Source organism: Cohaesibacter sp. CAU 1516, from assembly GCF_005771485.1.
GTDB lineage: Bacteria > Pseudomonadota > Alphaproteobacteria > Rhizobiales > Cohaesibacteraceae > Cohaesibacter > Cohaesibacter intestini.
Window position 1 is genome coordinate 1 of the sequence record NZ_VANT01000007.1, and the last position, 57,671, is coordinate 57,671.

The 57,671-nt window shown below is 56.7% G+C and carries 47 protein-coding genes; 24 read left to right on the forward strand and 23 right to left on the reverse strand.

Going from position 1 to position 57,671, the window contains the following annotated elements; all coding sequences use genetic code 11:
* The first annotated feature begins 392 nt into the window (after nt 1–392).
* From dctP to FDK21_RS16210, 3 genes are all read left to right on the forward strand, one after another.
* Nucleotides 393–1,382: a TRAP transporter substrate-binding protein DctP gene (gene dctP / locus FDK21_RS16200; RefSeq protein WP_138149866.1), complete on the forward strand. Its 990-nt coding sequence runs from the start codon at nt 393–395 to the stop codon at nt 1,380–1,382.
* 128 nt (nt 1,383–1,510) lie between these two features.
* Nucleotides 1,511–2,020 (forward strand): TRAP transporter small permease, encoded by a 510-nt coding sequence (locus FDK21_RS16205; RefSeq protein WP_171022127.1) that lies wholly within the window; start codon nt 1,511–1,513, stop codon nt 2,018–2,020.
* Nucleotides 2,020–3,297 carry a TRAP transporter large permease subunit gene (locus FDK21_RS16210; RefSeq protein WP_114011424.1) on the forward strand — a complete coding sequence of 426 codons (1,278 nt, stop codon included), beginning with the start codon at nt 2,020–2,022 and terminating at the stop codon, nt 3,295–3,297. The genes FDK21_RS16205 and FDK21_RS16210 overlap by 1 nt, the downstream gene beginning before the upstream one ends.
* Before the next feature lie 83 nt (nt 3,298–3,380).
* Here FDK21_RS16210 and FDK21_RS16215 read toward each other — a convergent pair whose 3' ends face one another.
* From FDK21_RS16215 to FDK21_RS16230, 4 genes are all read right to left on the reverse strand, one after another.
* Nucleotides 3,381–4,838, reverse strand: coding sequence for a methyl-accepting chemotaxis protein (locus FDK21_RS16215; RefSeq protein ID WP_138149868.1), 1,458 nt, complete (start codon nt 4,836–4,838; stop codon nt 3,381–3,383).
* A gap of 87 nt (nt 4,839–4,925) precedes the next feature.
* Nucleotides 4,926–5,270: a hypothetical protein gene (locus FDK21_RS16220; RefSeq protein WP_138149870.1), complete on the reverse strand. Its 345-nt coding sequence runs from the start codon at nt 5,268–5,270 to the stop codon at nt 4,926–4,928.
* Between the two features lie 201 nt (nt 5,271–5,471).
* Nucleotides 5,472–7,904 (reverse strand): HAMP domain-containing methyl-accepting chemotaxis protein, encoded by a 2,433-nt coding sequence (locus FDK21_RS16225; protein ID WP_138149872.1) that lies wholly within the window; start codon nt 7,902–7,904, stop codon nt 5,472–5,474.
* Nucleotides 7,905–8,235: 331 nt separating this feature from the next.
* Nucleotides 8,236–8,790, reverse strand: coding sequence for a carboxymuconolactone decarboxylase family protein (locus tag FDK21_RS16230; protein WP_138149874.1), 555 nt, complete (start codon nt 8,788–8,790; stop codon nt 8,236–8,238).
* A gap of 553 nt (nt 8,791–9,343) precedes the next feature.
* Between FDK21_RS16230 and FDK21_RS16235 the strand changes: the two genes are divergently transcribed.
* Nucleotides 9,344–10,399 (forward strand): cytochrome-c peroxidase, encoded by a 1,056-nt coding sequence (locus FDK21_RS16235; RefSeq protein WP_138149876.1) that lies wholly within the window; start codon nt 9,344–9,346, stop codon nt 10,397–10,399.
* Nucleotides 10,400–10,735: 336 nt separating this feature from the next.
* The gene (locus tag FDK21_RS16240; RefSeq protein WP_138149878.1) at nt 10,736–11,671 is read left to right on the forward strand and encodes a cupin domain-containing protein; all 936 of its coding nucleotides are present in this window, start codon (nt 10,736–10,738) and stop codon (nt 11,669–11,671) included.
* A 63-nt stretch (nt 11,672–11,734) separates the two neighbouring features.
* Here FDK21_RS16240 and FDK21_RS16245 read toward each other — a convergent pair whose 3' ends face one another.
* Entirely contained in the window at nt 11,735–12,799 is a 1,065-nt protein-coding gene (locus FDK21_RS16245; protein WP_138149880.1) for a DUF1176 domain-containing protein, read from the reverse strand.
* A 41-nt stretch (nt 12,800–12,840) separates the two neighbouring features.
* Nucleotides 12,841–13,182, reverse strand: a complete 342-nt coding sequence (locus FDK21_RS16250) for an ArsC/Spx/MgsR family protein (RefSeq protein WP_138149882.1) — start codon at nt 13,180–13,182, stop codon at nt 12,841–12,843.
* 167 nt (nt 13,183–13,349) lie between these two features.
* On the opposite strand from FDK21_RS16250, the gene FDK21_RS16255 reads away from it, so the two are divergent.
* On the forward strand, nt 13,350–13,556 hold the full coding sequence (locus FDK21_RS16255; RefSeq protein WP_138149884.1) for a hypothetical protein: 207 nt from the start codon (nt 13,350–13,352) through the stop codon (nt 13,554–13,556).
* Here FDK21_RS16255 and msrA read toward each other — a convergent pair.
* The 4 genes from msrA to FDK21_RS16275 form a co-directional block, all read right to left on the reverse strand.
* Complete coding sequence (gene msrA, locus FDK21_RS16260; RefSeq protein ID WP_138149886.1) at nt 13,535–14,155, reverse strand: peptide-methionine (S)-S-oxide reductase MsrA; 621 nt, start codon at nt 14,153–14,155, stop codon at nt 13,535–13,537. The two genes, FDK21_RS16255 and msrA, sit on opposite strands and share 22 nt — an antisense overlap.
* Nucleotides 14,156–14,276: 121 nt before the next feature.
* A complete protein-coding gene (locus tag FDK21_RS16265; protein ID WP_114011413.1) occupies nt 14,277–14,624 on the reverse strand; it encodes a RebB family R body protein in 348 nt (115 codons plus the stop codon).
* 90 nt (nt 14,625–14,714) lie between these two features.
* The gene (gene recQ, locus FDK21_RS16270; protein ID WP_138149888.1) at nt 14,715–16,640 is read right to left on the reverse strand and encodes a DNA helicase RecQ; all 1,926 of its coding nucleotides are present in this window, start codon (nt 16,638–16,640) and stop codon (nt 14,715–14,717) included.
* Between the two features lie 154 nt (nt 16,641–16,794).
* Entirely contained in the window at nt 16,795–17,844 is a 1,050-nt protein-coding gene (locus FDK21_RS16275) for an alpha/beta hydrolase-fold protein (RefSeq protein ID WP_246657600.1), read from the reverse strand.
* A 199-nt stretch (nt 17,845–18,043) separates the two neighbouring features.
* Between FDK21_RS16275 and FDK21_RS16280 the strand changes: the two genes are divergently transcribed.
* A complete protein-coding gene (locus tag FDK21_RS16280) occupies nt 18,044–18,508 on the forward strand; it encodes a hypothetical protein (RefSeq protein ID WP_138149890.1) in 465 nt (154 codons plus the stop codon).
* A 61-nt stretch (nt 18,509–18,569) separates the two neighbouring features.
* Here FDK21_RS16280 and FDK21_RS16285 read toward each other — a convergent pair whose 3' ends face one another.
* The gene (locus FDK21_RS16285) at nt 18,570–20,624 is read right to left on the reverse strand and encodes a glycosyltransferase family 2 protein (protein ID WP_138149892.1); all 2,055 of its coding nucleotides are present in this window, start codon (nt 20,622–20,624) and stop codon (nt 18,570–18,572) included.
* A 292-nt stretch (nt 20,625–20,916) separates the two neighbouring features.
* Here FDK21_RS16285 and FDK21_RS16290 point away from each other — a divergent pair, with 292 nt between their 5' ends.
* A complete protein-coding gene (locus FDK21_RS16290) occupies nt 20,917–21,927 on the forward strand; it encodes a transporter substrate-binding domain-containing protein (protein ID WP_210238817.1) in 1,011 nt (336 codons plus the stop codon).
* A 19-nt stretch (nt 21,928–21,946) separates the two neighbouring features.
* On the opposite strand, the gene FDK21_RS16295 is transcribed toward FDK21_RS16290, so the two are convergent.
* Complete coding sequence (locus FDK21_RS16295; RefSeq protein WP_210238818.1) at nt 21,947–22,762, reverse strand: sterol desaturase family protein; 816 nt, start codon at nt 22,760–22,762, stop codon at nt 21,947–21,949.
* A 227-nt stretch (nt 22,763–22,989) separates the two neighbouring features.
* On the opposite strand from FDK21_RS16295, the gene FDK21_RS16300 reads away from it, so the two are divergent.
* Entirely contained in the window at nt 22,990–23,814 is an 825-nt protein-coding gene (locus FDK21_RS16300; RefSeq protein ID WP_210238819.1) for an alpha/beta family hydrolase, read from the forward strand.
* Nucleotides 23,815–23,856: 42 nt separating this feature from the next.
* On the opposite strand, the gene FDK21_RS16305 is transcribed toward FDK21_RS16300, so the two are convergent.
* From FDK21_RS16305 to FDK21_RS16315, 3 genes are all read right to left on the reverse strand, one after another.
* Complete coding sequence (locus FDK21_RS16305; protein WP_138149896.1) at nt 23,857–24,573, reverse strand: DUF930 domain-containing protein; 717 nt, start codon at nt 24,571–24,573, stop codon at nt 23,857–23,859.
* 160 nt (nt 24,574–24,733) lie between these two features.
* Nucleotides 24,734–25,363, reverse strand: a complete 630-nt coding sequence (locus FDK21_RS16310; RefSeq protein WP_114011406.1) for a thymidine kinase — start codon at nt 25,361–25,363, stop codon at nt 24,734–24,736.
* A gap of 340 nt (nt 25,364–25,703) precedes the next feature.
* On the reverse strand, nt 25,704–26,114 hold the full coding sequence (locus tag FDK21_RS16315; RefSeq protein WP_114011405.1) for a tellurite resistance TerB family protein: 411 nt from the start codon (nt 26,112–26,114) through the stop codon (nt 25,704–25,706).
* 265 nt (nt 26,115–26,379) lie between these two features.
* Here FDK21_RS16315 and FDK21_RS16320 point away from each other — a divergent pair, with 265 nt between their 5' ends.
* The 3 genes from FDK21_RS16320 (at nt 26,380) to FDK21_RS16330 (ending at nt 30,328) form a co-directional block, all read left to right on the forward strand.
* A complete protein-coding gene (locus tag FDK21_RS16320) occupies nt 26,380–26,991 on the forward strand; it encodes a hypothetical protein (protein ID WP_138149898.1) in 612 nt (203 codons plus the stop codon).
* Nucleotides 26,992–27,199: 208 nt separating this feature from the next.
* On the forward strand, nt 27,200–28,822 hold the full coding sequence (locus FDK21_RS16325; RefSeq protein ID WP_138149900.1) for a lysine--tRNA ligase: 1,623 nt from the start codon (nt 27,200–27,202) through the stop codon (nt 28,820–28,822).
* A gap of 33 nt (nt 28,823–28,855) precedes the next feature.
* Nucleotides 28,856–30,328 (forward strand): alpha/beta fold hydrolase, encoded by a 1,473-nt coding sequence (locus tag FDK21_RS16330; protein WP_138149902.1) that lies wholly within the window; start codon nt 28,856–28,858, stop codon nt 30,326–30,328.
* A gap of 108 nt (nt 30,329–30,436) precedes the next feature.
* On the opposite strand, the gene FDK21_RS16335 is transcribed toward FDK21_RS16330, so the two are convergent.
* Both FDK21_RS16335 and FDK21_RS20970 read right to left on the reverse strand, forming a co-directional pair.
* Nucleotides 30,437–31,519: a hypothetical protein gene (locus tag FDK21_RS16335; protein ID WP_138149904.1), complete on the reverse strand. Its 1,083-nt coding sequence runs from the start codon at nt 31,517–31,519 to the stop codon at nt 30,437–30,439.
* 52 nt (nt 31,520–31,571) lie between these two features.
* The gene (locus tag FDK21_RS20970) at nt 31,572–32,144 is read right to left on the reverse strand and encodes a helix-turn-helix transcriptional regulator (protein WP_246657601.1); all 573 of its coding nucleotides are present in this window, start codon (nt 32,142–32,144) and stop codon (nt 31,572–31,574) included.
* Between the two features lie 372 nt (nt 32,145–32,516).
* Here FDK21_RS20970 and FDK21_RS16345 point away from each other — a divergent pair, with 372 nt between their 5' ends.
* From FDK21_RS16345 to arsC, 3 genes are all read left to right on the forward strand, one after another.
* The gene (locus FDK21_RS16345; protein ID WP_114011399.1) at nt 32,517–32,876 is read left to right on the forward strand and encodes a DUF952 domain-containing protein; all 360 of its coding nucleotides are present in this window, start codon (nt 32,517–32,519) and stop codon (nt 32,874–32,876) included.
* 21 nt (nt 32,877–32,897) lie between these two features.
* Entirely contained in the window at nt 32,898–34,001 is a 1,104-nt protein-coding gene (locus FDK21_RS16350; protein ID WP_114011398.1) for a quinone-dependent dihydroorotate dehydrogenase, read from the forward strand.
* Between the two features lie 71 nt (nt 34,002–34,072).
* Complete coding sequence (arsC, locus tag FDK21_RS16355; RefSeq protein WP_138149906.1) at nt 34,073–34,417, forward strand: arsenate reductase (glutaredoxin); 345 nt, start codon at nt 34,073–34,075, stop codon at nt 34,415–34,417.
* Nucleotides 34,418–34,438: 21 nt separating this feature from the next.
* On the opposite strand, the gene FDK21_RS16360 is transcribed toward arsC, so the two are convergent.
* Nucleotides 34,439–35,803 carry an MATE family efflux transporter gene (locus FDK21_RS16360; RefSeq protein WP_138149908.1) on the reverse strand — a complete coding sequence of 455 codons (1,365 nt, stop codon included), beginning with the start codon at nt 35,801–35,803 and terminating at the stop codon, nt 34,439–34,441.
* A gap of 539 nt (nt 35,804–36,342) precedes the next feature.
* Nucleotides 36,343–36,624: a DUF6460 domain-containing protein gene (locus tag FDK21_RS16365; protein WP_138149910.1), complete on the reverse strand. Its 282-nt coding sequence runs from the start codon at nt 36,622–36,624 to the stop codon at nt 36,343–36,345.
* Nucleotides 36,625–36,939: 315 nt separating this feature from the next.
* On the opposite strand from FDK21_RS16365, the gene FDK21_RS16370 reads away from it, so the two are divergent.
* The 3 genes from FDK21_RS16370 to pdeM all read left to right on the forward strand — a co-directional run bounded on the left by FDK21_RS16370 (nt 36,940) and on the right by pdeM (nt 41,323).
* Nucleotides 36,940–37,752, forward strand: a complete 813-nt coding sequence (locus FDK21_RS16370) for a GGDEF domain-containing protein (protein ID WP_138149912.1) — start codon at nt 36,940–36,942, stop codon at nt 37,750–37,752.
* Nucleotides 37,753–37,965: 213 nt separating this feature from the next.
* Nucleotides 37,966–40,488, forward strand: coding sequence for a ligase-associated DNA damage response DEXH box helicase (locus FDK21_RS16375; RefSeq protein ID WP_138150188.1), 2,523 nt, complete (start codon nt 37,966–37,968; stop codon nt 40,486–40,488).
* 34 nt (nt 40,489–40,522) lie between these two features.
* On the forward strand, nt 40,523–41,323 hold the full coding sequence (gene pdeM, locus FDK21_RS16380; RefSeq protein ID WP_171022129.1) for a ligase-associated DNA damage response endonuclease PdeM: 801 nt from the start codon (nt 40,523–40,525) through the stop codon (nt 41,321–41,323).
* Between the two features lie 9 nt (nt 41,324–41,332).
* Here pdeM and FDK21_RS16385 read toward each other — a convergent pair whose 3' ends face one another.
* The 3 genes from FDK21_RS16385 to FDK21_RS16395 form a co-directional block, all read right to left on the reverse strand.
* Complete coding sequence (locus tag FDK21_RS16385) at nt 41,333–42,115, reverse strand: TIGR02186 family protein (RefSeq protein WP_114011394.1); 783 nt, start codon at nt 42,113–42,115, stop codon at nt 41,333–41,335.
* Complete coding sequence (locus FDK21_RS16390) at nt 42,115–43,038, reverse strand: sulfite exporter TauE/SafE family protein (RefSeq protein WP_138149916.1); 924 nt, start codon at nt 43,036–43,038, stop codon at nt 42,115–42,117. Before FDK21_RS16390 ends, FDK21_RS16385 begins: the two co-directional genes overlap by 1 nt.
* A gap of 475 nt (nt 43,039–43,513) precedes the next feature.
* Nucleotides 43,514–47,968 carry a peptidoglycan-binding protein gene (locus FDK21_RS16395; RefSeq protein ID WP_138149918.1) on the reverse strand — a complete coding sequence of 1,485 codons (4,455 nt, stop codon included), beginning with the start codon at nt 47,966–47,968 and terminating at the stop codon, nt 43,514–43,516.
* A 439-nt stretch (nt 47,969–48,407) separates the two neighbouring features.
* Here FDK21_RS16395 and FDK21_RS16400 point away from each other — a divergent pair, with 439 nt between their 5' ends.
* From FDK21_RS16400 to FDK21_RS16415, 4 genes are all read left to right on the forward strand, one after another.
* The gene (locus FDK21_RS16400) at nt 48,408–48,872 is read left to right on the forward strand and encodes a MerR family DNA-binding transcriptional regulator (RefSeq protein ID WP_245418547.1); all 465 of its coding nucleotides are present in this window, start codon (nt 48,408–48,410) and stop codon (nt 48,870–48,872) included.
* 458 nt (nt 48,873–49,330) lie between these two features.
* Nucleotides 49,331–51,118: an acyl-CoA dehydrogenase C-terminal domain-containing protein gene (locus tag FDK21_RS16405; RefSeq protein ID WP_138149920.1), complete on the forward strand. Its 1,788-nt coding sequence runs from the start codon at nt 49,331–49,333 to the stop codon at nt 51,116–51,118.
* A gap of 122 nt (nt 51,119–51,240) precedes the next feature.
* Nucleotides 51,241–52,449 carry an acetyl-CoA C-acetyltransferase gene (locus FDK21_RS16410; protein ID WP_138149922.1) on the forward strand — a complete coding sequence of 403 codons (1,209 nt, stop codon included), beginning with the start codon at nt 51,241–51,243 and terminating at the stop codon, nt 52,447–52,449.
* A 14-nt stretch (nt 52,450–52,463) separates the two neighbouring features.
* The gene (locus tag FDK21_RS16415; protein WP_138149924.1) at nt 52,464–54,674 is read left to right on the forward strand and encodes an FAD-dependent oxidoreductase; all 2,211 of its coding nucleotides are present in this window, start codon (nt 52,464–52,466) and stop codon (nt 54,672–54,674) included.
* An 82-nt stretch (nt 54,675–54,756) separates the two neighbouring features.
* On the opposite strand, the gene FDK21_RS16420 is transcribed toward FDK21_RS16415, so the two are convergent.
* Nucleotides 54,757–55,293, reverse strand: a complete 537-nt coding sequence (locus tag FDK21_RS16420) for an NUDIX hydrolase (protein WP_246657602.1) — start codon at nt 55,291–55,293, stop codon at nt 54,757–54,759.
* 334 nt (nt 55,294–55,627) lie between these two features.
* Here FDK21_RS16420 and FDK21_RS16425 point away from each other — a divergent pair, with 334 nt between their 5' ends.
* Nucleotides 55,628–56,266, forward strand: a complete 639-nt coding sequence (locus FDK21_RS16425; protein WP_138149926.1) for a 2-hydroxychromene-2-carboxylate isomerase — start codon at nt 55,628–55,630, stop codon at nt 56,264–56,266.
* 284 nt (nt 56,267–56,550) lie between these two features.
* On the forward strand, nt 56,551–57,600 hold the full coding sequence (locus tag FDK21_RS16430) for a DUF2336 domain-containing protein (RefSeq protein WP_138149928.1): 1,050 nt from the start codon (nt 56,551–56,553) through the stop codon (nt 57,598–57,600).
* The last annotated feature ends 71 nt before the right edge of the window (nt 57,601–57,671 follow it).

Below are 57,671 nucleotides of genomic sequence, written 5' to 3' on the forward strand. Positions count from 1 at the left end.
ATAATGGACCATTCGAAGTCGGTCAGTTCATAACGGCGGCGTGTCATACAAGGCTCCCTAGTCTGGAACCGTTGAATCACAATCTCCGCTAAAATCAAACAACTTTTATGAGTTTACGGCCTAGCGGCAGGCAAGGGGAACCTCCCGCGGCGATCAGGCAACTGATCGCCAGGTCGGGTCATCAGACAGCGTGTCTGTCTGGTGGCCCGCTGTTTATCCCTCATCCGCTCCCTACACAGCACAGCCGCGATCATTGCGGGGGATGATATGATTGATATCACAATCGGAAATTTAAATATTGTATCCACACTTCATTTTTCCAAATAGTTCCCAAAGCCTGAAGAATTTTGCTAGTTTGTGCGTAAATCAAAAACAGATAGGGGAAACTCCGCATGAAAAACTGGTTGATGGGTGCCGCAGCAGCCCTCGTGATTGCCGCCGCGCCAACCGCATCCTTTGCCGAAACAATTCGCGTTACCTTGCAATTGCCAGAAACCCATTCTCTGGGCAAAAACTGGAAAGCCTTCGCCAAGATCGTCGAGGAAAAATCCGGTGGTGATCTCGAAATTCAGCTCTTCCCCTCCGCCCAGCTGTTCAAGGACAAGGAAGTCCCCAGCGCGGTTGGCTCTGGGGCCATTGAAGCCGGGTCTGCCTTCATCGGACGCTTCGCCGGGTCTGTGCCAGCCGTAGACGTGGTGGCCATTCCCTTCATCTTCGATGGAGAGGCTCACATCCGCGCGGCTGTTGCCCCGGGCTCCGAGTTGCGCAAAACCATCGATGGCGCAATCCTGAAGGAAACCAACAACAAGGTGCTTTGGTGGCAGGCATTCGGTCGCAACATCTATCTCAACAATGAGTCAGCCATCGCAGTTCCTGCCGACATCAAGAACAAGAAGGTTCGTACCTACGGCAAGGTTCATGGTTGGACCGTTGAAGCGCTTGGCGGCGCACCGACCCTGATGTCCGGCTCCAAGCAGTTTCTGGCCTACCAGCAGGGCGCTGTTGATGTGGGCATGACCGGTGCTTCGGCGGTGAAGTCCCGCAAGCTCTACGAAGTGATGGACCACATGACCCTGACCTTCGATGCGGCCATCGAGTTTGTTGCCATCATCAACAACGATTTCTATAACGGTCTGTCTGATGAGCACAAAGCGATCATCGATGACGCCGCCAAGGAAGTCGAGCAGTTGCTGCGTGATGAAATCTATGCCGAAGAAGCGCAAACCGTGGCTGAAATGAAAGACAAGATGACCGTTGTCGAACTGTCCGACGCCCAGCGCGCTGCTTGGGTTGAGGCGACCGCCGGTGTGGTTCAGCGTTTCATCGACGAAACCGGCGATGTTGGCGCTGCAGCCGTTGCCGCGGTGAAAGCCGCGAAGTAACCGGCCCATCCATTCCGATCTGGGGGAAGCGGCGCGGTGCGCCGCTTTTCCTGTTACAAGACCCCGCCATTTGAAACAATCCAAATGCCAGACGCCAAATAAGTCGCCAGATAAAGAGGGAGTGCGCCATGATCATCAAAGTCATCGATGGCCTTTCCGAAATTGCCGGAAAGATCAGTGCCTGGGCTCTGTTTGCCGTTGGCTTGTTCATCACCTTCGAGGTTGTCATGCGCTATGTGTTCAACGCGCCGACCATCTGGGTGGATGAAGTCAGCCGGGTGCTGCAGGTCTGGGTGGTCTATCTTGCCGCTGCCTATGTGCTCAAACATCGTGAGATGGTGACCATCGACCTCATTCTGCGCAACCCCAGCACGCTGCGCCGCAAGGTAGCCGAGACAATCGCTATCGTGATGCTGTTCCTGTTCGCCATCACGGCGGGCTATTTCGGCTTTGAGCTTTGGCTCAAGGAGACACTGGCCGGTCACACCACCGACACCTATCTGGCGCCACCAAAGGCTTTGACCCATGCCCCGGTCTGGGTTGGCAGTCTGTTGCTGCTTCTGCAGGGCGCGGTTGAGCTTTATCGGGTCTGGACCGGACAAATACCTGAAGATGACATCATGGAAGGAGCCCATTGATGGAAGCTGCCCTGATCCTGATTGCCTTGATGGCGCTCCTTTTGTTGCGCACCCCGGTGGCTTTCGCCCTTGGTGGACTCGGTATCATTCTGCTCGCCTTGAAGGGTTTTCCGATGGTCGCTGTACCGCAGCGGCTGCATGGGGCCATGGACAGTTTCGAGCTGCTTGCCGTGCCAATGTTCCTGTTGATGTCGAACATCCTTTTGAAGGGGGGCGTCGGACGCGATATCTATGCCGCGGTGCAGAGTTGGGTCGGTCACTGGCCCGGCGGCCTTGGGGTCGCAACCATTTTGTCCTGCACGCTTTTTTCCGCCATTTCCGGCTCTTCTGTGGCCACTGCCGCCACCATCGGCACCGTTGCAATCCCTGAAATGACCAAGCGTGGCTACGACCGGCCCTTGGTCTATGGCATGTTGGCCGCCGGTGGCACTTTAGGCATTCTGATCCCGCCCTCAATACCACTGATCGTCTATGGTGTGATCACCGAAAGCTCGATCCCGACCCTGTTTCTTGCGGGGATTGGTCCGGGCTTGTTCCTTGCTGTTGCCTTCATTGTCTATGGCATTCTCTATTCGCGCTTTTCCAACGCTTACCAGCCGGAAGCCAAGGCCAGCTGGTCCGAGAGCCTTCAGGCTTCGATCCTTGCTTCGCCGACCATCCTGTTGGCCGTCGCCATCGTCGGCTCGATCTATGCAGGGATCGCGACACCATCTGAAAGTGCTGGTCTGGGCTTCGTCATGGCGCTGATCATTACCTTTGCCATGGGGCGCATGAACTGGGCGAAACTGAAGGAAGCGGTTGAATCATCGCTGCGCACCACCGTGATGGTGTTGATCATTGTCGCTGGCGCCAAGGTTTTCTCCTACGCCATCACCCTCTATCTGATCCCACAATCGATCAGTGCCTTCCTGACCGAGAATATCAGCGTGCCGGGGCAGTTCATTCTGGCCGTCGGTTGCGTGCTGCTGATCATGGGCTTCTTTCTTGAATCCCTCTCCATGCTGCTGATCATGGTGCCGGTGCTGCTGCCCGCTGTGCTCAATACCGGCATCGATCCGATCTGGTTCGGCATCTTCTTTGTTGTCCTGATCGAGACAGCTCTGATCACCCCGCCGGTTGGGATGAACCTGTTTGTCATTCAGGCTGTCGGGCGTGCGCCCCTGAAAGACGTTGCCAAGGGAGCCATTCCCTTTGCCTGCATCATGCTGGCGATGGCATGCCTGCTGTGGTTCTGGAAAGACCTCGCCCTTTACATCCCCTACCAGTTGATGCGCTAGACAAGGGCAGGGCAGCAAAGGCTGACGCAAAAAGGGGAGATCGATGATCTCCCCTTTTTCGTTCTTGTCTCATAGACAATCAATCAGGCTGCCCGCACGTCGTTGAGGAACTGACTGATCTTGGCACGCAGGGATTCTGTATCCCGCGAAACACCGTCAGATGCTTCAAGGACGTGGTTTGCCGTGTCCGACGTGGAAGACAGCGACGCCGTGACGTCATCGATGTTGGCATCCACCGCCGCAGTGCCCGCCGCAGCGCGTTGCACCGAGGAACTGATTTCCATCGTCGCGCCCCCTTGCTGGTCGACGGCAGCAGCGATCGAAGAGGTGAAGTTGTTGACTTCCTGCATGGTGTTGGCAATGCTCTCAATGGCCTGCACGGCATCCTTGGTCGATATCTGGATGTCAGAGATCTGCGTAGCGATCTCTTCGGTCGCCTTCGATGTCTGGGTTGCCAGCTCCTTGACTTCTGCCGCAACAACGGCAAATCCCTTGCCCATTTCCCCAGCACGGGCCGCCTCGATGGTCGCATTGAGCGCCAGAAGGTTGGTCTGCTCAGCAATGTCCTTGATAAGAGTGACAACCTGTCCGATCCGTTGCGCGGCGCTGTCAAGGCTGGCCACTTTTTCGTTGGTTGACTGGGCCGCTTCTGTGGTGCGAATGACCACACGCTGGGTTTCCTGAACCTGACCGGAAATCTGGGTGATCGATGCTGACAATTCCTCTGCCGCTGCAGCAACGGTCTGCACATTGTCTGTTGCTTCGGTGGAGGCATCCGCAACTTCGCGGGACTGACCAAGGGTCTGTTGGGCTTTCTGGGTCAGCTCATGCGAGGTTACTTTCATGCCATCGGCGGTTTTGACCACATGATCAAGGGCTTCGCTAATGCTGTCCTGGAACTCGCTAATCAACTGATCGATGGATTGACTGCGAGACAATTCACGGCTTTGCGCAACCTTCTGCTGATCTGCAAGGCTCACGCTTTCCGCCTGTGCTGCCTCTGCTTTCTCGATGGCCTTGTGGGCCGCCGAAATGGCCGTGCTCAGCTTGGCTGTCAGCCAGACCAGAACCGAGGCCTGAAGGATCAGAATGCCCGCATGCATCAGCACGCGCACAAAGTCGCCGCCATCGGGGAAAACGGCCATCGGGTACAGAAAGTTCAGCACCAGATGATGCACAGCTACCACTGCGGACCCGATAATTACCACACGCCAGCTGCACCACCCTGCCAGCACAGCAAGGGATGCAAAGAAATACATGTGCCAGTCGATCTGATAGGGATGATTGGCAAACATATAGACGATCAGCGCAACCTGTGAGGCCAATGCAACCGCACTGATATCCTGTGTCAGGGAAGAGGCTTTGGATCGGGCATTGAAAAAGGTGGTAACAGCAGCACCGAATAGCGACAAGCCCACAGCAAAGGCCCCACCCCCTGAGGGCATCGTGACCATCAGGACAGCGGAAAAAGCAGCATTGAGCCATAACAGGCCAATAATGAACTTCGAGAATTCAGCACGAAGCTGCGTGAGACTATACATGCGGGTTGCCTTTCGTACTTCGGATCTTTTGGTGTTTGGTCTTTGGTCTTCATGCCCTGCAAGGCGTCTGGAGACCTGAGAGTGTTTTTATGGATCAATTGGATCAAAGGGGGAGAAACAAGCCGAAAAGGCTTCTCCACCTCCGACAAAGAAGGCGCCGGACCAGTAAAGCCGGTGGACGAAGCCGGGATCATCCGATTGGGCAAGGGCGATCCAGTGCCACTTGCCACCGCGCAAAAGTGCCCCATTTGCAGCGGCGATCACCTCGACAACATTGGTGTCGGACGACCACGGTGGGACAAACACCACAACTTTGTCACCGCTTGCCCGTGGACCGGCGGAAAAGACAAATACGCCCAACGTCATAATCAGCGAGAAGACGATCAGAATGGCTGTATCATGCCTATGGCGTTGCGAGGAGGAGGAAGGCATGGTCAGCGCCTGTGGTTGTCTCTGTCGGTGTCATGAGCTTTGGTTGCAGATTTGAATTGCTTGTAATATCTGACAATTTTTGCGTTAACGTCGAGTAAATTGTTGCAAGAAACCTGAAGGAACGAAATGTCGCAGGGAAACAAAAATGGCCACACCAGCCAAGGCTTGTGTGACCATCCTCTTGCAACTTTTTTTTTCGGCTCAGGCTGCCGCAACATCCTTGAGGAACTGCGCCACTTCATTCTGCAACTGCCGTGTTTTGTCCTCCAGTGAAGAGGAAGCCTCGAGCACAGTTTGTGACGACGCACTGGTTTGGGCGACCGCGTCTGACAGGCCGTCCATATTGGTCTGGACCTGTTGGGTTCCAAGTGACGCGGTCTGGACGTTTCCGGAAATTTCCGATGTGGCGACATTTTGCTGGGTCACCGCCGCCGCAATGGCGCCAATATGGGAATCCACCTGATCCATTGTCTCGACGATATCGGCAATGGCCTGAGCGGTGACACCGGTCGAGGTCTGAATGGATGAAATCTGGCCGCTGATTTCCTCTGTCGCCTTCGAGGTCTGATTGGCCAGATTCTTCACTTCCGCGGCAACGACCGCAAACCCCTTGCCGGCTTCGCCTGCACGGGCCGCCTCTATGGTGGCATTCAGGGCCAGCAGGTTGGTCTGTTCGGCAATGGCCTGAATGAGCGTGACCACGTCCCCGATATGATCCGCAGCGTTGGCAAGCTCCTTGACTTTCTCATTGGTGCTCAGGGTTGATTGGCTGGCGTCGGAGACCACCTGCTCGGTGCGCTGCACCTGCGTGCCAATTTCCTGAATGGAGGCCGCCAGTTCTTCGGCAGCGCTTGCCACATGGCCAACGCTAACCGATGCGTTCTGGCTCGACTGGCTGGTATTCTCAGCCTGTTCTGCACTCTCCATCGCGATTTGGGAAAGCGACTCCGCTGTGTGTTTCATCTCGCGGGCCGTCCCATCGACCCCGGTCAACAACCCTTGCATACGGGCGTCGAACTGGCTGATCAACTGTTCGATATGCCGTTGGCGCTCATGCTGTTTCTCTTCTTCAAGCGCAGAGGCTTCCTGAAGCGTCATGCGCTCCTTGGCATTCTCGCGGAACACCCGCACCGCCCGGGTCATATCGCCGATTTCATCACCACGATCCCGTCCGGCAATCGAAATTTGCAGATTGCCATTGGCCAATTCACCCATTGTTGCGGTCAGTGTGCGGATCGGTCGTGACACAGCCAGAGTGATGATGACGGCAAAGCCTGCGCCCACAATCAAGGCAACCAGAACAGAGCCAAGGATTAGGGTCACCGCCGCCGCTGCCGCCCCAAGGGCCATTTCGGACTGTGAATTGATCAAGTCGTCGACAATCGTCTGAACTTGACCGGACGCCGCAATCAACTGATCGCGCTTGGATGCGACCTGAACCGCTCCGGCTTGCATCAGTTCGAACTCGGTTTCATAGGCGTTGATTTCGTCTTCGATCGTGTTGGTCAGCGACTGGATTTCGGGAACATTTTGCGCGTCCGTAATCAGCAGCTTCGCCAGATTGCGAAAGGTGCCAATGCGCAACGCGACGCCATCTGCTGAGAGATCACTCAGACCCGAAAACAACTCCATTGTCGCTGCCTTGGTTTCCAGAGCTTCGCGCTGAAATTTCGCCGCGTTGGTCGAGATCAGGTCGGCAATCATCAACTTGCTGTTGAGCATGCGCGCGCTTTTCTTGGCCTCGTCGGACACGACATAGATGTCATCGCGCAGCGTGCTGGACAGGGATGCCACATGCCCGGCGGCCAGCTGTGCGCCCGTCAGTTTGAGGCTCTCCTCTGGGGCAAACGGCATGTTTGTGGTTGCATCGATGGCTTGTCTGAGGCTGGCAACCTGACTTTTCAAGTCTTTCAGCCGTGCCGAATCCACGCCGTCAAGCTTGATGCGCACTGCTTTGTTGACATGCTGAGCCATCCGGTCCGCGCGCTCGAGCTGCTCTGTCCAGAAGGCTTTTTCGGCCAGGGGGGAAGGAACGCCAAGGGCTTTCTCGATCACCAGGGCTTCATTCTGCATTTGATTGATCAGGCGAACGACCTTGTCAGCACGGTTTTTCAGGCTGTCTGCCTTTTTGGCCTGTCGGCTCGCCGTGCTCTTCATTTTCTGAAGGCTGGTCGAGATATTGTTGGCATTGCCGACCAGCATGGCGACATTGCTGAGCAACTTTGAGGTTTGCAGCTTTTGCGCTTCGATGATGGTCGTCACATTTTGGAAATCACTTTCCAGCTTGGAGGCGAGATCCATCGCTCCGCCGATTGTCGATTGGGCTGCATCATCATCGGTCAAGCTTCGTTGCAGGCCATTCAGAGCGGTTCCGAGCGTTTGAATATCCGATTTGACGCGTTCTGCCTGTTCAATCTTGCGGTTGGTGAAATAGAGGGCCCGGTGATTGGTGAACTGCTGCAGCTGATCAAGCACCGCGACGGATTGCTCGTTGATCGTGGCCTGCCTCTGAAAGTCCCGGATGGAGATGGTCGCAACCGTGCCAACGAAAGCCGTCAGGACCATCAGGATAGTGAAGCCTCCACCAATTTTGTAAGGCAATTTCAGATCGTTTAGCGACTTGAAGGCATTCATCTACCCGGTTCCTTCCCATTCCGTAAAAGTCCGGGTCAGTGTGCTCACCTTCATTTAAGAGCGAGTAAAGGGCAGCACAAAAAGACGGGTTTCTGTGTAAATGTAGTAATCACCGTTGAGTGGAGAAGCTCCATTCTTGTCAAAAGTACTTATTTCTCTGCCGCTTAATTGGTTTTGCTCAATGATATGAAAAACAACTTCCCTTGCAGCAACAACAGGGAGGACATCTTGTCGTTTGCTTTCAGTCGATCAAAAAAAGGGCCCACCTTCCGGGCCCTTTCATAAATCCTGACCATTGCGAGATATGCAGATCTTTGCAACCAGGCTGCGGTCAGCCGACTGGTGACCAGGCATTTGGTGCGAAGGCTGCGTCGACCTCAGTACCAACAATGTGATTGGTATAGTTGGACAGGGTCTTGAGGCCGGTACCGATCACGACTTCCAGAACCGTCTGTCGGCTATAGCCTGCATCGAGCAACGACTGGATATCGCCTTCGGACGGATTGCCCCGTGTTTCATACACTACGATGGAAAATTGGCGCAAAGCTTCCAGTCTGGCGTCGCTGAGCGGGCTACCGGACCGCAAAGCGGCAATCACGCCATCGTCGATCCCGGCCCCTTGCATGATGGTGGTATGAGCGGCCATGCAGTAGGTGCAGCCATTCAGCCGATTGTTGGTCATCAGAATGATCTGGCGCTCGGTCTCGCTGAGGTTGGTTTTGCCAAAAATCTGGCTAAGGGTCAAATAGGCCTCAAGCATCGCAGGAGCCTCCGCCATGTTGGCATAGAGGTTCGGCACGAAGCCAACGGCTTTTTTGGCGCCTTCCAACAATGGCTTGGCCTCAACAGGTGCAGACGCAATGGTGTGAGCAGTGAATTTGGTCATGGAACGGATCTCTTTTTTGAAGATATCGGGAGGATAAGGGTGAGTGGCATGTCTGCCATGGGAATGCCCGATATGGGGCAGGCCTCGGAAGGATCAAGATAATAGACTGGTTGTCTACCTGCATTTGGCAACTTTTGCTCTGATCCTGCTCGCAGGCGGAAAATTATTTACCAATCGGTACAGAATGACTCGTCAAGAAAATGGCTCCTGCTGGCAGGCACGCCTGAGCATCAACGGCAAATCGGCACAGGAAAAGCGCTATTGGACAGATTGCCACACCAGTGAGATTGAAAACCGGATCGTAGATGGGGAGGGAGGAAACAGGGCCAGTTTCAAGCCAAAATGCGCTTCAAAGCCAGAAGATGAGCGCAAACGACCCGCTGCGGAAATTCCTTTCTGAAATTTTCGCAGAGATCCTCATTAGACTGAAAATTCAGATATTTACAGCCTTCTTTATAGCTCCTCTAAATAAATTATTCCATCGACTGGCGCAATGCGACAAAGCGGCACTCTGTATTACTTTGTAGCTGTTCTAAACTAAAGGGAGGGTCTGATGACCTCGAAAATTGCTGTTGCATTGATGGCGGGCGCTGCAGTCCTGGCGGCCTCGCAAATCGCTTCTGCCAACGAGCTTCTGGAAGAAGCGAAAGACTATTTCAAGCCGATCCCCTCGGTGGTTCCGGCGGTCAAGGACAATGCAGTGACCAGCGACAAGATCGAGCTGGGCAAGATGTTGTTCTTTGAACCACGCCTGTCCTCCTCGGCACTGATTTCATGCAATACCTGCCACAATCTTGGCATGGGAGGAGATGACAATCTGGAGACATCCATCGGCCATGGATGGCAGAAAGGACCACGCAATGCGCCAACCGTTCTGAATGCGGTCTTCAACATCGCGCAATTCTGGGATGGCCGTGCCGAAGATCTGAAAGCACAAGCCAAGGGTCCGGTTCAGGCAGGCGTCGAAATGGCGTCAACGCCTGAGCGTGTTGAAACCACATTGAAGAGCATGCCTGCTTATGTCGAGGCCTTTACCAAGGCGTTCCCCGGAGAGGAAAAGCCGGTCACGTTTGACAATATGGCCAAGGCCATCGAAGCCTTCGAGGCAACACTGATCACGCCTTATTCGCGCTTTGACCAGTTCCTTGAAGGCAACACCAAGGTGATGACTGCGATGGAGCAGGAAGGCTTGCAGCTCTTCATGGACAAAGGGTGTTCTGCCTGTCATGCCGGCGTCAACATTGGCGGGGAAGGCTATTATCCATTCGGCGTTGTTGAGAAACCCGGCGCAGACATTTTGCCGTCCGGTGACAAGGGCCGTTTTGCCGTCACCAAAACGGCGGATGAGGAATATGTCTTCCGGGCTGGCCCACTGCGCAACATCGAGTTGACCGCGCCTTACTTCCATTCGGGCAAGGTGTGGGATCTCGAGCAGGCCGTTGCCATCATGGCGACCAGTCAGCTTGGCGAGGAAATGAGTGATGAGGAAATCAAGAAAATCACTGCGTTCCTGAAAACCCTGACAGGGGAACAGCCAAAGGTCGATTATCCTATCCTGCCGGTTGAAACGCAAGAAACGCCAAAACCGGAAGCGATGGTTGCCAAATAGTCCGCAAGCCTGAGGGTTCCACACCCCTTACAAAGCGACATGGAGTGAGGCCTCGCCGGATTTATCCTGCGGGGCATTTGCGTCAGTTGTGTTTGTAGAAAGCGCTTGGTGGGTAGTCTTTCATTAACGCTAATCAGAGGGATTAAGCATAACCAATAATAGATGCATCTGAAATGAAGGTTTTCTTAGGGTCTATGCTAATATCGTCGCCAACAAGTATTGAAGAAAGAGATCGTATGACATTCTGGCAGCGGTAAAGATGAGATGTCGAAGCTGCTTTGATTGCTTGGGCGATCCTTTCCCGTATTGATGTCTTGCAATTGGGGGAATTTTTAAGTGTCAGATAGGATTGTTACCGGCTGGAAGCCACATTTTGCCAAGGTTTGGAGCAAGGAAACCGTGGTCATTGACCACAGCCTGCATACCTCGCCGCTTTTCTCAGAAGAAGCCATCGCCGAGCTTATCGAGCAAACCCCGCCAGAGCATTACAATCTCGCCACCATGGGCCATGACACCAAGCGCGCCGAATGGCGCGAGGGCATTGTTGGCGGTGCCTCGGGCAAGGAGACGATGGAGGCGATCAAGAATGGCCGCCTCTGGCTGAATATTCGTCATTGTCAAGATTTCGACCCTCGCTATAAAGCGGTGCTGGATCAGTTGTTTGAGGAATTCGAGGCCCACATGCCGGGGCTTCACACATACAAACGCAATATGGGCATTCTGATCACATCGCCCAAATGCCAGACCTTCTATCACTTTGACCTGCCGGGGCAGCATCTCTGGCAAATCAAGGGCCGCAAGAAGGTCTATATCTATCCCAATCGCGACCCTTTCCTACCCAACATCGATCGCCAGCGGGTGATCATGAAGGAAACCCGCGAGGAGTTTCCCTTCGAGGAATGGTATGACGATTATGCGGAAGTGTATCACCTCGAACCCGGTCAGATGGCCTATTGGCCACTCCATGCGCCGCACCGCGTCGAGAATGAGGATTGCCTCAACATTTCCCTGACACTGGAGCACTGGGACACCGACGTGCGCAATCTTTATGCGGTTCATTATGGCAATGGCGTCCTGCGCCGCACGCTCGGCTATCAGGCGGGTAACCATCAGCCGTATGGCTTCCATGTCTATCCGAAAGCGGCGCTTTCGCTCGCTTGGAAAAAGCTGGGCATGGAGAGGAAGACGGTATTCAGGGACGAGGTCGATTTCAAAATCGACGCCAGCAAGCCAATGGGTCTTGCCGACATTCCGATGATGGCAAAAGCCTGATCATCAAACGAACTGTCGATCAATAAGACAAAAAAGCCCGCCAGTCCGGCGGGCTTTTGCGTGTCAGTCCTCAACAGGCCACGTCTTGGGCCACTTGTCCGGCCCGCCAGCATAATTGCCATCGCAATCGCCTTTTTCGCGGATTTCCATTGCCTCGAAAAACACAGCGTCGCCCACTTCATTCAATTGCCACTTGGTTTGCACGCCACAATCGCCCAAACCACGCGCTTTGAAGTAGCTGGTCAGCACCCCTTTTCTGGCATCGTAACCGATATTCCAAAGATCCGGTCCAGCACCGCTGTCCGTATTGTTGCCGTCCAACAGGAAGGGCACTGCCTTGATCGGCAGATTTTCATTCTTCGGCACGAAAAAGGCCGCAAATGGCTGATTATAGGCGCCGCCGTCCCCGCAAGGCAGACCATAGACATCCCCTGACCTCAGGGTCAAACGGAATCCGTTGCCCGGCAATTGGCTGCTTTCGCGATAAAAATGGCAACTGGCTTGTTCCTTGGCGAACCATCCATTCCAGATGGCGCGCGGCACTTGGCTGCGCTGTTCGACCCCAACAATCGGCAGCCGTGGGTGGGGACGCTTGGTGCCGGTGACATGGAAGGCATAGGAGGTCTCAAGCAGGTCCTGATATTCGTCCATGAAGATCATGCCCGCGACACTGCCCGACAGGGAAAAGCCGGTTTCACTCGATTGCCCGGCACTGTCGATGGCGATGCTGAGCGTCGAGCCTGCTTTCATGCCCTTGATGATCCAGTCGATCAAATGCGGGTTGGTCTCGTGATAGCTGTTGCCGTCTTCCTTGATGCCGGTCTTGTTGGCGATCAGCGTCAGGCTGTCCTTGCCATCAATGGTCAATAACAGCATGGCACCTTCGACAATGGGCACGGCGCTGGTGAAGCGCACCGAGGCCGCATCATTCAACCGGTTGGCCCGATGCAGGACCAAGGCGGTGACGCCTTGATACTTGTCCGCAGACAGGGTCAGCGAGCAGCTCATCGCCACATCGCACCAGACGGTGACGTCGCGGATTTCCTTATAGCTCGCAGCCTGTGTTGGCCCGCTCGCTCCCAGAATGGGCAACAGCATGGTGAGGAATGTCAGGCTTTGGCGGATCATGGCGGGCGCTCCTGTCTGTGCGTCAGCAAATGAGAAAAAGGTCAACCCAGCAGGGTCATCTGCTGGGCTTTGCCAAAGCCTACCACGATTTGTGTGCCGTCATCAAAAACCGGGCGCTTGATGAGGGTGGGATGCTGCAGAATGAGGGCCCGTGCCTTGGCTTCATCTGGATCTGCCTTGTCACCTTCGGGCAGGTCTCGCCAGGTGGTCGAGCGCCGGTTAAGCAGCACCTCCCAGCCAGCGGCCCCGAGCCAGCGATCAAGGTCATCCTCTGAGAAACCATCAGCACGAAGGTCGACAAAGGTGACGGGCTTGCCCGCTGCTTCGAAGGATTTCAGCGCCTTGCGGCAGGTGTCACAGCTTTTAAGGCCATAGAATTTCATGGAGCAACTCGCATTGGAAGGGATTCGGATGTGTGAGACAGGCTATCCGATCCCCCGAACCATGCAAAGCCGCACATGACACAGAGCAGGGCGTATTTCACTTCATGATGCCCTTATGCGCCTTCTCGCCTCAGACCCGTTCGATGCGTTTATCGCGGGCGACAAGCATGATAGGCCTGCCGCAGGCAGACAAGCCTATCGTCTGGGAAGGCTTGCGCCCATCCACTTTACTTCATGATGCCTTTGTGCGCCTGCTCACCCCATACCCGCTCGATGCGTTCATCACGGGCGACAAGATAGGCCTGCCCAAGGCAGAAAGCCTATCGTCTGGGAAGGCTTGCGACCGTCTGCGCTACTTCATGATGCCTTTGTGAGCCTGCTCGCCCCATACCCGCTCGATGCGTTCATCACGGGCGCAAGCATAGCGGTAATATTTGTAGCGGATCGGATTCTTGTTGTAATAGTCCTGATGGTAATCTTCCGCCGCAAAGAAAGGCATGGCCGGGGCGATTTCGGTCTGGATCGGGTCGCTGAGGACCTTGTCCGCTTCCAGTTTGGCCTTGGAAGCCTTTGCCAGCTTGGCCTGGTCTTCATCCAGCGTGTAGATGGCGGTGGTATAGCTGTGACCGCGATCGCAGAACTGACCGCCGCCGTCGGTCGGGTCGACCGAGCGCCAGAAGACATCGAGCAACTGGTCATAGGTGACCTTGCTGCTGTCATAGGTGATTTTCACCACCTCGCGATGCTTGGCAGCGCTGTGGTTTTTGTAGGTCACATTCTCGGTGGTGGTGCCGCCTGAATAGCCCGAAAGGGTTTCGACCACGCCGTTTACATGGTCAAAGTCGCTCTCGACGCACCAAAAGCAGCCGCCGGCAAAGATCGCGGTTTTCAGATCATCATTGGCCGAGCTGGTGCCGACTGAGGCCACGATCAGCGACGCGGCCATTAAGGCTGAGGTGAAAAAGTGAGACATATTTCTCTCCCGATTAGAAGTCATGTCTCATTTGTGGCCTTCCAATGTGGCAAAGTCTCGCCCAATCTGGCGCTCTCACGCGAGAGTGATGGGATGTGATGGTGACCGGTTCGCAATTTGGTCAATGCGCGGGGCCGGACTCACCCATAATCTTGCTCTCAGCGATCCCGGTCGAGGCGGTATCCGCCTCATACAGCGTCGATACACCTTGTGTGGTGGTGGCCTGCAGCACAGTACTCGCATTCTGTTGGGCGCTTGTCGCGTTATGCGCAGCGTTGCTGAGCGCTTGTGCGCTGGCCTGATAGAGATTGCCTGTCGCCACTGCCGGGGCATCGCCCAGCACCTTCACATTGGTCTGCGTAACCGCATCCGTGATTTGCGGATTAACAATGTCCGCAGCAAGCGCTCCGGTTGAAACTGCTGTGCCAACCAGAATGGTTGCGATGATCACTTTACAAGAATTGGTCATGTCTATCCCCTCTAATATGAGGAGGCAGTTTAGATGAGGCACTTAAAGGGGACGTGAAAAACACAATTACAATTGTAGGGAATGCCTGCCTCAGCCCATCCATTCTTCGATGACATCAATGAAGTGATCGGCAAATTTCTTCTGCTTTGAGCTGCCCACCCCGTGAATATGCAGAAAATCGGGGCGGGTGGTCGGTTTCTGGATCGCCATATCATGCAGGGTCTTGTCGGAAAAGACCACATAGGCGGGCACCTTGAGTTCGCGCGCCAACTCGGATCGGGCATTGCGCAATGCCTCGAACAAGTCCTTGTCCGCCGGGTCCAGATCGGGCAGGGCGCTTTTGGCGCGTTTCGGACGATAGAGATCGCTCGGCCCCATTACGTCGGTGCGATAGGCAAAGCGAATGTCGCCCGCGCGCAAGGCATCCGACTTGGCGGTCAGCTTCAGCGCCCCGTGATTTTGGATGTCGAGACGGAGGAAATTGCCCGCTACCATCTGCCTGAGGATCGCTCGCCAATCTTCCTTGGAGGTGGCCTTGCCCACCCCGTGGCAATCAAGCTTGTCATGGCGATATTTCTTGATCTTCTCATGGCTCATGCCGCGCAGAATGTCGATCAGATGCACCGTGCCGAAGGTTTCGCCCGTCGCCTCAACCACATCAATCAACCGCAGGGCTTCGACATTGCCGTCTTTCAGCTCCGGCGGATCAAGGCAAATATCGCAATTGCCGCAAGGCTTGATGTCCTCGCCGAAATAGCTCAACAGAGCCTGACGGCGGCAAGAAGGGGCCTCGCAATAGGCCAATAACGCATCAAGGCGTTTATGCTCGCGGGCGAGATGATCCTCGTCGCCGCCCTCATTGTCGATGAAGCTGCGCCGCATGCGGATATCATCAAGGCCATAGAGCATCATGGCTTCTGATGGCGCGCCATCGCGGCCCGCACGGCCAATTTCCTGCGCATAGGCTTCCATATTGGCGGGCAGATTGGTGTGAAAGACATAGCGCACATCAGGCTTGTCGATCCCCATCCCGAACGCAATGGTCGCCACCATCACGGTGCCCGCTTCACGCATGAAAAGCGACTGATGGGCAGCCCGAATGCTGGCATCCATCCCCGCATGATAGGCAAAGGCTTTCACCCCATGCCCCTTGAGGAAATCGGCGACTTCTTCGGTCTTGCGGCGCGAAAGGCAATAGACAATGCCCGATTGCTCCCGCCGCGCATCGACAAAGTCGAGCAATTGCTTTTTCCAGTCGCGTCTTTGCGCAACAGTGAGGCGGATATTGGGACGGTCAAAGCCCGACACCATCACATTGCCAAGGCGTTTGCCAAACGCATCGCGCGGAAACAACTTGTCGGCAATATCCTGCCGGGTGGCTTCATCGGCGGTGGCCGTCAGGGCCGCGACGGGGGCATTGGGGAAGAAATCACTCAGCCGCGTCAGACCCTCATAATCGGGCCGGAAGCTCGGCCCCCAGCGCGAAATGCAATGCGCTTCGTCAATCGCGATCAGCCGCACCGGCAATTTGGCGAGCGCTGCCAGCATCCGTTCGGTCATCAGCCGTTCCGGCGCGATGTAAAGCAGCGAAATCTCTCCAGCTGCCACCCGGCGCCAGACCGCGACATTTTCCTCGCGCGAACGGGAGCTGTTGAGCGTTTCTGCCGCCACACCGGCGAGCTTCAATGCCATCACCTGATCTTCCATCAGGGCCACCAAGGGCGAGACGACCAAAGTCAGGCCACCAAAGATCATCGAGGGGATCTGGAAGCAAATGCTCTTGCCCATGCCGGTCGGCATCACGGCAAGGGTGCTGTGACCTTCAAGCAGACTTTCAATCACCTCCGCCTGACTGCCACGAAACTGGTCATAGCCATAGACCCGTTTGAGGATCTGCAAGGCCTGCTCGGCTGGGGGTGATTCAGGATCAAAGGCCGTATCAATACGTCCCTCCTGCTCCAACACCGCATCGTCGATCTGGGCAGGCACGGCAGAAGGGTGGGCGACAGGCGTCATGAAACGGCATTCTCTCAAAGGGCGGGAATCTGCTGCGAGCCTATCTGATTTGCTCGATCAGCGTAAACCAACAAAAAGCACGGAGACCCATTTCTGTGAAGAGTGCAAAAGGCGGCGCGAGAAAGTCTCAAGCCGCCGCCTTCACAAAGTCGGCTTATGCACTCAACAGCCGGGCCATCCATGGCAGGGTCTGGTCCATCCGATAGTCGATCGAGGAATGATTGTCAGAGAACTCCTCATAGACATGGGGCACATCGGCGGCTTCCAGTTTCTTGTGCAGACGCCGGGCCCCATAGACCAGATTATATTGGTCGACATCACCACATTCGAGCCACAGGCCCTTGAGCGATTTCAGATTGTCAATCACATCCGCCCGCTCGACCATCACCACCGGGTCCCATTTCAGCCAATTGGCCCAGCGTTCCTCGATCAGGCCGCAGGTTTCCAGATCCACCGGCAACCGCACCCCGCAAAAGGCATCCGGGTCCGGATCATAGGTCGCGGCCATCGCCAGTGACATCAGCACATGCATGTCCTTGCCGGAAAATTTCGGCCCCTTTTCAAAGTCGGTCAGGAAGGCCTCTATCGAATGGTCTTTGGCCGCCAGCGCCCGCACGGCGGTCGGCATGTCGGGCAAATAGCAAAGCTCAAACGCCATATCGCCGGAATGGCAGGCAGCCGCCGACCAGACATCCGCATGCAACATGGCATGGACCATTGAGCCATAGCCGCCCGATGACTTGCCAAAGACGCCGCGCTTGCCCGCACCGCCACAGCCAAACTGGTCTTCAATCGCAGGCAGCATGTCCTTGATCAGGAAATCCTCCCACGCCCCGAGGGCGACCGAATTGATATATTGGTTGCCTCCCAGTCGGGTGAAGCAATCCGGAAAGGCAATGACCGCAGGCAGCATCTCGCCCGAGGCGATCAGCCGGTCGACCCGCTCAGGGACATTCTCACCAAAATTCTTCCAGTTGACATGCGCTGGCCCACCGGCGGTGAAGCCGACCAGATCCACCAGCAATGGCAAACCCTGTCCATCATGGCCATGGGGAACATAGACCACCACTTCTCGCTCGGTCGGATCACCCAGCATGTTGGATTGGAGGCAATCGGATTGGATGGACAGGTTGTGCAACGTGCCCTTGGGGTGATCGTGACTGGAACGCATGAAAATCTCGCTGGTTGGTGTCGGCAATGCCATGGCCTCCCGTCATCGGGCAAAGACCAAACATGACGTTGATTATGCAGCGCTTGGCACCCCTTGTCAGCACCACAAGAGGTTTGGTGAAAAAAGTTTGAACCGATTGGTCGGGCACTGCGACAAATTGACATAGCAAGCAGCAAGAGAAAGCAGACAGCCAACCCAGACAGTTCACTCAGATACCCAATGGAGAGACACCATGTTCAAGACACCCACCAAATCCATCATGATCGCCCTGATCCTGTCCATCACCTCAGCGGCAACCACCGCGACAACCTCGGTCCATGCAGGTGAGTTCCGTCACCACCGGTCGCATGGCAATGATATGGGCAACGCTGCCGCCATCGGGGCTGCTGGTTTCCTGATTGGTAGCTTGATTGGCGCCACCCTGCACAAGCGGGACGGCGGTGAGGTGTCCAGCCATTATCCCCGTGTTGGCCCCCGCAATACGCGGGTTTATGTCGAGCGAGATCGCCATGGTCGGGTTCTGAAGCGCAAAATCATTCGCAAGAAAAAGATCCGCTACAAAACCAAGCGGCGCCCGACCTTCGCCAGCTCCTACGATCCGCGCACCAATATCCGCACCACCGCCTACCGGGATGCCCGTGGTCAGCGCGTCGTGATCCGCACCCGTGGCCGTGGCCTGCCACCGCAAGTGCGCTAAACCACACCCAGCAAGTCTTGGGGCTATGCTTGATGCGCCAGTCTGACAAGGGGCCTGATTTTCAATCGGGTCCCTTTTCGCAGGTCAGAACGCCAAGCGGACTTGCGCTGTCCAGCGATGGTCGATCCAGTGACAGCCCATGCTCGGTCTTTTCCCAATGATGCGGGTTATCAAGCAGTTGAACCAGCGCGCGCCAGGCGGCAGGTGTCATCATCAGCCAATAGACCGGCATCGCCAATATTGTTGCCAAACCATAGCCATAGCGTTGGCGCGCCTTGCGATAACCCAAACTCATTGCGCCCCCATAACCCAGCAGCAGATTGACTGAATTGGCGATCACCAAACTCCAGAACAGCGAGGAAGCCTCGTTTGCCGGGATCTGCAGGGCCAGAAAGGTCAGCGCGAAGGACAGAATATAGACCGGATGGATGAGGGCGGAAATCAACATACCGCCAATGATGCTCTGAAAGGTGAGAAAGGACGCCGTCCCAAGGGAGCGCCACAAAGCCAGCGGATTGCGCATATGCACCAGCCATGTCTGCATCCAGCCCTTGAACCACCGTGTCCTCTGACGAACCCATTGAGGATAGCTTTCCGGCGCTTCCTCCCAGGTTTCGGTTTGCAGCACCTCGATGCGATAGCCCAGACGCGTCAGACGCAGGCCGAGATCGGCATCTTCCGTGACATTGTAAGGATCCCAGCCTCCAACAGCCTTCAGAATATCGGTGCGGAAATGGTTGGAAGTGCCACCAAGGGGCACGGGCAGCCCCTTGTCCGCAAGATAGGGCAGGAAGCCGTCAAACAAGGCCGCATATTCCACGGCGAACTGACGACTGAGAAAGCGTGAATTGCCATTGTCGATGGCCAATCGTCCCTGCAGGCAGGCGAGGGTTTCGCCCCCCACTCGCATCCGCATCGCAGCTTCTTTCAATTGTAGCGGGTTGGGGCGGTCCTCGGCATCATAAATCACCACCAGCTCTGACTTGACGAAGGCGAGTGCATAATTCAGCGCCTTGGGCTTGGTGCGCGGCCCATGAATAGGGACGGACACCACCGTGAAGGCGGGTGGCAGCTTCATCCCGGCCAGCGCCTGCCATGTCTCATGGTCGTCCGCCTCGACCAGCAACTGGATGCTCACTTTGTCACGCGGATAATCAAGCTGGGTGAGACAGCAAATCAGATCGCCCAGAATGGAGGCTTCTTTGTAGAGCGGCACCAGCACCGTGTAGCTGGGCCATTCCTCTTCGACAATCGGGCTGGCAAACAGGTGCTCAAAACAAAGTGCCTGCGCCTGCTCCAGACGCTTGGCAGCCAGTCTGGCGGCAATTCGTAGCCCGGCAATGGACAGAAAGACCATGATTGACAGGATATTGAAGGCAATCGCGATGGGTGGAAACAGAAATGCCAATGCGATCGCAGCAAACACCAAAGACACAAGCACGAAGCGGTTGAAATGACCAATCCGTTTATGGGCAGACAAGTCTGGCTGCTTTTGCTTGAGCTGATAGACACGCGTGGTGAGCGCCCGCTCCTTCGCTGCGGCCCTCTGGGCAGCCTGCAGAACAGAGGGAACCGTCAGGCAAATACGTTGCCGCAGATCGGGCATATCCTGCAATGAGTGTTCCAGCCGATCAAGCGCCTCACCCTTGGGCGCGCAGAGCAATTGGCTTCTCTGGTTTGCCTCCTGTCCGTCCGGTCCTTCAGGTGGCCACATCATCACCCAATCAAGATCATGGATGCCTTCGAGCAGCACCTCGTCGGGGAAGGGATGCAAAGCCGCAACGGGCACATGGCACAGAAACGGCACCCCCAGGCGGCGGGCGGCTTCGGCAAAATAGCGCATTTCGTCGATCTGACCGGACGCTAGGAGATCATGGGTTAGGGAGTTGTCAGACCTCAGTGCATAGGTGTCGATCAAATGCCACAGCCAGTCCGCCTTGTCTGCGATCACCGTCAGGACAGAGAGATGGAAGGGAAGAATGGGGCGGTCGTTCGTCGCCTCTTCTGCGTGAAAGAACGGAGGCGGAGAAGGAGATCCATCCTCCGTCTGAGCCAGCAGGGCCGAGGCAATCGGGCCCGGATCAGGCTTTTTCAATTCCTTGTTTAAAAAGGCCATGACAAGGCTCGGTAAATGCCGCTATACCAACACAGTAAATCAACAAGGGTCCGCGCGTGATGCGCTGAAATGTGCGGAGCAAATTCATTTTGGTGTCAGTGATCAAACGATTAAATTAAGGTCTAAAGTCAGCTTTGCTTGCTCTTGGCAGATGAATATTGGACAAGAGCAACACTACCTGAAAGAGTGGCATAGGGGTTTCGCAATTTCAATGAAGGATACGCAACTTCATACAACACAGGGTGGTATTATTCACGATATTATTGCATTATTTGGAAAATATCGTCAGAAGTTGCGGTCCCGATGCGCAATTTCGCGCTCAGGCGCCCGTGTCTCTCTTCTTTTTGTGCTCTGCCTCGCGACAGCAAGTCTGGGATCCATAAAGGCAAATGCCCAGCAGGAGGAGCCGGAAGATCCGACTGTCAACGCGCTGGATGAAGAGCAGGACGAGGGGGGCAATGAAACCACCAACATTCTGAGCCGCCGTGGCCGCAATCAGCAGATTGATGGTCCCATTGGATCACACCAATGGGTCAATGCCGGCTTCACCAGCTTCATTGATGTGCGAGAGCGTCCGAAACAGCCTGATCAGGACCTGCTCGATCAGGGGTTGCGTCTGTTGACCACCGATGACTTCCCACCCTTCAATTATCGAGGGGAGGAGGATCTGCCTCAGGGCTATCATGTCGAGCTGGTGCGCGCACTCTGTGAGGAGCTGAACATTGCTTGCACCCTCAAGCTGGTCGCCTTCGAGGAAATCCCGACCCTGATCTCCGATGGTCGCGCCGACGCAGCGATTGCCGGCATCGCCAATCAGCAGGCGGTTCAGGACAAACTGGCTTTCACCAAGGTCTATCTCAAGCGACCGGGTCGCTTTGTTCGCAAAACCGGCACACTCTTGAAACTCGACAAGACAGGGATGGATGCTGTCCCAGTGGCCGTGCGCGGCGGGTCTGCCCATGAGGCTTACTTGCGCACCTACTTCCCTAAGGTCAATCGGGTGCCCGTTACCGATATGGCGGTCGCGCGTCAATTGCTGGAAGAGGGCAAGGTTCAGTCGATCTTCGGCGATGCGTTCCAGCTGTTGCCTCTCGTCACGGATGAACAAGACGGCATCGCTTTCGCTGGCAAGCCCTATTATGACGCCCACTTCTTCGGCGAAGGCATGTCGATTGCCTATGGCCGGGATCGGACCGGCATTCGTACCTTGCTGAATTATGGGCTGTTGCGCCTCGCCCAGAAGGGCCGGTTGGCAGAACTTTATGCCAGCCACTTCGCAGTCGATATCTACGCCGAGGACTGAGCCTTGCCGTCTTTCCGGGTTACCGATTGCGGAAGGGCAACAGGATCGACCAGATGAACTGTCCCGGCTTGTCGCTCTGATAGGGATTGAGACCAATCACCATGGCATCATGCCCAGCTTGTGGCTGGGCAATATAGGTGCCGAACAGCCGATCCCAGATCGAGAGATTGAAACCGTAATTGGAGTTGGTCTCTTGCGGTACCACCGAATGATGCACCCGATGCATGTCCGGCGTCACCACCACCAGTCGCAACAGGCGATCCAGCCCGACAGGCAGCTTCACATTGGCATGATTGAACAAAGCGGCCGCATTCAGCACCGCTTCGAACAAAAACACGGCCAAAGCCGGTGCGCCCAGCAACAGCACCCAGCCAAATTTCCAGACCAGCGACAGCAGGATTTCAATTGGATGAAATCTCAGCGCCGTCGAGACGTCGATGTCCCGATCCGCATGATGCACCTGATGCAGCCGCCAGAAGATCGGCACCACATGGGAAATCAGATGCTGCAGCCAGATGGCGAAATCGAGCACAACAAAAGCAATCAGAATGCTGAGCCAGCCCGGAATGGCCAGCCAGTTGAGCAATCCCCACCCCTGTTCACCGGCATAAAGCGCCACCCCGATGGGCAGGATGGGCATCACCAGCCGCACCAAGACACTGTCGAGGATCACAATGCCCCAATTGGTTAGCCAGCGGCGCCCCGTCGGCAGAGCCTTGTCACGTTTTGGCAAAACCCATTCCAACAGCGCCATAACAAGGAAGGTGCCAAGGAAAATGGCCAGCCGCATCTGGTTGTCATCAAGACCGAAGGCGACGAACAAGGTATCCTGCATGGGAAAGGCTCACTTTTGACTGCCAAGGCAGTATTGATAAATTCAACTTTATGCATCTATAGGGACCCCAATCCCTTTGGGCAAATGGCATTTATGGGGCATTGCGTCACATTGTCGTGACACTGTCGACCCCTTCCTGCGCATATGAACGTGCAAAAGGCTTGGACTTTGCCTTTGAAACTGTTAGGAAGGCGCCCACCCTACCGATCTCAAGCGAGCGCAATGCCATGACCGAGTCTGACCAGTCCACCGATGCACAGGCCTCCACTCCCCAGGCCTCCAATCCCCAGACCTCCAATCCAAGCCCCATCACTGCCGATAGCCCCTTTGATTTCCTGATCACCGAGCCGGAAGGAAAGCCAAAGGCCGTGCTGATGCTGGCCCATGGGTCAGGTGCTCCGATGGGTTCTTCCTTCATGGAACGCATCGCCGCCATGCTCAATGACAATGGCATTGTCGTCGTTCGCTTCGAATTTTCCTATATGGCGCGCCGCCGTGTCGATGGCAAAAGGCGTCCTTCGGGCCGCGCCGAGCGCTGGACCCACCATTATTTCCGTGCCGTGGACGAGTTGCTCGAGGGCGAAAACTGGAACAAGGACTGGGATGAGCTGCCGCTGCTGATTGGTGGCAAGAGCATGGGTGGCCGGGTTGCCGCGATGTTGGCCAACGAAGAAGACCTCAATCTGGCGGTCAAGGGTGTTGTGGTGTTCGGCTATCCATTCCATCCGATTGGCAAGTCCGAGCCGGAGCATTGGCGTCTGGAGCCACTGGAGAAAAGCCTGCTGCCGATCCTTATCTGTCAGGGTGAGCGCGATGATTTTGGCTGGTGGGACGAGATCGACGCCATCGATCTGCCGCAGCAGGTGACGCTGGAATGGATCACCAATGGCAGCCACGATCTGGGCCCGACCGGTAAATCCGAAGCCACCATGAAAAGCAACATGCTCCATGCGGCTGAGCTGGCCGCTGGCTTTGCTGCCAATCCACCGGTCCTGACTTTCGAGTTCGACAAGCCAGAAGATGACGAAGACGAGGATCTGGACGAGGCGTAAGCCTCGAGGGATCGGTTTGGCGCATCATGTTGTGATAAGGGATCAGTGGCCGGGAGCCAGTCCGTTTACGGGGGTCAGACCATAACGGTCCCAGTCGTCGCGTGGCACGATGACCCCGATCTGGAAGGCGAAATCGACGATGCTTTTGCCATCGTCGGACAATTCGCATTCAAACTTGACCCGATGCCATTTTTCGTTGCTAAAGAAGGCTGCACCATTGGCAATCATCCGCTTGCCTTCATAGACCACCGGGCGGATGGCAAAGGCATTCATCCAAAGTGGCACATGGCCTTTTCCCAGAGCCTTGATCTGTTCGAGCACTTCGAGATTGCAAAGCTGGTCGCGCTGTTCGCCGCCGGTCATGCTGTCATAGGCTGCCCGCCCTTCGGCATTTTCCGGCGCATCCAGCAGCGAGCGAGACAATAGCTGCTCCGGCCTGATCATGCCATCGCCTGACTGGAAACGCCTTGCTGCGTCCGCCGCCGGATCGCGTGGCTGATCGAGGGGATCCAGCGGTGGAATGCCGCTCGGTTTGGGTAGGGCACTCGGCGGGATGATCTCCACCTCGATCTCGTCAATCGTCACCACATCTTCGAGCAGCTTTGGCATGATCGAAAGCAAAACCAGCCCTGCCAGCCCATGCAGTAGCAGCGAGACGAACAGGCTCAGATGGCCCGTCCTGAGATACCATATCTTCAGGCGAACCGTCTCCTGGCGGTCGATGGTCAAGGTCGGTCGGTTCAAAGTCTCGGGCCGCATGCAGCTCTGCCAACGCCGCTGCGTCAGCAATGGGGATCAGGGTTTCCAAATGTTATAGACGGATTGCGGCACAAACGGGATAGGGACAAGTCAAAGGACAGTGGGGATAATATGTCGCAGGCGTGCCCTGCGAGGTCGTGTCATTCAGGGCAGGCAACATCTAGAGATTGAACTTGCCTTGTGGGTCGGAGCGGTCCTTGTCTCCCAGATCCTTCTCGGCCCAATGCTTGCGACAGAGCGAGACATAGGCCTCTTCGCCGCCGATCACCACCTGTTCGCCTTCTTCAATCACCTTGCCATTGCCGTCGATCCGCACCACCATCGAGGCCTTCTTGCCACACCAGCAGATGGTACGGGCCTCGCGCAGCTCATCGGCCAGCGCCAGCAAATGCTGCGAGCCGGGAAACAGCTTGCCCTGAAAATCCGTGCGCAGCCCATAACACATGACCGGAATTTTCAATTCGTCCGCCACCCGGCACAGATGCCAGACTTGATCTTCTGTCAGAAATTGCGCTTCATCGAAAAACAGACAGTCGGGCTTTCCCTTGCCACTCTCAACGTCAAATTGCCCGGTAACATGGTCGAACAGGTTGGTTTCTTCGCCAAAGATGAAGGCTTCCGCCTTCAGGCCGATCCGCGAAGAGATTTCACCGACGCGCGTCCGGTTGTCCAAGGCTGCCGTGTAAAGCAGCGTCCGCATGCCCCGTTCCACATAGTTGTAGGATGCCTGCAACAGCAAGGTCGATTTGCCTGCATTCATCGCAGAATAGGTGAAATAGAGTTTGGCCATGACAGGCTCCAACAGACACAGGTCGAAGACGAAGTGATCTCTTGCTAAAGGCGCAAGGCAGATAAGGCAAGATGGAACCGCCGCCAGATGGCAAATCATCTGCCCGAATGTGGATGCCCGCAACGACACGCATGCCGGAAAGAGGCAGCGTTCAGGTGTAGGTCAGGCACAAGGCAGGCAAAGAAAAAGGGCCCAGAGGGCCCCCAGCAATGTCAATCTGATTGGTATACGCTATCGATAGAATATGGCCTTAATTGTAGCCTATATTGTCTATTTTGACAAGGAATGCGCAACCAAAGCCTCTGACAAGGTTAATGTGCCAGAGATTGGCGATCGTTGATCATCTCTTACGGTAGCGAACCCGCGCACTGTGTTCAATCGCCCCCACATGCAGGCGATCAAGCTCCAGCTCGTCGCGCAGCAGAAGCAGGAACTGCAACTCGTCCTGATCGACCTGAAAATCGGCGGCAGCCACTTCCACGGCAAGCGCGTAAGCGGTTTCGCGCAGACGTTCCGGCAGGCTGGCGCGAACGATCTGCAAGACCAGATCGATGCCACCTTCGGCCAGCAATTCCGAACAATCGCGGGACACCTGAATGAGGCGGCTATCTTCAAATTCCTTGAAAACCGGCAGTGTCTGGACTTCTTCCCCGATTTTCAAAAGCTCTGAATCGGTCATGGTCCGGTCTGCAGCCGATGTGGAAACCATCACATAGATGAGGGCTTCTTCGGGAGAAACGGTTTTGGTCATTGCATTTTCCTGTAGGTGCGCCCGGCAAAAAAAGGGTTCCGGACCAAAATTACTCAGCTCCGAATTTAGGCACCACATCGCACGGGATCAAGCGGCCAGTCAGGATTTTTGCCACTATTCATGGCAATTTCCAAGAAGAGCCTGTCTTTCCAAGAAGTGTGAACCTCGGCGAAGATGCAAACAGCTTGCACAGAACGGCAATTCTGGCAAAATGACGGGAATACGGAAAAGTTCATATGCCTCTATTCATTCACGGATCATTCCAATGTCTGTTGCCACCACCAAGATTGCCCTTGTCACGTCGCTGTTGAGCCTTTTGCCGGCGCTGGCCCATGCCGATAGCTGTTTGGATCGCTTCAAAATGTTGCTTGTGAAAGGCAATGGAGACGGGCCTGTCAAAATTCATGTTGAGCAGGAAATTGTCGGTGGCATGACATCGACAAACTATTTCTATCAGGCCGAACCGGGCCATTGGATGTCAGAAATGATCGAACCGGCCAACATGCAATGGACGCTGACCTATAACAACGGGATGTATAGTTCCAAAGACAAGGGGCAAAGCTGGGACAAGGTGCGAGATGTCGACAATGTTGCCAATGCCAAGGCAGCCAAAGAGCAAATGCAGGCCAATCTGCAAACCGCGCGCGATGCAAGCTGTGGTGAGCAAGAGCTTGACGGCGTGATGCACGAGACTGTGGCTGGCACCTATAGTGCATCTGGCAGTTTCAAAACCGAAAACCATCACAAATACTGGGTCAATTCGGATACGGGCTTCATCGCCAAGGCCTTCTATCACATGAAGGCGGACAATTTCGAAAGCAAGACCACCCAAATGATCGAAGCCGCGCCCGATCTCGATTTGCCCAAACCCCAGTGAAGCTGTCGCTGATTCCATTGTGATTTGGGGGTGCGGGGGTGGAATGGACCGCAAATTGGCCTTTCCTTGTCGGGTTCAATCAGCTAGAACAGCCCTTGCCGTCTGCCGGTCGGGCAGGCGGTTTGTTCTTTCAAGACGATTATGAATCCCATTATGACGGCGTTGCATTGATGGCTGCGCCAACCGGGACTTTTCAGGGAAATAGAAAATGACTTCGCAGACTGCCCTTCCGCTCGCGCTGACCGATGCTCTCGTCGATGCAGCCACAACGTCCAAAGCCTGGCCGTTTGAAGAGGCACGAAAGCTGGTCAAACGCTACCAGAAGTCGGGCATGCCGGATGAAGTGCTGTTCGAAACCGGCTATGGCCCGTCCGGCCTGCCGCATATCGGCACCTTTGGCGAAGTGGCCCGCACCTCGATGGTCCGCACTGCCTTCCGCGCCCTGACCCGCGATGAGGTGAAAACCCGTCTGCTTTGCTTCTCCGACGATATGGACGGCTTCCGCAAGGTGCCGTCCAACGTGCCGCAACAGGAGATGCTGGCCAACTATCTCGACATGCCGCTGACCCGTGTGCCCGATCCGTTCGGCACCCATGAAGGCTTTGCCCAGCATAACAATGCCCGGCTTTGCGCCTTCCTCGATCAGTTCGGCTTCGATTATGAATTTGCCTCCTCGACCGACTATTACACCTCGGGCAAGTTTGACGAGACCCTGCTGCGGATGCTCGACGTCTATGACAAGATCATGGGCATCATCCTGCCGACCCTTGGCGCGGAACGTCAGGCGACCTATTCGCCCTTCCTGCCAGTCTGCCCGCGCACCGGCAAGGTGCTGCAGGTGCCGATGATTGAACGCAACGTGTCGGAAGGCACTGTGGTCTATGTCGATCCCGAAACCAATGAGAAGGTCAAGGTTCCGGTTACCGGCGGGGCGGTGAAGTGCCAGTGGAAGGCCGACTGGGCGATGCGCTGGGCGGCCCTTGATGTGGCTTATGAGATGAGCGGCAAGGACCTGATTGATAGTGTGAAACTGTCGACCAAAATCTGTCGCGCTATTGGCAAACCGCAGCCCGAAAGCCTGTCCTACGAGCTGTTCCTCGATGACAAGGGTGCCAAAATTTCCAAATCGAAAGGCAACGGCCTGACGATTGAGGAATGGCTGACCTATGCCTCACCGGAAAGCCTGTCGCTCTACATGTATCAAAAGCCGAAAACCGCGAAGAAGCTCTATTTCGATGTGATCCCGAAAGCGGTTGACGAATATTTCACTTTCCTCGGCAATATCGAGAAGGAAGAGCTCGATAAGCAGCTCAACAATCCAAGCTGGCACATCCATTCCGGCGTGCCGCCAAAAGCCACCATGCCTTTGTCTTTTGCCCTGTTGCTCAATCTGGTGAGCGCGGCCAATGCCCATGACAAGGACGTGCTCTGGGGCTTCATCTCTCGTTATGCACCGGGGGCGAGTGCAGAGACCCATCCAAAGCTTGATGAGATGGTCGGTTATGCGATCCGTTACTTTGAGGATTTCGTCAAGCCCAAGAAGGTCTTCCGTGCTGCCACCCCAGAGGAAGCCGCTGCGATGACCGATCTCGCGGCCCGTCTGGCTGACGTCGACGAAAGCCACGATGCCGAGGCCCTGCAGACCATCGTCTTTGCTGTGGGCAAGGATCATGGCTTCGAAAATCTGCGTGACTGGTTCAAGGCGCTCTATCAGGTTTTGCTGGGTCAGGATCAGGGCCCGCGCTTTGGCTCCTTTGTCGCGCTCTATGGGGTCGACAACACCCGAGCGCTGATCGAGAAAGGCGTCGCGGGCGACTTGCTGACCAACTGATCAGCCTTTCGCTGACCAAAGCCGGGAATAGAAATGATGAAAGCCGACAGGATCAAGATAGTCTTCAAGCACCTGTCGGCTTTTCTGTTGCTGGGTGCCTGTCTGCTTTGGGGGCTGCAAAGCCCTGTGCAGGCGGAAGACAGCCACACCCCGCTTGAACCGATCGACTGCCCTGGCGAGCGCATTGAAGGGGAGCATGCTGCCTGCTTCATTCTCCATGTGCCAGCCGATTGGAATGACATTTCCAATCGCACCATGGAATTGCCGGTGATGCGCTTTGCGCCGCTCGGTGCGGCGGCGACCAAGCCCCCCTTGCTGGTGCTGGCTGGCGGGCCCGGCCAATCGGCCATCTTTCTGGAAAAACAATTATCCAGCAATCTCAAGGCCTTTCGGCAGGATCGGGAACTGATCCTGATGGATCAGCGCGGCACCGGTCCGCTGGCCGATCAATTGAGATGCAAGGATGCCTTGAGGGATGAGCAGCAGATCCTCATTCCCGAACTGGCTGCATGCGTCAAGCAAGCCGAACTGGATGGCCACCTGCGCTCTGACTATAGCACAGCCTTTGCCGTTCAGGACTATCGCGCCTTGCGCTATGCGCTCAAAATCGACACATGGGCCATTCTTGCCACCTCCTATGGGGCTCGGGTGGCGCAGGGCCTGATCGACAAGGACGAGAAGGGCATCGACAGGATCTTGTTCAACGGTCCGCTCTTTGTCGGCACGGTTTTTCTCGATTGGAATCCTTACAGCCGGGTCGAAGCGGCACTGGACCTGTGCAACGAACAGGATGGCTGTCGCACCAACTTCCCCAATCTCTATTGGGACATGGAGCGCATTCCCTTCGCCATCCACAATGTCAAACTGCCTCAGGATGACCCCCTGCCTGCCAGCATCCATGCCAACCTTTATCGCAAACGGCTGCAATCTTTACTGGCCCGCCATCGTGTTGGCGAAGTGCCTTCCGACATTGAAAAGACCCTCGCGAGCCTTGATGAGGCGCAGGAAAAAGACGCAGTCTGGACGCCACCATCGCCTTTGCCGCAAAACATGAAAGGCATTGGCTTGATGGTGCATTTCAGCATTCTTTGCGCCGAGGAAATCGACAGGCTTGCCGATCAGGCACCTCAGGATCTGGCCCAGCCCTTGCGTGTCCTGTTCTATCGCGCGGCTTGCAAGGAACTGGATGCGGTCAGTGACCATGGCATCTCGCTGGCCAAGAACTGGGACAAGGCCAAGCCGACGAAGAAGCCGATCCTGATTTTCAATGGCGCGCTTGATACCATCGTCAATCCCGATGCGGTTAAGAAGACTGAGGCGCTTTATGCCAATGCGTCCCGCTTTACCGTGCCCTATGCGGGCCACGACATTCTGTCGCGCGTGCCTTGCGCTCGCGAAATGATGGCCCAGTTTCTCGATGGCACCAAACCCTCGGACGTCAAGGACCTGTGCACAACGCGCCCGCCCATCGCCTTTGAAGGGCCAACAGCCCCTGCCAGCAACTAATCCCGCCGGTGTTCACTGCGAAGGCGGACCGGGTTACCTTGCGGGCCATCCGCGCCTCGCCCTGCCAACGGGTTCTATCTCGCACGTCTCCAAGGTCGCGCCCATCAATCATGGCAGCACCGGCACGGAAACCTGATCCGGAGCAAGCACGTCCCCGGAAAACAGCGACAAATCTTGCTCCTCTTCCTTGGCTGTTTCACCTTGCTTGACGGTCGCCGCGGCCGAAGTGTCAATTTCCAGCGCCAAGGCCTCGCTTTCTGCCTGTTGTTGCCGCAGGGCCTCCAGTTCATCGGCACTTGGCTCCGGTGCATAAAGGCCCCGTTTCAGCCGCTTGGCATCGGCCAATTCTTCCTGATACTGACCGTCGTCCGGCACGACCCAGCCATAGCGCACCATCCAGGCAGCCAGATCGGTGACTCGCGCCTGCTCATCTCCTGTCAGACGGCTTTTCAATCCGCTGCCTAGGAAGCATTGCGCGGTCTGTGATCCGGCCTTGGCAGTGCGCTCCTGCACATCCTGCAAGCCGATGCATCCAACCGCTCGCCCTCGAATGAAACGGCTGAGCGCCGTCTTGCCCATCTTGTAGCAGGGCACCTTGCGGCCACCAAAGGAACAAAGCGCCTTGGGATCCGGGATCGTGACATGCGACAGGGTCACGCTTTGGGAGCGCTGCTTGGTGATCAGAACCAGCCTGTTCGGACCCAGAATGCCAACTTTGCGGAAGATCAGCGGCAAAGGGGGCAGCTTGGGTGGTGGTGGCAAGGCCTTGCCAACGGCACGGGTCAAGGGTTTGGCCTGATGCAGCGGCGACAATTGAAAATTCGGGGTCACATTGCGTGAAGGCGGGGCAACGATCTGCCCGGCATCCGGGCCCTGTAGCTTGGGGACAGGTGGCGCGTCTGCTTGCGCGTTTTCGGTCTCGGCCTTGGTCTGGCTCGGGGCGTCATGTTTGATTGCCGATTGGTCAATCTCGGCTGGTTTGACGGGGGAATTGGCCGATCCTGCCGCATCCGAGGCATCCGTGGGACCAAATGCCAGATTCAGCAACCAGAAGACCAGCCCCGACAACAGCAGAGTGAAGGTAAAAAAGGCCATGCCCCGCACCAGTTTGCTGCGTCTCTGCCAGCCCTTGGATTTGGGCAGGGACGGTGCAAAGGCTGCATAAGGATCGGTATCGTCTCGACGGGGCATCTTTTTGGGTCTGTTTCGGTTCCAGAGGGGTGCGGGGTGGGCTGAGGCCCCATTATTGGCTGGCCCAGAGAATTCTTGCAACCCAATCCACCGATCCTGCGCTGAAAGTTCGAACGCGCCCACTATCCTGCATCATGCTCAGACTGAAGGAGCGTGACCGTGTCTGGCTAACATCGCCAAGCAACAGATCATCCGAGTTGGTCTTGACGATCAACCGATCCCCGACATCAAACACGTCGCCTTTCAGGATCAGCAATTGTGCGCCATCCTTGTAGAAGGGATAAAATTCACCCCCCGACACTTCCCACAAGGTTGTATCCTGCGGCAAGGGCATCAAGGATGACAACTCAGCCGCCTCACTGTGCGAGGCGGGATCATGCGACCGATGCGCCACCTCCAGCTCACTGCCGGTGAAGAATTGCTCGACACTGGTGTCGGTGGCAGCCAGCACCTTGGAAATCGACTCGGTCGAGGGCCAGCGTGGTCGGCCATCCGGCTTGAACCGCTTGGACGGATTGAATGATGTGGCGTCCAGCCCTGCAAGGCGTGCAAGACCGGAGGCCGTCAGGCTGTTTTCAGAAGCGAGCCTGTCAATTGCGCTCCATATAGTTGTATGAGATAGCATCACGACATCCTGCGCTCGATGCTTGAGAGTATAAAATGAACATGCACGCGTAAGAAGAGTTTGTTTTGATTACAACCTTAAGAGGAGTTCGTCCTATTTGCAATATTAATCCAAAATGTTCACAGACGCAAAAATTACCATCTCGTTGACCAGAATGGCTGCCTTGCGCCGCATTGTCCCTTGGCTCGATCCCCCGTCGCATATGCGCGTATTCCTTGCAAAACAGGGTCTTTGGGCCCAAGCCATGGCTCCTTTGTCGAGATCTGAACGCATGGAGAGGGATGCGTCAAAAAATGTCTTTGCGCAACCGGCTCAGGTGTCGTAGGGACAAAGACAGGCAAACACAACAAAATCAGGATTGGGCTCAGGCGGATGACGAAGTGGATTTACAAGTTGGCAACCGAGGCGCAATGGGAAGCTGCGCTGAATGCGGGCCAGTTTGAAGGCGCACCGGTGGATGTCGAGGATGGTTATATTCATTTCTCGACCGCCGCGCAGGTAGAGGAAACCGCCCACAAATATTTCCGCAACACCGAAAAGCTGCTGCTGCTGGTCGTACAGGTCGAACTGCTTGAGGAAATCGCCGAACCGGTAAAATGGGAACCGGCCCGCAAAGGGGATTTGTTCCCACACCTGTATGCGCCCTTGCCGTTGGATGCCGTGATTGAACTTTTCTCTCTTCCGATGGATGAAGAGGGCTATCATGAAATTCCACCACTGCCTCAAGAATAAGAACAAGGAGGAGACCCTGTCATGTCCTATTCCACACGTGACAAACTGACACGCAAGGCTCTGTTTCTGCTTGATCCGGAGGCTGCCCACGGCATGGCGATCAAGGCGCTGCGGTTTGGTCTGGTGCGCGGTGTAGATCTGCCGCCCGATCCGGCCCTCGAGGTGAAATTGTGGGATCTGACCTTCCCAAACCCGCTTGGCATGGCGGCAGGCTTTGACAAGAATGCCGAAGTGGCCGATGCCTTGCTCGGCCTGGGCTTCGGGGCTGTCGAAGTGGGCACCATCACCCCGCTCGCCCAACCGGGCAACCAGAAGCCGCGGATGTTCCGCCTGATCGATGACGAAGCGGTGATCAATCGCCTCGGTTTCAACAATCAGGGCCATGAAGCCGCCTATCGTCGTTTGTCCGCCCGCAAAGGCAAGGCTGGCATCGTCGGGGTCAATATCGGTGCGAACAAGGACAGCGAAGATCGCACGGAAGATTACGTCAAGGGCGTGGCCGCCTTTGCCGACGTGGCCTCCTATCTGACTGTCAATATTTCCTCGCCCAACACACCGGGGCTGCGCGATCTGCAAGGTCGCGAGGCGCTCGACGAACTGCTCGCCCGTGTGCTGGGTGAGCGGGACAAGCAGATCGAGAAGGCTGGCCGCAAGGTGCCAGTGCTGGTCAAAATCGCACCCGATGTCGATGAGTTCGGCCTCGATGACATCTGTTCCATCGCCGTGGGCCGGGGCATCGATGGCATGATCGTCTCCAACACGACCCTTGATCGTCCGGATCGGCTCAAATCCAGAAAGCAGATTGACGAAGCCGGTGGTCTGTCCGGTGCGCCTTTGTTCAACAAGGCAACCATCGCTTTGGCCAAAACCCGCGAGCGGGTTGGCAAGGCCATGCCGCTGGTTGGTGTCGGTGGTGTCACCGATGCGGTGACCGCCCTTGAAAAGATCCGCGCCGGGGCCAACCTCGTTCAATTCTATTCCGGCATGGTCTATGGCGGTGCATCCATGCCCGCTGCCATGCTGGTGGAAATGTCGGCCGAACTGAAAGAGCGAGGCATCACCAGCCTTGAGGACATCCGGGGTGAAACCGTCAGTGACTGGGCCTCTCGCCCGATGGATCAATAAAGGCTGGCAAGCAACAAGGCGGGCAGGCGGGGTTGCTGCTGCTCGCTGTTTCTTCTGGGGAACAGGATATCATGACCCTTACCATCTGGCACAATCCACGCTGCTCCAAATCCCGTCAGACACTCGCTCTCGTCGAGGAACAGGGGACCGCTCCAATCATTCGGACCTATCTTGAGGACGCCCCCAGCGCCGATGAGCTGCGCGCCGTGCTTGCCATGCTGGGCATTGAACCACGGGCTCTGATGCGCATCAAGGAAGCACTCTACAAGGAGCTGGAACTGGCAAAGGTGACGGACGGTGACGCGCTCATCGAGGCGATGGCAGCGCATCCAAAGCTGATTGAACGCCCGGTTGTCATCAAGGATGGCAAGGCAGCGCTTGGCCGTCCACCAGAGGCCGTGTTGGCAATCCTCTAGAGCTTTTTGCCCTCAGAAAACTCAGCTTTGCGGGCTTGGGGGACTTGCAGTCGCAAAGCTCCCTTCACGGCAGGAGGGCAACAAGGCCCACAACCCGACGCCTCTTGCCGCCAGAAAAGCCAACAGGGCCAGCCACAGGCCGTGATTGCCAAACAACTCCATCATCCCGAATGCCCCGGCAATGAAGATTGTCGTTGCCACCAGCATCACATTGCGCATGGTGCCTGACCAGGTCGCCCCGATATAGATGCCGTCCATCTGGAAGGCCAGCGTTGCCACAAAGGGGGTCAGCGCAGCCCAAAGCAGATAGTCCCGCGATACAAGCCGGACATCCGGGGCCGTTGTCAGGAAATCGATAAACACATCGCCAGAGAGCCACATCAGGGCGCTCAGGCCCGCGCCTAGCCAGAAGCCCCAGATCAGCGTTAACCGGACTGTCTTGTCAAAGGCCGGCCGATAACGCGCTCCAATGGCCCGTCCCCCCAACTGCTCGGCGGCGATCGCGATGCCATCAAGGAAAAAGCCACCAAACATGAAATAATGCAGCAGCAGTTCATTGGCGGCCAGTGTGGTATCGCCCTGACGGGCACTCAGCGCAGTGAACAGAGTAAAGGTCACCAGCATCACCATCGACCGGATGAAAATATCCCGGTTGAGCGCCATGAAACGCAGGAAAGCGTCTTTGTTGAGCAGCCGTGGCAAAGACACCCGCCAGTCGTCGCGCAACATATAGGCCATCACTCCCAGCCCCATCACAACGGCGGCCACTTCGCCCGCCACGGTGCCGAGTGCAGCCCCGGACACACTCATGCCAAGGCCCAGCACGAACCAGATGGTCAGCAGGATGTTGACGCTATTGAGCAGGATCAGCAGCACCATCCCGGTGCGCGACTTGCCCAAACCGAACAGCCAGCCGAAGATCGCATAATTGGCCAGCGAGAAAGGCATCGCATAAAGCCGGATCAGCAGATAGGTGTGAGCGGCGGCCTTCACCTCATCCGAACCGCCCATGGCGGCCAGTGCCCAAGGGATGAGGAACGGTCCTATCAGGATCACCAGAATGCCGATCAGCACGGCCAGCATCAGCGCACGATAGGCCACCGCACGCTGGGACACCGGGTCCTGTGCTCCAACGGCCTGTGCGGTCAGCCCTGTTGTTCCCATCCGCAAGAAATTGAACGACACCGCAACGATGTCGAACAACAAGGCACCAATTGCGATGCCCCCCATAAGCGCCGCGTCGCCCAACTGACCGATCACCGCCATGTCGACAATCCCCACCAGCGGCACGGTCACCAGCCCAAGGGTCATCGGCACCGCAATGGCAAGCACCATGCGATGAGTGACGTCAAAGGCAAAGCGCGGGTCGTTGGCAGCGTGCGTCATGTTGAATCCGGTCAAAAAGAGGCAAAAAGGGCGGTGGCATACGGGGGAATTGTTCGGGTGAATGAGATGAGACAGGGCAGGCTGGTGTGCGACAGGTTGGCTTTTGGCAAAGCAATGTCAGCCCACCATGGCCAAGCGGCCAAAAAGAGCGCTCATCTGTAACATGGTAAAAGGCCGTATGGGAATATGAAAAAGCATGGCCCCAAAACAAATCGACCGCCATACGGGACCAAGCGTATGGCGGTCGATTTATTTGCGCGGGGACCCTTTTGACCCTGATGGCTCAGAGGGAGAGGGCTTGACGCTTGAGAGGGCTGCCGGACCGGTTGGCTGCGTCTCTCGGTTGACCGCCGGGCTCCTTCCGGTCTCCCGGCAGGTTTCCTGTGCCCCTTGGTCTTTGCTGTTGATCTGACTATCGCTCAGTCCCGCACCAAAGTCATCTTAAACATCGGTAACCTGCCGGTCAGGAAACGGAAAGGAAAGCCCGCGTGATGCGGGGGCAGCGGTCAGCAAAGCGCCTTTAGACGCAAAAAACGGGTTTATTCCGGCTCGTCGCGGCCCATTTTCAGCACCCGCATTATCAGCCAGATCGGAATGACGATCAGGGCGCCAAGCAGGAAATACTCAATCGCCCAATGGACCGCATCAAAGCCCATATAATAAATATGCTCGACCATCGCGACGAGGTGATTGAGCACCTGACGGGGATGTAGATCCAGCGCACTGAGGACGATGCCGACCACCACCGACAGGCCAATCAGGCGCAATATGACCGGGCCGGGTGAGCCGCCGAAAAAACGGGACAGAGTCGAGTTGGTCATGTCAAGTAGCTCCTAATATCGGTCGCACGCAGGGTGAATAAAGTCTTTAAATGAGCCGAAAGCGTGGTCGGGCCGGGTTCATAATGATCCATGTAATCAAGTTGAATGAAGGCTTCAACCTTTCATTAAGAGCAAGGTTAGAACTCTTCTGCGATGACAGTCAATTTCGCTCCCCTGCGGGTGACAGTCAGGCGAATCTCTGTTTCTTGTATCCCACTGTCGAGCCACGAGGCTCATTAATCGAATGAAATTTTCCAAGTCACGCGTTCATATCAGCCGTCGGGGGACAACGTGAATACGCATCGCGAAACAATATTGGAATCATTTTATCACCGCTTGGGGAAAGTCGAGACGTCCGGTCAGGCTCTGCTGGTTTCCGGTCTCATTGCAACCACGTGCAGTCTGGCGTCGAGTGCCGGTGCCTTTTGGGCCTATCGCACGGTGGATACGCCCTTCCTGTCCTTGGCCATTCTCATGATTACTTTGGTGCCATTCTTTTTCATTCTGGCCTCCAGTTTCCTGCTGTTGCGCGGGTTTCAGATCCTTGAGCGGAACAATAAGAAGCTCAGCGAAGAGGTCGAGCGGGACAATCTTACCCGTCTCGCCAACCGCTATGGATTTGTGCGTCACGGTCGCAACATGCTTGTGCAGGCCGGGCTGCAGAAAGCGCCCTTGTCGCTGATCCTGCTTGATGCGGATCACTTCAAGAATATCAATGACAGTCATGGTCATCTGGCTGGCGATCTGGCGTTGCAGCATCTGGCCAAAATCTTGCGCCAGGCATGCCGCGAGAGCGATCTGGTTGCCAGATGGGGAGGTGAGGAATTTGCCATCCTGCTTCGCGCAGCGGATCTGTCTGGTGCCCATGGCTTTGCCGAGCGTCTGCGGGAACGGATCGCCGAATCTCCTTTCTCGTGGAATGGCAAACAGGTGGAACTGACGATGAGTGCGGGTGTGACAGAATGGCAGCATAATGATGACGACTTGCACAATATGATCATTCGGGCCGATGAAGCGCTCTATGTGGCCAAATCGAAAGGGCGCAATCAGGTTCAGGTGTCTCATCAACAGATCGATCAGGTGGAGGGGTTCGAGCTGGATGTGGAATTTTGTGACGCTGCCGCCTGATCCGAAACTCTCTTCTTCTTTGCGGCCGTCATGCATTGTGTGATTTTGCGCCGCCCGGCAACTCCTTCCGTGACAAGCCGGTTTCCTTGACCCATAGTCCGGGGCATGACTCAGTCTGCCAGCACCCCTGCCAGCTCCCATGCCAGCAATGTAGCTCGCCCCGGCACCAACGACCTGACCGACCTGTCAGAAGCAGGACCGGACGGGCTCGCCATGCGCATTGCCATGGGCGAAGAGACCCCACATTTGCCCGAGGTCTTTGCCCATTGGCTTGCGGGTCGTAGCTGGCGGCTGCGCCCGCATCAGGCAGCGATGCTGACAGCGGCGGAAGCATCGCTGCCTACCCTTTTGATTGCCCCCACTGGAGCGGGCAAGACCCTGTCGGGTTTCCTGCCTTCGCTTGTTGATCTGCACCAGTCCGATGAGGACTGGCATGGGCGCCTCCACACCTTGTATATCTCTCCCCTGAAAGCGCTGGCGGTTGATATTGCCCGCAATCTCGAGCAGCCGATTGCCGAAATGCAGCTTGATGTGAGCGTTGAAACCCGCACCGGTGACACCTCCGCCCACAAACGCCAGCGGCAGAAGAGAGTGCCGCCCAATTGCCTTTTGACAACACCGGAGCAATTGGCGCTGCTGCTTGCCTCCCGCGAGGCCGAGACCCTGTTCGCGTCCCTTCAGACCATCATTTTCGACGAGCTGCATGCCTTGGTTACCTCCAAGCGGGGGGAGTTGCTCAGCCTTGGCCTTTCGCGTCTGAGGCAGCTTGCCCCTGACGTGCGCCCGGTGGGCCTGTCGGCGACAGTCTCCAATCCGATCGAGTTGGCCGATTGGCTCGTTCCCCACGCACACGGCCTGCCGACGACAATAGCCCAGATCCTCCGCCTTCAGGGGGGCAGCAAGCCGGATATTTCGGTGTTGGCATCCGAAGAGCGCATTCCATGGGCCGGACACAGTGCCCGCTATGCGCTCCCCGATCTCTATCAGGCCATCAAGGCCCACAAGACAACCCTGTTGTTCGTCAATACCCGCTCGCAGGCCGAATATCTGTTCCAGAGCCTCTGGTCGATCAATGACGACACCCTGCCAATCGCCCTGCATCATGGCTCCCTCGATGCCAGCCAGAGGCGCAAGGTTGAGGCGGCAATGGCCGCGGGCAGCCTTCGGGCTGTGGTTTGCACCTCGACCCTTGATCTCGGCATCGACTGGGGGGACGTCGATCTGGTGATGCATATCGGCGCCCCAAAGGGGGCGAGTCGCCTTGCTCAGCGGATTGGTCGGGCCAACCACCGGCTCGACGAACCATCGCGTGCCATCCTCGTGCCCTCCAATTGTTTCGAACTGCTCGAATGCCGCGCTGCGCTTGACGCCAACTATCTTGGTGATCAGGACACCCCACCGATCCGTCGTGGGGGGCTGGATGTGCTGGCCCAGCACATTCTGGGCCGGGCCTGTGCTGGTCCCTTTGCGGCTGAAGACTTCTACGAGGAAGTGAAGGCTGCCTATCCATACAGAGATTTGCCTTGGGAGCAATTTGAACAAGCCATCGATTTTGTTGCCACTGGTGGCTATGCGATGCGGGCCTATGAGCAATTTGCCAAGCTCAAACCAATGAAAGACAAGGAGACGGGGCGAACCCTTTGGCGCCTGTCCCACCCCTCACGGGCCCAGCAATATCGGCTGAATATCGGCACCATCGTCGAAGAGCCGATGATCAAGGTGCGGCTGACCTCATGGAAAGGCGGCGGCGGTCAGCCCAAACGGCTGGGGCGCGGAGGGCGAACGCTTGGTGAGGTGGAGGAAAGCTTCATCGACGGCCTTTCCCCCGGCGACAGTTTCCTGTTTGCCGGTCAGGTCCTTCGCTTTGAGACCTTGGAGGAAAATTCCGCCTTCGTCACCAAAACCCATCATCGCGAACCCAAGGTGCCGAGCTATTGGGGCGGCAAATTCCCGCTCTCCACTTATCTCGCCTCCCGCGTTCGGGCCATGCTGGCCAATCCCGACAGTTGGGCCAATCTGCCAGAGCAAGTGCGCGACTGGCTGACCCGCCAGCAGGAACAGTCGATCATTCCGGGTGCAGATCAGTTGCTGGTCGAAACCTTCCCCCGCGCGGGCAAATATTATCTCACCCTCTATGCCTTTGAAGGGCGGTTGGCTTTGCAGACGCTGGGTATGCTTCTGACCCGCCGTCTGGAGCGGGCTGGCGCTCGGCCCTTGGGCTTTGTCGCTTCCGACTATGCCCTGATGATCTGGGGGCTGAAAGATCTGGCCAAACTTGAAAGTGCGCTTGGCTGGACTTTTGACCGTTTGTTTGACGAAGACATGCTCGGCGATGATCTGGAAGCCTGGCTGGCTGAAAGCGCCATGCTCAAGCGCAGCTTCCGCACCTGCGCCCTGATTTCGGGCATGATCGAGCGCCGCCATCCGGGCAAAGAAAAATCAGGCCGCCAGATCACCATGTCCTCAGACCTGATCTACAATGTCCTGCGTGAGCATGAGCCGGACCATCTGTTGCTGAAAGCCACATGGGATGATGCTGCCGCAGGTCTGTTGGATATCCAGCGGCTCGGCGATATGCTCAAACGGATCAGGGGACGAATCGTCCATTCCGCCCTTGAGGAACCCTCGCCGCTTTCCATTCCGGTTCTGCTGGAGATTGGCAAGGAGCCGATTTTCGGCGCGGCAGAAGACGATTTGCTGATGGAAGCCGCCGCCCAGTTCGGCCTTGAGACATGATCAGACCCCAACGCACCACAGAAGGATTGTGCCGGTGTTTCAAACCAGTGAGTCCGGGCAGGACAAGCCCAACGCATCCCGGTCCACAGACAAGGAGCTCGACGCACCCGTGAGCCATCGCTTTGCCTTTGCTGGCGAGACATTCCTCGCGCTTCGCTCCGGGGCCTTGCTCCACCCGGACCAAGGCCTGCTGCTGGTGGCTGATTTGCATCTGGAGAAAGGCTCCGCCTTTGCCCGCACCGGCCAGTTTCTACCTCCCTATGACAGCCAGATGACCTTGGCCCTGCTGGAAGCGGATATAGCCGCACACCAGCCGCAAACGGTGATCTGTCTTGGGGATTCATTTCACGACGTGGACGGTCCCAATCGTCTGGATGAGGCGGTAAAAAGCCGTCTGTGCGCCCTGACACAGCGTTTGGCCTGGCACTGGATCACCGGCAATCATGACCCTCACTTGCCCGAGAGCGTTGGTGGCAAGGTCGCCGAAAACGGGATATTGGAAGGTGCCGAAGGCGGGATCTTTCTATGCCACGAACCGGGGGAGGGGAACAGTGAAGTTGAATCGGCAAAGCAAACCCGGCACAGAGCCGAGATATGTGGCCATTTGCACCCCGTGGTCTCCATTCCTTCACGTGGTCGCACCCTCAGGCGCAAGTGCTTTCTGGTCAGTCCCGAGCGGATCGTCATGCCTGCCTATGGAGCCTATACCGGCGGCTTGAATATTCATGAACCGGCCTTGGCCGCGCTGGCCTCACCATCCAGCCGCCTGCTGGTGATCGGGCGGCAAGTCATCACCGAGCATCCTTACGCGGGCATCCGGCGACCAAAACGCTGATGATCAGTTCTAATTCTTGCGGAAGACGACGCCGGCAAACCACCCGGTAAAGACAGCCAGCAGCACGCATAACAGCCCATAGATGAAGCTCTGCTTCTGGGCCAGATTGTAGGTGACCTGCTCAAAGCCTGACTTGGCGACATTCAAGGGCTGGGTCTGGGAATGCAGCAGCGCCCCACCGCGGAACAAATAGACCGTGACATCATAGCGGCCGACTTCCACATTGGCCGGAATGTCCACCGTGCTACGAAACATGGAGTCATTGAGGAACGTGATGGAGGACAGGTCATCGCGATAAAGCCCCTTTTGCCGCTTCAATCGCAGGGCTGCCTCGCGAAACGGATCATAGGTGGAGAACTGACTGCTATCGATCCCGGTTGGTGGCAGCAACAGATAATCGGAGCCAATCTGCAGCTTCGACAAGAGGGCAGGATGGGCGATGTCTTCCAGTTTGCGGTTGGTTGCCATCACATAGAAATTGGGAGCATTGGCATAGGCACGCTTCTTGGTGTTGACCCAGACACCAACCACCCGCTCCTTGCGGCGCGAAACCAGATTCTGATCCCATCCCCGCACAACGATCACCAGATCATAGGGTGCGCCGCGCGACACGGTGTTGGCATCGCGCTCGATCATGCCGAACACCACGATCTGGGATCCGGTAAAGTTCGAGTTGATCCGGATCACCCGGTCCGACATGTCCGAAACAATGCTTTCCGCATGCAGCACATGGCGATTTGATCCCAGAAGAACGAAACAGGCAGCCAGCAAAGTCAGCAGAAAACGGGCCATCACTGCGTCTCCCTGACTTCGATGCTGTATAGTTCCCGAGGCTCGATCACCAGATCGACAGCAAAACGCATACCGACCATCAACACCAACAGGCCCAACAAAGCCCGCAATTGCTCGCCCTTCATCTTCTGCCCGAACTGCGCGCCAAATTGTGCACCGATCGTGCCGCCGACCATCAGGATCAGTGCCAGCACGATGTCGACCGACTGGGTCGTGGTCGCATGCAGGATCGTCGCCACGGCCATTGTCACCAAAATCTGGAACAAGGATGTGCCGATCACCACCGCCGTTGGCACATGCAGCAGATAGATCAGCGCCGGGACCAGCATGAAACCGCCACCAATGCCGAGCACCGTACCCAGAAAACCGATGGTGCCGCCAATCGCCAATACAGGCAACACGCTGATATAGAGCTTCGATTTCTTGAAGCGCATCTTGAAGGGGAGGCGGTGGATCCAGTTATGTTGACCCGGTTTACGCATCGTAACCGGCCCGTTACGGCGGCTGCGAACGATCGAGCGCACGCTTTCCATCACCATCAGGGACCCGATCGCCCCCAAAAAGGTGACGTAAGAGACGGAAATGATCAGATCGAGCTGGCCAAGGGTTCTGAGGATGGCGAAGACCTCCACGCCGATGAAGGACCCTATGATACCGGCACTGAACAGCACGCAGCCGAGCTTTAAATCGAGATTGCCCGTGCGCAGATAGGCCAGCGATCCCGTCGTCGAGGAGGCCGTAATCTGCGCGGTCACCGAGGCAACGGCCACTGCGGGCGGAATGCCATAGAAGATCAACAAAGGCGTGAGGAGAAAACCGCCACCAACACCGAAAATGCCAGACAGAAAGCCCACCGTGCCACCCATCGCAAGAATGACAAAGATGTTTACGGGCAGTTCTGCGATGGGGAGATAGAGCTCCACGCGCTCACTCCTGTCACGGGATGTGCCTCGATGGCGGTTTCAAACAGGGTGTGAACCAAGCCCCCATTCGAGACACTTGGTCGCACTGCGATCAATGATAGCGACAAGCTGCCAATAATCGCAAGACAGACCTTCAATCCGGCGAATAAAGGTTCGAAATCGGGCCAGAAAACCTGTCGCATCCATCCCATATCGCGGGGCAGAAAGTCAACGAAACATAGCGCATTTCGATGCAAAAATCCGAAATGACACAAGCGGATCACAACTCTCTCAACCAGCCGTTGGATAAGTAAAGCCCAAGCCGCCAACAGTGCCCCCATATTGGGCATCCTGAGGCAGCCTTGCCTTTGACGTCTTGAAGGCGGATCGACCGTTTTTCGTTCTACAACACACGCAAGACCGAAACAAAGTGGGTTGGGACCCACCGCGGCGATGGTCTCAGCTCATGCTTGAATTTGATCGGTCTCGTCTTGCTTTAGATGATACGCATGGACAGAGCTTCAATCAATGCCTTGTCAACTTTGCCCGTCACCGGCATGCCAGCAACTTCCTGGAAGTTGCGGATGGCCGTCCGGGTCATCGGCCCCATCTGTCCATCAGCGGGCCCTGCATTATAGCCAAGCGCGCCGAGCATCGACTGTGTCTTGGCAATCGTCGCCTGATTGACAACAAAGCCTTGCGGACCGCTCTGCATACCAGTCACCACCGCCGGAGCCTTGTTTCTCCAGGCATCGGGAATGGAGGCCAGTTTGTTGGCAGATGGTTTGGCCACTTTCGGCACCCACGTTTCAACCAGCGTTTTTGCGGCTTTCTGCTGGGTCGGGTTGAGCACAGCAAAGACCTCGTCGCGTTTCGCGTTTGCTCCTTGGTCGCCATTTTGGGCGGCAATGGCAAACCACTTGTAGCTCTGCAGCAAATCCTGCTTCATCCCCATGCCACGGGCATAGAGAATGGCCAGATTATACTGGCTGTCCTTGAGCCCGTGATCAGCCGCAGCGATGAACCATTTGGAGGCCTGATTGAAGTCCGGCTTGCCCAGTCCACCTTCTGCATAGAGCACGGCGAGATTGTGCATAGCCTTGACATTGCCTGCTTCCGCAGCGCGTTGATACCAAAGGCGGGCGACCTGATAGTCGCGTTTCACGCCCTTGCCCTTCTCATAAAGATTGGCGAGGCTGTATTGGGCCTGCGGCATTGACTGGGCGGCGGCTTTCTCGAACCATGTGGCCGCTTCCTGCAAATCGGCGCTCACCCCTTCGCCAAGGGTTAACCGTCGGCCCATCTCGAACTGGGCGAGCGCATCCCCGCCCTTTGCTGCCGTCAGCAAAGGCGAAGTGGAAATGCCCGGTGCCAGTATTTTGTTCATATCGACCGCTGCCTGAATCGATGACAAGGCCGGGTCGACCTCATCGTCACCCGCAGCAGTCGGTGCATCTGCCGGTTTCGGTGGCATCGGTTGGGTGGCTGCATCGGCTTGCAACGCACTAACATCCGCAGCCACCTTGCTCGGGATCGAGCTGGTTGGGGTCAGATCGACACCATCCGCTTCACCGGGCACGATACCGGGCACCTGCCCGCTTTGCTGCGGCATGAAGGTGGCTATGCCTTCCGATGCGGCTGTGGTCGGCTTTTGCGGCAAGCGCGGCCCTGCCAACGAGGCTTCCACTCCGGACGGTTGCGAGAAGGTTATGGCGCGGCTCGCATCCTCCCCTTTCATCGGAGGCATCACATTGCCCGATGCAGGGGCGAGACTGGATTGCGGTCCCGGAGCCTGCGGTTCTGCCTCTGTATCTGAAGCAGGGGCTTGATCCAGAGACGTAGGGGAGGCCTCCTGTTCGGCAGTCAGTTTGTTGAACAGGCCATGCAGGCTGGAATTCGGATTTTGAACCAGCTGCAGCGTCGTGATGGCCAGCAGAATTGCCGCTGCTGCCATCAGCAACGGGCGGCTGTGGCGCGACACCGCAGAACCGATTTTGCCCAACAGGCTGGTGCGGATTTCGTCATCCTCCAGCATGTCTGCAACAAGCGCGGCATTGGGGTCGCTATTCAGCTTCTCGGCAATCGCATCAGGATCGAGATTTTTCAGTTGTTTGGCATTGCGTGTGGCCTCGGCCATCGCGGCACGACGGTCCTTCCGATTTTGACCGTCCTTGCCTCTGGCCGTATCCTGACCATCTTTCATGCCACGCGCGGCGAGCATGTCTGCAGCGCTTGAAGCCTGCGTTTCTGCTTTGCCCTTCTTGCTGCCTTTGAACCGGGAGAGGAAGCCTTGCTTTTCGCTGTCTTCTTTCTCCACCCGTTCGCTTTCCTGCGCAGCGGCCTGAGCGGCTCGGCGAGCGGCGGCAATGAAATCGGCTTTCGAGGTGCCACCACTGGTCTCGCTGCGGGCTGGGCCTTGTGCGTTGCCATCAACAATCTGAGCGGTGCGGCGCTGGGTCTCTGGGCTCTGCTCAGGCTCTGCTTTCAATGCCACATTGCCCTGAACCGTGGGGCGTGCCTGTGGCTGCATCTGGCCCGGTGCGCGAGCTTGTGGTTGGCTGGCATTGGCGGCAGATGCACTGACAGCGCGACCGGAAATCGAAATACGTGGCTGCCGATCGCCCGCATCTTGAGACTGGGCTTCAACGGCCTGTCCCGAAGAGCGGCCCTGCGATGGTGCCGGGCTGGAAACTGTCGGCGCTGCACCCGAACGTGGCGTGCGCTGAGGTCTGTTGGCAAGCAGGTCGGCGGCGCTCATCTGTTGCGCATTCTCGATCACCTGCGGTTCAGTATCTCGGGCAGAGGACGCATCGGCAGGTTTTGAAGATTTCTTGCCGCGCCGCAACAGGCGGCTAAGGCCACGCGGTTCATCGTCCGCGTTGCTTTCAACAGACATGCCCTTGGCAGAAGCGGCAGGGTGGGCAGAAGCGGCAGGGTGGGTCTCACTCGAGCGGACTTCCTCTTCCAACACGCTCAACCGATCAGCAATGCCTTTGAGCATGCCGCTGACACTGGTCAGGCTTTCCTTGGTGCTGGATTCGTTGCTCTCGGCCAGACGGCGCAGGCCGCTTAGGTCATCTTTGAGCCCATCCATGATGGCCTCAAGCGCATTATCCATTGGACCGGCGGACAGAGGACCAATTTTCTGCAAAGCTTTGACCGCAGCGGCTTCCGCCATCTTGGCTTCATTCATTGGCGCTTTCGGGGCAGCCGAAGCCAGTTGCTGGATATCCTTGCCGATCCGGTCGACCGCGTCAAAGCGGGTCTGCGATTTGGCGAACTGATCAGCAAGACTGTCAAGGCGGCTGGTCAGGCTCTCGAAGAACTGCTGATCGCCACCGGTTTTGTTCTGCGAGGCGTCATCGAGCCGGTCGGCAAGATCTGCAATCATGCCTTCCAGCCGTGACAGGCCTTCCATATCCGTTGGTTCGGACTGGACCGGACGGGCTCTCAGAGCCGCTTCCTGCGCTTCCATGCGATCAGCCAGTCGCGACAGGCCGGTTTCGATCCCGGACAGGTCCGTGCTGCCCATCCTCTGGGCGAGCAGATCGTCAATGCGTGCGAGGGTGCGCTCTACATGATCAAAGCGTTGCTCTGCAGCACCAAGGCCAGTATTGGCCATGTTGGCATGCAGCCGCTCGTCAAGATCGCCAATCCGGGTTGCCAATTGCTCAAGCGCCGAACGCTGGGCAGTCGGATCCTGCCTGTCGATCATCGTGACAAGGCTTTCCATCTGACGGGCCAGAACTTCGATTGGCTCGGTCACACCGCTTTGATCCTGATTGCTTTCCAGCCGGTCGGCAAGGGCTGAAAACTGATCTTCCAACCGCATCAGTCGTTCGCTGGGGTCCAACCGCTCGATCTGATCCTGCAGACCGGCAAGGCGATTGCCCAATTGCTGCGACAATGCATCAACCGGCGCTGTGCTTACGCTATGGCGAACGCTGTCTTCCAGTCGACCCAACCGGTCGACAATCATCCCCATTTGACCGGACATGTCGGTGATGTGCTGCATCCGCGGTGAAGTGGATAGCAGGTCTCGCAACTGATCCAGCTGACCGGACAGGCGCTCGAAATCTTTGAAATGATCCGCCACAGGCAGATTGTCGAGTTTACTCAGGATACGTTCGAAATGGGCATCCAGAGCAGGATCCTGCGCCGGACGATCCAGAAGAGCCCGGATGTCGTGAATGGCGTCGATCAGCATCGGATCATGATGGGTCTGGGTCACCATTTCAGACAGGGCTTCAATGCGCCCTGACATGGCAGCAATCTCGGTCAGCAATCGTTCTGACACACCGTCATAATTGGCGCGATCAAGGAGATCCCGTAGAGCGGCGACGTCCTCGCGCAGACAGTTGATCTTGTCGTCCTGATGCTGCAGCTGGGTGGCATTGCCCTCCACCTTCGGTGCCATGGTCTCAACCCGCTCCATAATTTGCCGCAGGGCTTGATCAACACCGGTATTGGCAACTGGGTTGGTTACAGGCCGTGGCGCAACGGACGCGTCCTGTGCAGGAGACATCGGGCGCTCTTGGCGCGGCCGCATGCTCCGCGGCATCGCAGGCATGGCTTTGCTTTTGTTCCGTCCAAGGGCCTGATCGACGCGCTGCAATTGTGCTTCGATCCGGTCGAGGGCCCCGCGATAGTTGGCCTCACGGTTGTGATCATGTCCGGCTTCAGGGCGGGGGCGGTTGGTTCGGGTGCGTTGGTAGTTGGAATATGGTGCCGGATCAGTCTCAACGCCTGCACCGGACAGAGCCTGCAACTGCGTCTCCATGTCACGGATCATTGCCAACAACTCGGCATTCTGCCCTGAAGGTTGGTCACCCTGTGGTTGGGTGGAATCATAGCGGGCTTGGCTGCCCCGTCGGCGTCTGCGGGACGAGGCACGCAAGCCCTCTATGAATTCACCTACTTCGCGATCCGTATGGAAAGATTCATCTCTCATGATGCAGACTCAACTGGTTGTCGGTTCGGCCACCCGGACATGGATTTAGGACGGCATAACTAACCCGTCACCGACGGAATTCCTCATGAGCACTTTCCGAATTTAGGGTAAAGAAGCCGTTAATGGGAAACGCGAATTGCGAAAATTACCTATTCTGTTAACCCTTTGCTCACCATAAATCTGGCGACTTCTACGCAATTTCCGGTATATGAAATGCCCGAAAATACAGGCCTTGCGGGTGCAGCATGCCGCCCTCACCTCCCTTGGGGGCGGGCAGGGTGGAAAGGCGACCGGGTCGCAATGCAGCGATCCCGCATTTGGTACACAAAATCCAACCTGTCGCATTGACAGCGACCGCGAACGGTGGTTTACCATTAGGTAAACTGGCGAGATTTTGTATCGTCACAAAGATGCGATTTCAGCGAGGGAGTTTAGGGTCGTGAATGAAGAACAACAAACCATGCGTGCGCCGGATGAAGGCAAGGATGTCCTGACCGCCTCGACCAACGACACCGGCCCGCTCTCCTACACCATTGGCGACCTCGCCAAGGAATTCGGTGTCACCTTGCGCACCTTGCGCTTTTATGAAGACAAGAATTTGCTCAATCCACGCCGCGAGGGCATGTCGCGGATCTATTCTCGCCGTGACCGTGCCCGTCTGAAGCTGGTCCTGATGGGTAAGAAGGTCGGTTTCTCCCTGACTGAAATCAAGGATATGCTCGATCTGTATGATCTGCGGGACGGGCAAGTGACGCAACTGCGCGTGGCTCTGGACCGCTTCACCCAGCAAATCAACGTGCTGCGTCAGCAACGCGAGGATGTCGATCAGGCCATCGCCGATCTCGAACGCACCGTTGCCGTGGTCTCCGGCATGCTGCGGGAGAAAGAAAAGAGCGAAGCCTGACAAGCGGCGGTGACATGGTCCGAATGCAAGGGTGATTTGCTTTCAAGGCGTGCCGAAGGTCGGTGCGCCTTTTCGCTTTTTGGCCAGGAAAGAAGGTTTGTTTGCAGCGGATCTTGGCGTGATCCGGGTTTTTCCAGAGAAGACAGGTGTGGTTGCCTTTTGCACCTTTGGGCTGCAAGGTCAACGCTCCCCTACGTCATTTGGCGACAGTCGCACAGATGTGACTTGTCGCGGGCAGACTTTGGTCGGTGAGCGTGCTTTCTGCCCTTGAATAGAGGCAGGCTTCGCGTTATATCTAGCCTAACGCTTACGCGAACGTAAGGTTGATCCAATCGGAGGAAAATGCTCCCGGATCAACGAGGGAATCGATCTGAAACCGCCACATGGGCTACCAATAGGGGGCACCTATGACGGCCTGTCGCTGTAAATTGGCGCGGATCAAATGAGGGAGACACACCATGCCAAATCTGACCATCCCGGTGGAAGAAAGCCTTTTCCTGCTGAAAGACGTTTTCGGCCTTGAGGCGCTCAACACTTTGCCCGGCTATGAAGAAGCGACCGAGGATCTGGTGGAAGCCATCCTCAATGAAGGTGGCAAATTCGCCTCCGAAGTGCTTCAGCCGCTCAATATGTCCGGCGATGTCGAGGGCTGTCAGTTGCATGAAGACGGGCGCGTCACCACGCCGACCGGCTTTAAGGCAGCATGGGATCAGTTTGTCGAAGGCGGCTGGATGGGGCTGTCTGCCGACCCGGATTATGGCGGGCAGGGTCTGCCAACCACCCTCAATGTGATCATCAACGAGTATCTTGGCACCGCCAATCTGTCCTTCTCCATGTATCCGGGCCTCACCCAAGGGGCCTATGCGGCAATGGATGTCCATGCCAGCGACGAGATCAAGCAGCGCTTCCTGCCCAAAATGGTCGAAGGCAAATGGACCGGCACCATGAACCTGACCGAGCCCCATTGCGGCACCGATCTGGGCCTGCTGCGCACCAAGGCGGTGCCGCAGGATGATGGCAGCTACAAGATTTCCGGCACCAAGATCTTCATTTCCGCCGGCGACCATGACCTGTCGGAAAATGTCATCCATCTGGTCCTCGCCCGCATCGAAGGCGCACCCGCTGGCACCAAGGGCATCTCGCTGTTTGTCGTGCCGAAATTTGTGCCCGATGCCGACAACAATCCCGGCGACGCCAACCATGTCTCGGTCGGCAAGATCGAAGAGAAAATGGGCATCCATGCCAACTCCACCTGCGTGATGAATTTTGACGGCTCGCAGGGCTGGCTTGTCGGTGAGGAAAATAAAGGCCTCAAGGCGATGTTCGTGATGATGAATGAAGCCCGCCTCGGCGTGGCCATTCAGGGCCTGACCCAATCGGAGGCCGCCTATCAGCATGCCCGCGACTATGCCAAAGATCGCCTGCAGGGTCGCGCTCTGACCGGCACCAAAAATCCTGACGGCCCAGCCGATCCGCTGATCGTCCATCCTGACATTCGCCGGATGTTGCTGACCATGCGCAGCTTCAACGAAGCCGCCCGTGCCTTCTGCCTTTATGCATCGATCCAGTCTGACATCGCTCACAAGCATCCGGACGAGAAAGTCCGCCAGATTGCCGATGATCGCCTCAGCCTGTTGACGCCGGTCCTCAAGGGCTACCTCACCGATATGGGCTTTGAAAATGCCGTGCTCGGCCAGCAGGTCTTTGGTGGCCATGGTTTCATCGAGGAAACCGGCGCGTCCCAGTTTGTTCGCGATGCCCGCATCACCATGATCTATGAGGGGGCCAATGGCATTCAGGCGCTCGACCTCGTTGGCCGCAAGCTGATGGCCAATGGCGGACGTGGCATCATGGCTTTGTTCCAGGAGCTGGGCGCCTATGTTGAGAAGCATGCCAGCGACGAAGCCATGGCACCCTTCGTGCTGCCGCTGAAAGCCGGGGCCGAGGATCTGCAGAAAGCCACCATGTGGTTCGGCAACAATGCCCTTGGCAACCCGGATCATGCGGGCGCTGGCTCGGTGGATTATATGCACCTGTTTGGCACGGTGATGCTCGGCTATATGTGGAGCCAGATCGTTGAAGTTGCGCTCAAAAATACCGATGAGAGCCGCAAGAGCTTCTTTGACACCAAGCTGGCTTTGGCCAAGTTCTATATGGAACGCACCATGCCAACCACCGCCATGCGCCGCGACCGCATCATGGTTGGGGCCGACAGCGTGATGGCGCTGCCTGCGGAAAGCTTCTAAGATCAAACAAACACCATGACCTGCCGCCTTTGGCTTGACACCAAGGCGGCAGGAAATCGTTTTGAACAAAGAGAGGGAAGGGGCCTTAACGGGCCGGGAGCCTTCCCCCGGGGAGACAATTCATGGCAGACGCTTTTATCTATGATCATGTGCGCACGCCACGCGGGCGTGGCAAGGCCGACGGGGCTTTGCATGAAGTACCGGCAGTGCAGCTGGCCGCCAGCACCTTGAAAGCCCTTCGTGATCGCAATGGGCTCGATACCAAGCTGGTGGACGACATCATTCTGGGCTGCGTTGATCCGATTGGCGAGGCAGGTGGTGTCATTCCGCGCGCGGCCGCCTTTGCCGCCAATTATGACCAGTCCGTACCGGGCATGCAGATCAACCGCTTCTGCGCCTCTGGCCTTGATGCCATCAACATGGCCGCCAGTCAGGTGATGGCAGGCGCCCACGATATGACCATCGGTGGCGGTGTTGAATCCATGTCGCGTCTTGGGCTTGGCTCATCGGGCGGTGCATGGTTCATGGATCCCGGCGTCAACGTGCCGTCCTATTTTATGCCGCAAGGGGTCTCCGCCGACCTGATCGCCACCAAATATGGCTTCAGCCGCGAACAGGCCGATGCTTTGTCCGTGGAAAGCCAGAAGCGTGCGGCCCATGCTTGGGACAATGGCTATTTCGACAATGCCGTCGTGCCGGTGACCGACATCAATGGTGCGTTGATCCTTGACAAGGACGAGCATATGCGCCCCGGCACCTCTACCGAGGACCTCGCCAAGCTCAATCCATCCTTCGGCATGATCGGCGAAATGGGTGGCTTCAATGCGGTGGCGATGGAGCGCTATCCGGACATTGAGGCGCTCAACCATATCCATCATGCGGGCAACTCGTCCGGCATCGTCGATGGGGCCGCTGCCATCCTGATTGGCAATGAAGAGGCGGGCAAAGCCGCAGGCCTCAAGCCGCGTGCCCGCATCCGCGCCTTTGCCAATATTGGCTCCGAGCCAGCCCTGATGCTGACCGGCCCGACCGATGTCACCGACAAGGTTCTCAAACGCGCTGGCATGTCCTTCTCCGACATCGATCTGATCGAGGTCAACGAAGCCTTCGCCTCGGTGGTGTTGCGCTTCATGCAGTATTTTCAGGCCGATCCTGCCACGGTCAACGTCAATGGCGGTGCGATTGCCATGGGGCACCCTTTAGGGGCGACTGGCGCGATGATTATGGGCACCGTGCTCGATGAGCTTGAACGCCGTGATCAGAATATTGCGCTCGTGACCCTGTGCATCGGCGCAGGCATGGGCACCGCGACCATCATTGAGCGCGTATAAGGGAGGCCAGAGACATGTCTGACTATATCAATTTTAAAACCGACATTGACGCCGACGGCATCGCGCTCCTGACTTGGGACATGCCCGACCGCTCGATGAATGTCTTCACCGGAGAGGTGATCCTTGAGCTTGACAAGGTGATTGACGACATGACCGCCAATGAGGCGGTGAAAGCGGTCGTTGTCACCTCTGGCAAGAGCCAATTTTCCGGTGGTGCCGATCTCACCATGCTGCAGGGGCTGCTGGGCCAATATCAAAAGGCCATTGCTGAAAAAGGCCAGACCGCAGCGGCAACCGAATTGTTCGAGGAAAGCCGCCGCCTGACCTTGACCTTCCGCAAGCTCGAAACCTCCGGCAAGCCTTGGGTTGCCGCCTTGAATGGCACCGCTGCGGGCGGCGCCTGCGAGTTGGCACTGGCCTGTCATGGCCGCGTGATGGTCGACAAGGACAGCGCCAAGATCGGCCTGCCAGAGGTCAAGGTTGGCCTCTTCCCCGGCGCCGGTGGCACCACCCGCATTCTGCGCATGATGGACACGCAGCAAGGCCTGCAATTCCTGATGAAAGGCTCCATGTTGGCCCCGAAACGGGCGCTGGCTTCACGGATCATCGACAAGGTAGTGCCGGCGGAAGAGCTGATCGAAGCCGCCAAGCAAATGATCCGCGATGGCCTCAAAGCCGTCAAACCTTGGGATCAAAAGGGCTTCAAGCTGCCATCGGGTCGGGTTTACAGCCCTGCCGGTTTTCAGGTCTGGCCTGCGGTGGGCGCGATCTATCGCCGCGAGACCCACGACAATTACCCCGCCATCCGCTACATGGTCCGCGCAGCCTATGAAGGCCTGTTGATGGATATGGATACGGCGCTGAAAATCGAGAGCCGCTATTTCGCCAAGACCGTCGCCACCCCGGAAGCGGCCAATATGATCCGCTCCCTGTTCCTCAATATGCAGGAGTTGGGCAAAGGGGCCCGTCGTCCCGCTGGCGTGCCAAAGTCCGAGCTGAAAAAGGTTGCCGTCATCGGCGCTGGCTTCATGGGCGCAGGCATCGCGCATGTCTCGGCCAAGGCCGGGCTGGACGTGGTGCTGGTGGATCGTGACCAAGACAGCGCCGACAAGGGCAAGGGTCATATCGAAGAGACCCTGACCAAGGCCCTGAAAAAGGGCCGCACCACGCAGGAGAAGATCGACGCGATCCTCACTCGTGTCACCCCGACCGACGATTATGCCCAGCTTGCAGATTGCGATCTGGTGATCGAAGCGGTGTTTGAAGATCCGGAGCTGAAAGCCTCGATTTTCCAGAAAATCGAAGCGGTCGTTGGGGCAGGTTGCACCATTGCCTCCAACACCTCCACCCTGCCGATCACCGGGCTGGCCAAGGCCGTCTCCAATCCGGCAGGCTTCATCGGCATCCATTTCTTCTCGCCGGTCGACAAGATGATGCTGGTCGAAGTGATCAAGGGCAAGGAAACCGGCGATGAAGCCATCGCCAAGGCGCTCGATTTCGTTTCCTTGATCAAGAAGACCCCGATCCTCGTCAATGATGGTCGTGGCTTCTTTGCCAACCGCTCGGTGCTGGCCTATGTCCGCGAAGGGCACTTAATGCTGACCGAAGGGGTGCCGGCGGCAATGGTAGAAAATCTCGCCAAACAGGCGGGCATGCCGGTCGGTCCTTTGTCTTTGAATGACGAGGTGGCTTTGGAACTGGCCTGGAACATCCTCCAGACCACCAAAAAGCAATTGGGCGAAGGTTCAGTCGATCCGGACCAGGAAGCTTTGCTCAAAAAGCTGGTGGTGGATGAGGGCCGTCTTGGTCGCAAAAACGGCAAGGGCTTCTATGATTATGAAGGCCGCAACAAACGCCTCTGGCCGGGCCTCAAAGACCTCGCGCCACAGCTGGATGCCGACAGCATCGACCATGCCGAGATCAAGGATCGCCTGCTGGTCGCCCAAGCGGTGGAAGCGGTGCGGGTGTTTGAAGATGGCGTGCTGGAAGATGTCCGCGAGGCTGATGTCGGCTCGATCCTCGGCTTCGGCTTTGCCCCCTTCACCGGCGGTGTCTTCTCCTATATCGACACGATGGGCACGCCTGCCTTCCTTGCCAAATGCAAGGCGTTGGAAGCCAAATTCGGTGACCGCTTCAAAGCACCGAGCTTGCTTGAGGACATGGCCGCCAACAAGGACCTTTTCTATGTCCGCTTCAACCCGGAAAGCAAGGTCGCCGCTGAATAAGCAGATTGGATGAGCAAATCAAAGGGCCGGGAGCAGATGCGTCCCGGCCTTTTTGTTTTTGGCTTGAAGCTGTAGGCGAGGCTCACCCCGCCATCATTTTCCAAAGGCCAAGGGCCGACAGGGTGACCGAATCCGGGATTTCGCCCGACTTGATCATGGCCAGCACTTCCTCAAAGGTGAAGGCGGCGGTTTCCATGCCCGCTTCGGTCTCCTCCCGGTTCACAACCCCTTCGCTCAAGCCACGGGCGACGAACAAATGGCAGGTCTGATTGAGAAAGCCATAGGAATTGTAGAACTGGCCGAGCTTTTCCCATTCCGTCGCCCGATAGCCGGTTTCCTCTTCTAGCTCGCCTACTGCCAGGGCAAAGGGATCAACATCGGGGCTGTCTTCCCATGCCCCCTGCGGCACTTCCCAATAGCGCCCGCCGACGGGATAGCGATATTGCTGCACCAGCTGGATTCGCCCATCATCATGAATGGGAATGATGGCGGCAAAGTCGGGCTTGTCGACGACGCTGTAAATGCCCTCAAAGCCACCGGAAAAGCGCACCTCATCCTCGCGTAGAGACATCCAGCGATTTTCATAGACCAGTTTTGAGGAAAGCTGTTTGATCGTCATGGCGCGAGATCCTTTCAGAGCTGGGCACCCGTCCCGGCAAGTGCCCTCGAATGGCAAATGTCTGCATGCTGCGACCATTCCCCACGATTGTGTCTTCTTTTGCAGCAATCGAGAATATCTATGCTGTTTGCTGGAAAATAATAAATAAAATATTGATTTAATTGGATTTATTAGAGAATGGCCATGTCTGGCCTTGTGGATGAATCGCCGCTTCACGACATCGTGCATGGAATAATCAGCGGCACCAAAATTTAATTTAGACTAATCGGTAAAAATTAATGTAAGGTCCGGAAATCGACTACGTGTTTTCTGGATCAACCCTTGGACAAACAAGATGACTGACATCAAGACCGGTGCATCGGTGGACTATTATTTCACCACCATCTCCTCCTTTGCCTATATCGGCCATCAGGCCTTTCTGGACATGGCCTCACGGCTTCAACTCAATGTCACTTATCGGCCGATCCAGCTTGGCAAGGTCTTCGCAGCCTCCGGCGGTCTTGCCCTTGGCGACCGCAATCCGGCCCGCAACCGCAATCGGATGCTGGAATTGCAGCGCTGGCGCGCCCACCACGGCCTTGAGATGAACCTGCAGCCGAAATACTTCCCCACAAATCCCGCTTTGGCCGACTCTGCTGTCATTGCGCTTCTTGAAGAGGGACGCGATCCCGCTGCCTTGATGACTGCCATCATGCGCAAGGTCTGGCTGGAAGAGGCCAACATTGCAGAACGGGACGTAGTCGCCGCTTGTTTGAGCGCGGTTGGTGAAGATGCTGACGCGGTGTTGCAAAAGGCTGAAAGCGACACGGTCGCCGCCATTTATGAAGCCAACACCGAACGCGGCATTGCGCACGACATTATCGGATCCCCCTGTGTGGTCTATCAGGATGAACCCTTCTGGGGACAGGATCGCTTTCATCTGGTTGAGGAAGCCATTCAGTCCGGTCGCCCGGCTTTCTCCAGCACGCCCTAGTCCACCATCACATCGAAAATCAGCAGATGGACGGTGCGTTTCCCCATAACGCGATCAGGGCTTGGTAGCAGGTCAGCTTTCGAGCTGGCCTGTTTTTGTGTCCAAATGCCAGTGGCCGCCAACAAAACGGGTTTGGTTTTCTGCAATTTTCAAGAGTATTAACACTTCTTTTCGCTTGGATAGGAAGACTTTAAGTATTCCTCGTAAGACTTCTTAAGGTTTATTGGATAAACTAGATCAATTATAAGATGCTGTTGTGAATTCAGCCGGGAGTGGAGTAGGCCATGGGGGCGCAAATCAGTCAGACATTGGAATCGCTAGCGCGGGAAACCGATCCCGAAGCGCGTTCCTTGCTGGTCCGCAAGGTGACTGCGGAATATGTCCGCCGCATCAGCCACACACCGACCCATCTCGAACGCAATCTGTTTTCCGCCTTGGTGATGGATCTCTATGACCATATCAGTCTTTCCGTCAGGCGAGATATCATTACCTTGCTGGCACAGACCGCCTATATCACAACGGAACTGGCTGAGAAGCTATCGCAGGAAGCTGACGAGCATGTGATTCCCTTGTTCGAACATTCGCCATTGCTCAGCGTCGAGAAGCTGATTGCAGCCTCCCGTCAGCGCAACGAAGAGGTTTTGAAGGCCATTGCCCGGCGCACTGAAGTGCCGGAATGCCTTGTGGATGCACTCATGGCCCGTGCCTTTGTCGGGGTGGTCGAGGAGTTGGTGCGCAATATCGGAGCTGACTTCTCCCAACAAGCCATGACCTTCTGTTCGATTGTTGGCCAATCCTCGCCACGATTGCAGGCACTGATCGCGGAACGCTGTCTGAAGGACCAGACATTTCATGATAGCATTCTGCACAGTCTTGCCGATGGCTGCCCCTTCGTTCCCATGTCGATTGTCAAGGCAAGCGAGGAAGGCTCCCTTGATGAGGTGGCCTTTGGGGTGGGCGGCAAAGCCAAAATGAAACCGGCCAATGATCTCTCAGACGGCCCGGTCAATCGCGAAGAAGCGACCCTGCAGATCAATCTTGGTGAACTCACCTATGACGAGCTGCTGCAGGCCCTGTTACGGGCTGAGCGCAAGGATGACATTCTCTGGCTGCTCAGCGACCGCCCGGGTCTGTCGACCAAGGCCATGGAACATCTGCTGTCCACCGAAGGCAACCGGACCTTGCTGCGCATTCTCGTTGAGCAGGATGTCAGCATGAAGACCTTCGAGGCGCTGATGAAATGGCGTGTTGAGCATTTCAGGTTTCTCCAGCGCAATGTCTATCGCGAGGTAGAACAGTTCCGCCAGGGGCTGCGCCAGAAACATTCTGCCTAGGCACTGGGACAGGCCCGCGGTCTGTTCCGTCTCCTTTATCCGCTCATTTCCCTTTGCATGCCCGGAAGTGA

Coding starts and splice junctions, on each gene's coding strand:
- dctP (WP_138149866.1), top strand. CDS start 393: ATGAAAAACTGGTTGATGGGTGCCGCAGCAGCCCTCGTGATTGCCGCC.
- FDK21_RS16205 (WP_171022127.1), top strand. CDS start 1,511: ATGATCATCAAAGTCATCGATGGCCTTTCCGAAATTGCCGGAAAGATC.
- FDK21_RS16210 (WP_114011424.1), top strand. CDS start 2,020: ATGGAAGCTGCCCTGATCCTGATTGCCTTGATGGCGCTCCTTTTGTTG.
- FDK21_RS16215 (WP_138149868.1), bottom strand. CDS start 4,838: ATGTATAGTCTCACGCAGCTTCGTGCTGAATTCTCGAAGTTCATTATT.
- FDK21_RS16220 (WP_138149870.1), bottom strand. CDS start 5,270: ATGCCTTCCTCCTCCTCGCAACGCCATAGGCATGATACAGCCATTCTG.
- FDK21_RS16225 (WP_138149872.1), bottom strand. CDS start 7,904: ATGAATGCCTTCAAGTCGCTAAACGATCTGAAATTGCCTTACAAAATT.
- FDK21_RS16230 (WP_138149874.1), bottom strand. CDS start 8,790: ATGACCAAATTCACTGCTCACACCATTGCGTCTGCACCTGTTGAGGCC.
- FDK21_RS16235 (WP_138149876.1), top strand. CDS start 9,344: ATGACCTCGAAAATTGCTGTTGCATTGATGGCGGGCGCTGCAGTCCTG.
- FDK21_RS16245 (WP_138149880.1), bottom strand. CDS start 12,799: ATGATCCGCCAAAGCCTGACATTCCTCACCATGCTGTTGCCCATTCTG.
- FDK21_RS16250 (WP_138149882.1), bottom strand. CDS start 13,182: ATGAAATTCTATGGCCTTAAAAGCTGTGACACCTGCCGCAAGGCGCTG.
- FDK21_RS16255 (WP_138149884.1), top strand. CDS start 13,350: ATGATAGGCCTGCCGCAGGCAGACAAGCCTATCGTCTGGGAAGGCTTG.
- msrA (WP_138149886.1), bottom strand. CDS start 14,155: ATGTCTCACTTTTTCACCTCAGCCTTAATGGCCGCGTCGCTGATCGTG.
- FDK21_RS16265 (WP_114011413.1), bottom strand. CDS start 14,624: ATGACCAATTCTTGTAAAGTGATCATCGCAACCATTCTGGTTGGCACA.
- recQ (WP_138149888.1), bottom strand. CDS start 16,640: ATGACGCCTGTCGCCCACCCTTCTGCCGTGCCTGCCCAGATCGACGAT.
- FDK21_RS16275 (WP_246657600.1), bottom strand. CDS start 17,844: ATGGCATTGCCGACACCAACCAGCGAGATTTTCATGCGTTCCAGTCAC.
- FDK21_RS16280 (WP_138149890.1), top strand. CDS start 18,044: ATGTTCAAGACACCCACCAAATCCATCATGATCGCCCTGATCCTGTCC.
- FDK21_RS16285 (WP_138149892.1), bottom strand. CDS start 20,624: ATGGCCTTTTTAAACAAGGAATTGAAAAAGCCTGATCCGGGCCCGATT.
- FDK21_RS16295 (WP_210238818.1), bottom strand. CDS start 22,762: ATGCAGGATACCTTGTTCGTCGCCTTCGGTCTTGATGACAACCAGATG.
- FDK21_RS16300 (WP_210238819.1), top strand. CDS start 22,990: ATGACCGAGTCTGACCAGTCCACCGATGCACAGGCCTCCACTCCCCAG.
- FDK21_RS16305 (WP_138149896.1), bottom strand. CDS start 24,573: ATGCGGCCCGAGACTTTGAACCGACCGACCTTGACCATCGACCGCCAG.
- FDK21_RS16310 (WP_114011406.1), bottom strand. CDS start 25,363: ATGGCCAAACTCTATTTCACCTATTCTGCGATGAATGCAGGCAAATCG.
- FDK21_RS16315 (WP_114011405.1), bottom strand. CDS start 26,114: ATGACCAAAACCGTTTCTCCCGAAGAAGCCCTCATCTATGTGATGGTT.
- FDK21_RS16320 (WP_138149898.1), top strand. CDS start 26,380: ATGTCTGTTGCCACCACCAAGATTGCCCTTGTCACGTCGCTGTTGAGC.
- FDK21_RS16325 (WP_138149900.1), top strand. CDS start 27,200: ATGACTTCGCAGACTGCCCTTCCGCTCGCGCTGACCGATGCTCTCGTC.
- FDK21_RS16330 (WP_138149902.1), top strand. CDS start 28,856: ATGATGAAAGCCGACAGGATCAAGATAGTCTTCAAGCACCTGTCGGCT.
- FDK21_RS16335 (WP_138149904.1), bottom strand. CDS start 31,519: ATGCCCCGTCGAGACGATACCGATCCTTATGCAGCCTTTGCACCGTCC.
- FDK21_RS20970 (WP_246657601.1), bottom strand. CDS start 32,144: ATGCTATCTCATACAACTATATGGAGCGCAATTGACAGGCTCGCTTCT.
- FDK21_RS16345 (WP_114011399.1), top strand. CDS start 32,517: ATGACGAAGTGGATTTACAAGTTGGCAACCGAGGCGCAATGGGAAGCT.
- FDK21_RS16350 (WP_114011398.1), top strand. CDS start 32,898: ATGTCCTATTCCACACGTGACAAACTGACACGCAAGGCTCTGTTTCTG.
- arsC (WP_138149906.1), top strand. CDS start 34,073: ATGACCCTTACCATCTGGCACAATCCACGCTGCTCCAAATCCCGTCAG.
- FDK21_RS16360 (WP_138149908.1), bottom strand. CDS start 35,803: ATGACGCACGCTGCCAACGACCCGCGCTTTGCCTTTGACGTCACTCAT.
- FDK21_RS16365 (WP_138149910.1), bottom strand. CDS start 36,624: ATGACCAACTCGACTCTGTCCCGTTTTTTCGGCGGCTCACCCGGCCCG.
- FDK21_RS16375 (WP_138150188.1), top strand. CDS start 37,966: ATGCGCATTGCCATGGGCGAAGAGACCCCACATTTGCCCGAGGTCTTT.
- FDK21_RS16385 (WP_114011394.1), bottom strand. CDS start 42,115: ATGGCCCGTTTTCTGCTGACTTTGCTGGCTGCCTGTTTCGTTCTTCTG.
- FDK21_RS16395 (WP_138149918.1), bottom strand. CDS start 47,968: ATGAGAGATGAATCTTTCCATACGGATCGCGAAGTAGGTGAATTCATA.
- FDK21_RS16405 (WP_138149920.1), top strand. CDS start 49,331: ATGCCAAATCTGACCATCCCGGTGGAAGAAAGCCTTTTCCTGCTGAAA.
- FDK21_RS16410 (WP_138149922.1), top strand. CDS start 51,241: ATGGCAGACGCTTTTATCTATGATCATGTGCGCACGCCACGCGGGCGT.
- FDK21_RS16415 (WP_138149924.1), top strand. CDS start 52,464: ATGTCTGACTATATCAATTTTAAAACCGACATTGACGCCGACGGCATC.
- FDK21_RS16420 (WP_246657602.1), bottom strand. CDS start 55,293: ATGACGATCAAACAGCTTTCCTCAAAACTGGTCTATGAAAATCGCTGG.
- FDK21_RS16425 (WP_138149926.1), top strand. CDS start 55,628: ATGACTGACATCAAGACCGGTGCATCGGTGGACTATTATTTCACCACC.
- FDK21_RS16430 (WP_138149928.1), top strand. CDS start 56,551: ATGGGGGCGCAAATCAGTCAGACATTGGAATCGCTAGCGCGGGAAACC.